Raw genomic sequence first — 45504 nt, 5'->3', positions numbered from 1 at the left:
CACACGGGCGCACTCGACCACACGGCTCCGACACGATCCCGACCGCCGTCATGAAAGACCGGGGGCTAGCCCTGGGCCTCGCCGAGGCGCGCTTCGGGCGTGAGCTCGGCGCGGAGACCGCCGCCGGTCGCAGCCCGGGCAAGAGCGCGACCCAGTGCAGGTGCCTGCTTGAACAAATTGTGACCGGCCACGAAGAAGACAGAGTCTGCCTCCCACACGGCCACGCCGTCCTCACTCCACGGGAGGTCGGTCACCCAGCAGTGGAGGAAGTCGCGCGGCTCTGGGTGGAGACCGGGCAGCGCCCGTGTCACGTATTCGCGTGCGCGTTCGTCCAGCGATCGAATCGCCGCCGGGTCGATGAAAGTTCCGTCGTCGCGGACGCCGACGGTGTCGCTGAGTCCAACCGAATAGCTGCTGTTGCCCGGTAGCGGTGTCGCGTAGACGCCGACTTCGCCGAAGACGCCGCTGCTGTCCTGCAGGCACGCGACTCGTGCCGGGGCGGCGGCTTTCACGTCGAAGGTCAGCCGTACGTGTGCGGCGAGGCGAACCGGCAGCGACAGGCCGACGCTGCGTGCCAGGCGGGCGGTTTCGCGGCCGGCGCACACGACCACCTTGGAGTAGACAGCCCGGTCGGTGACGCTGCGCACCTCGACCGTCCCGTCGGCGAGGGGATCGATGGAGATGACCTCACCGGTGGTGACCGCATCTGCGAGGGCACCCGTGAGTGCCTTGATCGCGGCGCGGGTGCGGATCGCGCCGCCCGACTCGTCGAGCACCGCTGGCCCCGAGTACCCAGCGAGCAGCGGCATCCGCTGGGCGACCTCGGCCGCGTCGATCTCGTGCGCTTCCACGCCGCCGACCTGGTCGAGCACCCGCAGCCGCGCCAGGGCGCTGTCTCCGATCGCCAGGACACCGTCTGATGAGACCAGCTCGACGTCGAAGTGTTCGGCCCACTCATCCCATACCCCGCGGCTTTCGCGCGCGAAAGCGACGAGTCGCGGGTCGTCGTGGGCATGCCGGAAGATCCGCGACTCGCCTGCGGACTGACCCGTCCCGGGCAGACCAGCCTCGTACAAGCGCACCGGCACGCCCTGCTCCTGCAGCGCGTACGCCGTCGACAGACCGATGATCCCGCCCCCGATCACTGCTACCTCGGGTGAACGCGTCGTGGCAGCGCCGTCGTCAGTTCCTGTCATCGCGGTTCCTCGATCTGTTGGTGATTAGCGATAGGCCGCAAGAGAAGGGGCCGCTGCCACGACGTCAGCGGGCTGTGTAAGCCCGAAGTCACCGCGCGCAGCGACCCTTCCTCTCTGGGCCAGTACTCCCGGTCTGTGGTGTCAGGCGGGGAGCTTGGAGCCCAGGACGTCGAGCTTCTCGATCGTGGGCTCGCTGAACAGTTTGCCGGTCTGCTCGCCGAGAGCGGTCGCAACTGCGCCGGACAGGTGCGCGTCGCGGCCGGCGTCATCGGGGAACACGTCGAAAATTCCGAAGGAGGACGGACCGAGACGGATCGCGAACCACGCGACGGTGGCCGGTTCCTCCTCAACGAGCCCTCGCCCGATGCCGAGGAATTCCTGGACCTCGTCTTCCTTGCCGGGCAGGGCCTCCAGCCTGACAAGCAGTCCCTTGGTCACGCTCATGACATCACCTCTTCCTGGGTCGAATTGCTCGCAAATTGCGTCACGATTGTATCGCAGAACACAGGCAGGTCATCGGGCGAGCGGCTGGTGATCAGGTTCCCGTCCACCACGACGTCCTGGTCGACGACGTCAGCACCGGCGTTGCGCAGGTCCGTGCGGATGCTCGGGAAGGACGTCAAGGTGCGGCCTTCGACCACACCGGCCTCGATCAGCGTCCACGGCCCGTGACAGATCGCCGCAACGGGCTTACCGCTTTCGACGACCTCGCGGACGAAGGAGACCGCGTCGGGGTCAACCCGGAGGTGGTCGGGGTTCACCGTGCCGCCCGGGAGAAGCAGGGCGTCATAGTGGGTGACAGAGGCGTCCGCGACCAACCCGTCAACGGTGAACGTGCCTGCTGCATCCAGATCGTTCTCACGCGTCTGAATCTCACCGTCATGGATCGACAGCACCTCGGTCTGTGCGCCGGCCCGCTCCAGTGCCTCGCGGGGCTGTTCGAGCTCGACTCGCTCGACCCCGTCCGCGGCGAGGATGGCGACTCTCATGCCCTATAGCGTCTCGGACATATCAGCTCGCCTTCTTCTCCGTCGACATCCCGGGCTTGATGAGGACCTTCGTCCAACCCTCGGACCTGGCGTCGAAGTTCTTGTAGGCATCGGCGGCCTGGTCCAGCGACCCCCTCGTGGGAGACGATCCACGAGGGGGTCGCCTTGCCGGCGGCGATCAAGTCCCGCAGCTGGCGGTTGTACCGCTTGACCGGGGCCTGACCGCTACCCATGGTCTGACCCGTGAACCAATGCGTGCCGAAGTCGATGGCCGCCTTTCCCTGCTTGGCGCAGGTCATCCTTGCTTCCGGGGCCCTGGGGGACGAACACGCCGACGGTGCCGATTCGTCCGGTGAAGCGCACCGCGTTGATGAGCATGTTCAGGGTAGCGGCCGTGTCTTCGTTTCCCTGGGGATCGTGGGCCTGGTAACCCACGCATTCGCAGCCCCGGTCGGCTCCCAGCCCCATCGTCTCGTCGAGAACGGTTTGCACGGGATCGACCTTGGAGTCATCGATGGCGATCGCGCCGATCTGCTCGGCCAACGCGAGCCGGTCAGGGTGACGATCGACCACCATCACCTTCGCGGCGCCCTTGATCATCGCGAACAGGGCGGCCATCAGCCCGACCAGACCCGCCCCGGCGATAACAACACTGTCGCCCGGGATCACGCCGGCCATCTCGGTGGCGTGGTAGTCGGTGGGGAAGATGTCGGAGAGCATGACGTAGTCGTTCTCCTTCTCCTCCGCATCTTCACCCAGGCGCAGCGCGTTGTGATCACCGAAAGGCACCCGGAGCAGTTCCGCTTGGCCACCGCCGTACGGGTCCATTGCGGCGAACCCGTAGGCCGCACCGGCGGTCGACGGGTCGGGTTGCGTCGTCAGGCAATAGTTCGTGAGCCCGCGTTCGCAGTTCTTACAGAATCCGCACGAGATATTGAACGGCAGCACAACCCGGTCTCCGACCCTGACCTTCTCCACGCCACTACCGACCTCGACGACCTCCCCCATGTTCTCGTGGCCGAACGGGTCTGCTGCACGGATAGGTGACAGGTAGCAGTCCCGAATCCCGTCATGGGTCCATGGTGCAAGCCGCCAACAACTGGCCGAGCGACCATGGTGCCGCCGTCACGTGTCCTTCTAGCGCGGTGGGATGGCTACCACAACGACATCCCACTTCCCTGGCTGCGCGCCCTCGTGGCCGTCGTGACGGCGGCTCCGATCGCGTTCACCGACCTGGCCTGGCGCGGCTTCATCGGCTGGCCGCTGCTGGTGACGCTGCTCCTGGTGGTGAGTGGCGGGATCCGGCGCGGTCAGCAACGGAGGCACACCCACCGGATCTGAGGCCCGCGAAACGCCCCGTGCTTCGCGGTATCGCATCGCCCCTGCCGAGTCCGGGCACAGCACGAGCGGCGCCCCCGGTCCCCCGGGAGCGCGGCTCGCGTCCGTTCCGATGCCAGACCTCGAGAGTCCGGGGTCAGCAGCCGGTCCGCCCTGGAGCGCCAGGCGCCCGCGACCCGCAGGCCGCCGGGCGGCAGGCATGACGCCGCCCGGTCACCGCACCATCTCGTCCACCACCCGCTGCATGGACTGGCTGTGGTTGCCGAAGCGGTGCATGGTGATGGACACGGCCTGCTCAGCCAGCATGTACATCATCTCCACGCGCCCGGTGCCCACCACGTCCTCGGTGATCAGGGCTATGTCCGGGTGCTCGGCGCGCACCGCATAGAGGTCCTTGAGGTCCTCCTCGGAACCGCCCCACGGGGAGATCACGCGGACGCGGGCGCCGTGGCGGACGTCCAGGGCGTCGTCGCCGAGGACGCGCAGGTCCGAGAGCTGGCCGAGCGCACCCAGGGAGCCGCTGTCCAGGGCGTGCGCGAACTCGGCGTCCGTGGCCGGGTTCAGCACGGTGGCGAACAGCCCGTTCACGGCCTCCGGCAGGGACTCGGCGGCGCTGAGCACCACCTGCGAGCCGGAGCGCACCGCCGCGAGGCCCACGCGCAGGACGTCCGTGAGGGACGCACCCTCACGGGCGCGCACCGTCACGGTCCGGGGGCGGTAGCGGAACAGGTTGGCCTCGCTGCGCAGAGCCGTGGGGTCCTTGACCTGGCCGAACTCACGCTGCCACTCGGACTGGTCGGACTGCGCGGCACGGCGCAGCCACACGAGGTCATTGTCCGAGATCAGCGGGGTCACGGCGTCCAGCGCACGGTGCACGCGCGGGTCCAGGACCCATGCGCCGGCCGCGCCGCGGTCCGTGCTCGAGTCCGAGAACGGTGCCCGCGTCCACCGGCCCAGGAAGGCCAGGTAGTTCGGACCGCCGGCCTTGGCGCCGAGGCCCACGGAGGAGCGCTTCCAGCCGCCGAAGGGCTGGCGCTGCACGATCGCGCCCGTGATGCCGCGGTTCACGTAGAGGTTGCCGGCCTGCACGGTGTCGATCCAGCGCAGGATCTCGTCCGCGTCGAGCGAGTGGATGCCCGCCGTGAGCCCGTAGTCCGTGGCGTTCTGCAGCTTCACGGCCTCGTCAAGACTGTCCGCGGACATGAGCCCCAGGACGGGGCCGAAGCACTCGGTCAGGTGGAAGAAGGACCCGGGCTTCACGCCGGTGAGGATCCCGGGGCGCCACAGGCGGCCGGAGTCGTCCAGCTGCTTGGGCTCGATCAGCCACTCCTCGCCGGGCTCCAGCTCGGTGAGCGCCTTCAGCAGCTTGCCGGAGGGCTGCTGCACCGTGGGGCCCACGGTGGCCTGCAGGTTCTCGGGCCAGTCCACGACCATCGACGACGCCGCGTCCACGAGCTGGCGGCGGAAGCGCTCGGACTTCGCCACGGAGCCCACCAGGATGCCGAGCGACGCCGCGGAGCACTTCTGCCCCGCGTGGCCGAAGGCGCTGGAGACGAGGTCCCACACCGCCTGGTCACGGTCCGCGCTGGGGGTGATCACCAGGGAGTTCTTGCCGGAGGTCTCCGCGGTGAGCGGACGCTCCGGGTCCCACGAGGCGAACAGCTGCGCGGTCTCGTACGCGCCGGTGAGCACCACGCGCTCCACGTCCGGGTGGGAGATCAGCGCCTTGCCGGCCTCACCCTCCACGGCGTCCACGAGCTGCAGCACATCGCGCGGCACACCGGCTTCCCACAGCGCCTCGCACACCGCGGTGGAGCAGCGGCGAGACTCGGGGGACGGCTTGTGGATCACGGCCGAACCTGTGGCCAGAGGCGCCACGGTGGTGCCCGTGGGGATGGCCAGCGGGAAGTTCCACGGCGGGGTCACCACGGTCACGGCGTGCGGCACGAAGTCCCCGCCGTCCACGAACTCCAGCTCCAGCGCGCGGCGGGCGTAGTAGCGGCAGAAGTCCACGGCCTCGGAGACCTCGGGATCGCTCTGCTCCAGAACCTTGCCGGTCTCCGCACCGGCCACGGCCATGAGGTGGCCACGGCGCGCGGCGAGAATGTCCGCGGCGCGGTTGAGGATCTCGGCGCGCTCACGGGCGGGGGTGGCTGCCCAGTGCTTGCCGGCGGCCTTGGCGGTGGCCACGACGTCGTTCACGGCCTGCATCGCCTCGTCCGAGTCCTGGTCCATGTCCTTCAGCAGCTCGGGCACGGCCACGGAGGCGTACCATTCGCTGCTGCCGATCTTCTCGGCCAGGCCCCCGGCCCAGCGCTGGTTGGCGGGCACGGAGACGTCCGTGTCCGGCTCGTTGCGGAACGGCTCGTCCAGCGGCAGGGTGGCCTGCTCCCCCGCGGTCTCCGTGGTGCGGTCCTGCACGCGGCGCGGACCCGGGGCCTGCGGCTCTGTCTCCAGCTCGGCGAGCGCGGCCCGGAAGCGGCCCTCCTCGCGCTGGAACACCCAGTTGTCCGGACCCAGCTCGAAGATCCCGGACATGAAGTTCTCGTTCGCGGAGTTCTCCTCGAGGCGGCGCACCAGGTAGGACACGGCGACGTCGAACTCCGCGGGCTTCACGGCCGGCACGTACAGCAGCAGCTGGCCCACGTCCGTGGACACGGCCTCGCTCTGGGAGGTGGCCATGCCCTGGAGCATCTCGAACTCGATGCGGTCGGTGACGCCGCGCTGCCCGGCCAGCAGGTGGGCGAAGGCGATGTCGAAGAGGTTGTGACCGGCCACGCCCAGCCGCATGCCCTTCATGCGCTCGAGCTGAAACAGCCAGGTGAGCACGCGCTTGTAGTTGGTGTCCGTGGCCTGTTTGGACTCCGTGGTGGCCAGCGGCCAGCCGTGCATTTCCGCGTCCACGTTCTCCATGGCGAGGTTCGCGCCCTTGACCAGGCGGACCTTGATCTGTGCGCCGCCGTCCGCGACGCGCTGCCCGGACCACTCGGAGAGCCGCTGGATGGCGCCGAGGGCGTCCGGGAGATAGGCCTGGATGACGATGCCGGCCTCGAGGTTCTTCAGCTGGGGCTTGTTCAGCAGCCGCTGGAACACCTCGATGGTCAGTTCGAGGTCCGAGTAGACCTCCATGTCCAGGTTGATGAACATCTTGCCGGTGCCCTTGGTGGCGGCCGTTTCATACAGCGGCAGCAAGCGCTCGACGACGCGCTCGGCGGTGCGTTCGAAGCCCCAGTGGGACAGCTGCGGCACCACGGAGGAAACCTTCAGGGAGACGTAGTCCACATCCTCGCGGCGCAACAGGCCCTCGGCGTCCGCGAGGTGCTTCTTCGCCTCGTCCTCGCCGAGCACCTCCTCGCCCAGGAGGTTGATGTTCAGCCGGTGACCGTGCTGCTTGAGGCCCTTCACGGACTTGCCGAACGGGCCCGGGCGGGCGTCCACGACCATGTGGCCGACCATCTGACGCAGACGGGTGCGCGCCGCGGGGACCACCACGGAGGGCAGCGCGCCGGAGAGCACGACGCCCGCCTGGATCTGGGCCCGGTCCGCGGCCGGCATGGACTGCGGGGTCAGCTTGGCGATGTCCTGCAGCGCCTTTGCCGCAGCCTTCGTGTCCTCCGTGCGGATCACGCGGTCCACGAAACCCACCGTGAACTCCAGCCCGTTGGGGTCCTGCAGCACGGCGGCGAGGCGGTCCTCGGCAGGGTTCTTCTGCCTGCTCTTGCGCTCGTTGTCCTGAGCCTTCTGCAGCCACGTGCGCACGAGATCCACGGCGGGATCTGCGAGCGAATGGGGATCGGATCCGGTATTGACGGTGCGTGCCATTGCAGCGCCTCCAAGAGTCTCGGCCCGGGGAAGGTGCCGAGGCATTCCCTCGGCCACCAGCCAAGTCTCACCGGGCCCGGCGTGGCTGGTCTCACCACGCTACCGTGGCGCGCGGCATCGCCAGTAATCTCCCTCACGGCGCCGTGCAACACACCTCACGCTTCGCACGACGCCGCCCGCGCATCTCCCCGGCCCGTCGTCCGGCAGCGGGCCACGCGGCGTCGTCGACCCCGGCGGCGCGCCCTGGAACCACCGCGCTCAGCCGAGCTCCGCCTGCAGAATGTCGATCACGCGGATCAGGTGCAGGTGCGCCTCGGCCTGCGGGAAGTTGCCCGTGGCGCGGTGCTGGGACGGCGAGTAGGTGGAGGCCAGCAGACCCAGATCGTTGGCCGTGGAGAGCACGAGATCCGTGACCCGCACGGCCTCCTCCGTGTGCCCGCACATGGCCAGCTGCTCCGCGAGCTGCAGCGTGGCGGAGATGGACGGGGCGGACTGCCCCGCGAAGCCGTCCTGGCCGATCGAGGACGCGAACGCCTCGGCGTCGTCCAGGTCCGTGAGCTGCGGCAGGTTGCGGTAACGGTGCAGCAGCCCCGAGCTATCGGTGAGCTCGGTGCGGATGCGTTCCACGGTGCCGAGCATGCGCTCGTCGTCGTAGGCCACGAAACCCACCATGGGCAGCTGCAGCAGGGAGGCGTCCACGTCCGTGGAGCCGTAGTACTGCACGAACGAGCCCACCTGGGGGTCGTAGCCGCTGGTCCAGATCTCGTGCGCGAGCTGGTCGCGGTGCTCCTCCCAGGTCTCCACGTCCCCGGGCAGGCCGTGGATGCGCACGGCGTCCACACCCGCCTGCATGGCGGCCCACATCATCACGCGCGAGTGCGTGTAGTACTGGGGCTCACCGCGCATCTCCCAGATTCCCTGGTCCTTCTCCTCGTAGTTGGCCACCACGGCGCGCAGCAGCGCCTGCTGCAGCGGCCACGAGAGGTGGTCCTCCTGCACACCGCGCCGGCGCAGCATCTCGAACACGCGCAGCACGTGCCCGGCCACGTCCGACTGGTAGTGGCTGCCGGAGGAGTTGCCGTCGCGCACGGGCCGCGAGCGCTCGTAGCCCGGCAGGTCCACCAGGCGCTCACGGATCTGGGGTGAGCCGTCCAGGGTGTAGATGTTGGAGGGGTTGTTGACGTCCCCGGCCACCGCGCGCAGCAGCCAGTTGCGCAGCTGGGCGGCCTCGCGGTCGTGGCCGTGGTCCAGCATGACCTCCAGCGCGGACGCGGCATCCCGGGGCCACGAAAGCCGGTGGTCCCAGTTGCGCTCCGCACCCACGACCTCCGGCAGTGACGTGGTGGGGGCGCCGATCAGCCCGCCCGTGGCCTGGTGCATCAGTCCGCGCACCACCAGCAGGCTGCGCCGGACGAGGTCCGCGGGCTCGTCGTCCGTGGCCGTGAGCGTGAACCCGCCCAGGGCGGCGCCCTCGTGGTGGGGGCGGTCCCCGTGACGACCCACGTCCCGTGCCGAGGGGCGCTCGGAGGTGTCGAGGTCCCCGGCGCCCGCACCGGAGGCGTGCAGCGCGGGCGGCTGCTCGTCCGGGTCCGTGTGGTTCATGGCCGCGGGATCCGTGAGGGGGTCGTAGGGCTCGTAGCGCTCTGTCCACTCCTGCCACAGGTTCACGGTGGCCGTCAGCGTCTCGTTCACGTCCATCGCCTCCGGGGGCACGCCGTGGGACGGGAACCACGTGAGCGTGAAGTCCCGGGTCTGACCGGCCGCCACCGTGAACGAGCCCGCGTGGCGGCGCTTGGTCTTGTCCGGATCCGCCTCCGGCAGCGGATCGCCGTGGAAGACCACGGAGTCCGGACCGGCCATGCCCACCAGCACGGACTCGGCCTCGGCGTCCTCCGACTCGTCCTCGAGCACGTCGAAGCGGCTCAGCCACGGCACGGACGAGCCGTAGTTGAAGCGCAGCCGGAGGTCCTGGAACATCTCCACCTCACCCGTGAGGCCCTCCACCCGGCGGATCAGCTCGGTGCGGGCGTTGAGCGGCATGAAGTCCGTGACGCGCACCGTGCCGGTGTCCGTGGACCACACCGTGTGCAGCACGAACGTGTTCTCCGCGTAGAAGCGCTCCACCGCGATCACACCGGGCAGGGACATGTCCACCGCGGCGTCGTCGTCCACCGCGCAGTACGGCGCGAGCAGCCAGCGTCCGTGGTCCGGGGTGCCCAACAAAGCCGCGAACAGTGCCGGGGAGTCGAAGCGCGGCACGCACCACCAGTCCACCGACCCGTGCCGGGAGACCAGCGGCCCGCTGCGCATGTTGGACAGCAGGGCGTAGTCCTCGATCTTTGAAGCCATGCCCCCAGAATCTCACGAACGCGCGGGCGGCTCACCTCGCACGGGACACTGGCCGTGCGGCCGATGTGGGCTGGGTGGTTCCTCGATACGGTGGGTGGTTCACCCCGTGCCGGTCGGGTTCGTTCCGGGCCGGCCGGCGGACCGCGCGCATCCGATAACCCCGCAGGAGGACACCACCCATGAGCTTGCCCCCTCAGCCCGTGTACTACGACACCCAGCCCGGCGAACCCGTGGGTCCGTGGCAGGCCGTCAAGAACTTCGTCCGCAGGGGCACCACGTTCTCCGGGCGGGCTTCCCGTTCCGAGTACTGGTGGATCGCGCTGTACACGGTCCTGCTCTCGGGGGCCTACGTGCTCGCGGAGGACCGCGGCTACCTGGCCTGGCCGGACGTGGACGGCGGATTCGCGATCGCTCTGCTGCTGCTGTCTCTGGTCCTGCTGCTCGCGGTGGTACTGCTGGCCATTTTCACCGCCGCCCTGTCCGTGCGACGCCTGCACAACTGCAACCTCTCCGGGCTGTGGTTCCTGCTGATCCTCGTGCCGTTCCTGGGCAGCATCGCCCTGCTGATCATGGCCGCCCTGCCCCCGGACCCGCGGGGCGTGCGCTTCGACGCCCAGCCCGCCCCCGGGACCGTCATGCCCGCCGGGAGGTAGGACCACGTCGCTCCTTGCCCGGGCCACCTCCCCGGTCTAAAGTTCGGTACACCGAACTTTAGGATCCACGGGAGCGAGGAATTGGGATGGGACGTCGTCCGGGATGGGCAGTGGCGGCTACCGCAGCCGCGGGTGTGCTGGTGCTGGGAGGCTGCGCGGGGGCCGAGCCCGGCGGCGGCAGCTCCGAGAAGCCCACCGTGCTGACTACGTTCACGGTGCTGCAGGACATGACCGCCGCGGTGGCCGGTGACCACGTGAGCGTGGAGTCCATCACCAAACCGGGCGCGGAGATCCACGACTACGAACCCACTCCACAGGACGTCACCAAGGCCTCCCGCGCGGACCTGGTGCTGGACAACGGCCTGCACCTGGAGCAGTGGCTCGAGCAGTTCACCTCGTCCGCCAACGTGGCCCACAAGGTGGTCTCCGAGGGCGTGGAAGCCCTGGACATCGCCGACACCCCCGGAACCCCCAACCCCCACGCGTGGATGAGCCCGCGCAACGGCGAGCGCTACGTGGACAACATCGTCACCGCACTCAGCGAGCTGGACGGAGAGCACGCCCAGCAGTTCCGGGACAACGGGGAGAAGTACAAGGAGCAGATCCGCGCGATCGGCACGGACCTGACCCGGAAGCTGGAGGCCCTGCCCCGCAACGAGCGCGCGCTGGTCACGTGCGAGGGCGCGTTCTCCTATCTGGCGCGGGACACCGGGCTCACTGAGAAGTACATCTGGCCCGTCAACGCGGAGCAGGAGGCCACCCCGCAGCAGGTCAGCTCCGCCATCGAGTTCGTGGACCGGCACAGGGTGCCCGCGGTGTTCTGCGAGTCCACCGTCTCGGACAAGCCCATGCAGCAGGTCGCGGAGGCCACCGGCGCCCGCTACGGCGGCACCCTCTACGTGGACTCCCTCTCGGAGCAGGACGGCCCGGTGCCCACCTACCTGGACCTGTTGCGCCACGACGCGGACACCATTGCCAACGGCCTGTCCGGGAGGGCGCGGTGACGCCCGCGATCCGGGCGAGCGGCGTCGTCGTCGACTACGGCCGCGTGCGCGCCCTGGACGGCGTGGACCTGGAGATCGCCCACGGGCAGGTCACCGGGCTGGTGGGCATGAACGGCTCCGGGAAGTCCACGCTGTTCAAGGCGCTCATGGGCACCGTGCGCCTGGAGGCCGGCGAGGTGCGGCTGGACGGGCTGGATCCCCGCACCGCGCGGAAGCAGGGCGTGGTGGGGTACGTGCCGCAGAGCGAGGACGTGGACTGGACGTTCCCACTGTCCGTGCGGGACGTGGTCATGACCGGGCGCTACGGGCACATGGGCCCCACCCGGCGGGCGCGTCCCGCGGACCGGACCGCCGTGGCGGACGCGCTGGAACGGGTGGAGCTCACGGAGCTGGCCGGGCGGCAGATCGGGCGGCTGTCCGGCGGGCAGCGCAAGCGCGTGTTCGTGGCCCGGGCGATCGCCCAGGGCGCGCGGACCCTGCTCCTGGACGAACCGTTCGCGGGCGTGGACAAGCGCAGCGAGGCGACCATCGTGAGGCTGCTGCACGAGCTCGCCGCACAGGGCTGCGCGGTGGTGGTGGCCACCCACGACCTGCACGCACTGCCGCAGCTCGCCGAGAGCGTGGTCCTGCTGCGCCGCCATGTGCTCTTCCACGGGCCGGTCGCGGAGGGGCTCACACCCGAGCACCTCGTGCGCGCGTTCGGCATGGACGTGCTCTCCGACCCGTCCTCCACGCGGTCCCCGGGGGACGACGACGCCGCTCCCGCGGACCGCACGCCGCTCACCGCGGGCGCGGCCCACGAGGGTCCGCCACCGGGCCCTGCCGCGGGGGACACCCCGGCGCCGGGCGCCGTCACGGCCCCGGGCGGCGTCGTGCCCCCGCGCAACGGATCCGCCGCCGTGACGGGACCCGGCGCACCCACCACGCACCGAGGAGGCCGCGCATGAGCGCCCTGGAGCTGTTCACCCAGCCGCTGGAGTACGAGTTCATGCTGCGCGCGCTGGTCACCACCGTGGCGGCGGCGTCCGTGTGCGCGGTGCTCTCGTGCTGGCTGGTGCTCGTGGGGTGGTCGCTCATGGGGGACGCCGTGTCCCACGCGGTGCTGCCCGGCGTGGTGCTCGCTTACATCCTGGGCATCCCGTTCACCGTGGGGGCACTGGTCGCGGGCGTACTGGCCGTGGTGCTGATCGGCGGGCTGCGCGGGACCAGCAGGGTCAAGGAGGACGCGTCCATCGGGATCGTGTTCACGTCCCTGTTCGCACTGGGGCTCGTGCTCATCTCCGTCACGCCGAGCCAGACGAACCTCAGCCACATCGTCTTCGGCAACGTGCTGGGCATCTCCGCGGCGGAGCAGCTGCAGATCTGCGCGCTGGCAGTGGTGGCGCTGGCGGTGATGGTGCTCAAGCGGCGGGACCTCACCCTCTACGCGTTCGACCCCCAGCACGCGCACGCGATCGGCCTCTCCCCCCGGTTCCTGGGCGGGCTGCTGCTGGGGCTGCTCGCGGTCACCTCCGTGGCCGCCCTGCAGGTGGTGGGGGTGGTGCTCGTGGTGGCCATGCTCATCATCCCGGGCGCCACCGCGCACCTGCTCACCGACCGGTTCGGGGTCATGCTGGTGATCGCGCCGTGCGTCTCGGCCACGTCCGCGGTGCTGGGCATCTACCTCAGCTACTGGCTCAACGCCTCCCCCGGCGGGCTGGTGGTGCTCGTCCACGCGGCGGTCTTCGCGCTCGCGTACCTGCTCAGCCCCGCGCACGGGGTGCTGGGCAGCAGGCTGGCGGCACGACGTCGCCGGCGGGCGGTGGCGGGGTAGGTCGCCTCCGCGCCCGGGCGGGGTCGGGGCGTCCCGTGCCCTTCCCCTGCGACACGAGACCTGCGTGTGCGCGTCGGGCAGGCGTCGATCCCCGCCGGGCCAAGGTTGCCCGGGCGGCAGCGCTATGAGCTCCGGTCCCTGGCCCGGGCGGCTCGCTTCCGTTCCTGCTGCCGAGCGTAGTAGGCGCGGGAGCGGTTCCGGTCCCCGCAATCTCTCGTGACGCACCAGCGCCGGTTCCGCCGGGGGGACGTGTCGAGGTAGACCCATCCGCAGGTGGCGTCCTCGCACTGGTGGAGGCGGTCGAGGTCGTCCCGGTTCATGAGTTCCACCAGGCCGCGCGTGATGCGGTGGCGGACGGTCGCCAGCGTGAGCTCGTTGTCGGACCAGCACCAGCCCGCACCGCGCCGGGACAGGTGGGAGTGGCCCAAGGTGTCCCGGAAGGCAGTGGCAATGGTCTCTGCGGCGTGCTCGTCACCGTGGAACAGGGCCTCGTAGAGCCGCTCGCGCAGCGCAACGACCCGATCCAGTTCAGCGGCGGCGGTGCACGGATCCTCTCCGGCAAGAACCCGGAGCTGTTCCTGCTCAGTCGCATCGAGCAGCCCGGACTCCCGGCACCACGTGAGCACGCGGTCGTAGGAGGTCAGATCCTCCTCCCGCGCGGGGCCGCCGAGCCGCCACTCCACGGTATTGACCAGGTCGAGCATCCGGTCGCCCGAAATGTGGCTGAACGCCGCCATGCACCCTCCTCACAGACAGGTCAAGTCTTGCATGTGAGGGGGATCCGGGTTTGACTCTCACAAGCAACATCAATTTCACCCGTGAGAGCCACGCACCGGCCGACCACTCGAGAAAAGAGGCCCCTCATGTCGCTCCGCCTGTCGCACACCACCTGGGACGCCATCGACCCGCACGCCGTCGCCGAGTTCTGGCGCGAGCTCACGAACTGGGCGATCCACGAACCCGACTGCTACCACCCGGGCTCCGACGAGTGCTACCTGGTGACCCCCGACGGCTACATCGTGCTCTTCTTCCGGGTCCCGGACGCCAAGAAGGTGAAGAACCGGGCCCACATGGACCTCATTCCCCAGGGAGCCTCCCAGGAGGAGGAGGTCGCGCGGGCACTTCGACTGGGGGCAGTCATGGTCGACGACCGCCGCCACGACCTGGGCTGGGCCGTCATGGCGGACCCCGAGGGCAACGAGTTCTGCATCCTCTGACCCGCGGCCTGGCGCAGGGTGGCGCCCGAGGGCCAGGGGACAGAAAGTCTCCGCCCTCGCACCCCTCTCTCTGTCGTTGGGCTTGCCGGGCTCGCCTCGACGGCCCCGGTCCTGTCAGGAACCGACCTCGCCCAGCGAGACCCAGACCGCGTCGGTGGCGGTCTGCCCGAGGGGGACGCTGCGAGCGCCGTCGTCCAGTACGGCCTGGACCGAACCCGAGTAGGGGCCGCCGGAGCGGATGTCCAGGGGGACCCCCACGCCGATGCCCTGCTCGGCGAAGAAGCGCAGCAGTCCCGAGTCCCGGTCCGAGATCCGTTCCACGCGCACGCGGGAACCGTCCGGGACGGTGGTGAGGGAGACGGCGTCGGGAGGGGTGATGGTGCCGTCCTTGGCGGGGATCGGATCGCCGTGCGGGTCGCGCGAGGGGTGCCGCAGGAGGTCGTCCAGGCGGTCGATCATGAAGTCCGAGACGGCGTGCTCCAGGTGCTCCGCCTCGTCGTGCACCTGGTCCCAGCGGTAGCCGAGCATCTCCACCAGGAACGTCTCGATCAGCCGGTGCCTGCGCACCATCTCCACCGCGAGCGCCCGGCCCTGCTCGGTGAGCTCGATGGCGCCGTACGGGCTGTGCGCCACGAGACCCTGCTCCGTGAGCTTCTTGAGCGCATCCGAGACGGTGGACAGCCGCAGACCGACCTTCGCGGCCAGCGCCGATGTGCTGATGGGCTCCGCGGACCACTCCCCCAGGTTCCAGATGGCCCTCAGGTAGTTCTGGTGGCTCACCGAGAGCTTTGCGACCGACATGGTGGGAGACTCTAGCAAGGCAGAGAACCTCGCACCGAGCAACCAGACGTCATGCAGGCGCTCCACGGCGCGTCCTGGTGCGGGAAGTTCATGTCGTGCGCATACACTCCGGTAGACCACCCGCTTGGGTGGAAGTCACACTAACCTGCCACCGCCCCGCCAGGCGGTTTACAGGTGGAGGGGAGGGGCTGCCGTGCTGCCCCCTCATGAACCGACGTCGAGCCCCCTCGGGACGACCGCAGCCGAGCCCTCTTCTCCCGTTCCCGCCCGCGTACCAGGCGTGCCGCTCGACGCCGTGGCCCGCGCCGCCACGAGGGGCATCCAGATCTACCCCTCCGTGGCCTCCGCGCAGTTCAGCATCACGGGCAGCCCTCTGGCTCCCGAGCTCACGGTCACGCTGGTCTTCACTCCCGCCCTGAAGAACCAGCGGATCAAGGACGAGATCCGCTACGAACTCATCCCGGGGCTGGAAGTCATCATCGGCGCCCCGTTCGCCCGGGTGACGCTGGACTACACGGATGCAGCACCCGCCTTCACCCCGGCACCCGAGACCGCCGCCTGACGGGGCGGCGGGAGCCGCCCTTCGACCCTTCTCTCGCGGTCACCGCACATGGTGCGATTCCTGCAGCTGATAGACGGGCGTGTCCATCCCCAGCTCCCGGGCCTTGAGCTGCAGCGCGAGGTACTTCGAGTAGTGGCGGGACTGGTGCAGATTGCCGCCGTGAATCCACAACTGCGGCACCGCTGTGGGCTTCCACATGTTGCGCAGCTCCCCTTCCCAGGGACCGGGGTCGCGGGTCGTGTCCGAGCCGTACCCCCAGCACTTGCCCACTGCGTCGGCAACCTCCGGCGAGACGAGATCCGCGAGCCACGCATTCATCGACCCGTACCCGGTCGCATAGACGAGCAGGTCCACGGGGACCAGCCGGTCGCCGTCGATGACCACCCCCTCCGGCACGACCTTGGTGACCTGACCGCGCTCCAGCTGGATCCGGCCGTCGATGATCAGCTGCGATGCTCCCACGTCGATGTAATACCCGGATCCCCGTCGCAGGTACTTCAAGAACAGGCCTGAACCGTCCTCGCCGAAGTCCAACTCGAAACCGGCATCGGTGAGCGCACGGTAGAAGTCCGCATCCCGCTCAGCCATCTGCTCGTACACGGGAATCTGCGCAGCCGGCAGCAGCCGGTACGGCCACGAGGCGAAGAGCATGTCGGCCTTCTCCGTGGTCACCCCGTTCTCCAGGGCCTCCTCCGAGTAAAGCGCGCCCAGCGCCAGCTCCCGCAGGGAGTCGCTGCGGGAGATGTGCGTGGAGGAACGCTGGATCATCGTGACCTCGGCGCCCTTCTCCCACAGGGTCGCCGCGATGTCGTGGGCCGAGTTGTTCGACCCGATGACCACAGCTCGCCTGCCCTCGAGATCTTCTTCCCCACCCGTGAACTCGGAGGAGTGACCCTGCCATCCGGCGAAGTCATCGGCACCTTCGAAACGGGGGGTGTTCGGGTAACCGGAGACACCCAGTGCGAAGACGAGCTGGGTGGGGTGCAGGACGACCTCCTCGCCACGGCGGTCCACCCGCACGGTCCACGTGCCCGTGCCCTGGTCGAACTGCGCGCCCAGGCACCGTGTGCCAGCCCAGTAGTCGAGTTCCATGATGTCCACGTAGTGCTCGAGCCAGTCCCCCATCTTGTCCTTCGACGGGAAGATCGGCCAGTCGTCGGGGAAGGGCAGGTAGGGCATGTGGTCGTACCAGACCGGGTCGTGCAGGTGCAGCGACTTGTAGCGTTTGCGCCACGAGTCACCCGCCCGCTCGTTCTTCTCGACGACAATCGTCGGCACGCCGAGACGTCGCAGCCGTGCGGCGAGCCCGATGCCACCCTGACCCCCGCCGATGATCAGCACGTACGGCTGCTCATCGAAACCGAGCCGGGCGTCCCGCTCCGCCCGGGACTCCTTCCACGTCTTGCGCCCCCGGGTGATCTCGTGGGTGACGCCGAGCTCACGGCGGGGGCCCTTCTTCTCCTCGTGCCCCGTCAGTTCCTGCAGGGTGGTCAGCAGTGTCCAGCAACGTCCGTCCACGAGCCTCAGGTGAGCCCAGCCACGCCCGGCGGCGGTCATGAAGTTGAGCCATGCCTCTGCGTTCTCGGCCGTGCCCGATGCGGGCTCGGCGAGCTGCCAATCGTGCGGATCGACCGTCGGCAGCTGGGCCTGGAGCATCGCCGCGATCTCATCGATGCCTTCGAGCGTCTTGAGGTTCCACGTGAATGCCACGAAGTCACGCCAGTAGCAGTCCTCGACGAAGAGTTCCCGCAACGCGTCCTCGTCGGGCGCACGGAGTGCCCGGTCGAAGGCGGCGAGCCACGTCTCGACGGCGCTGCTGGCCGCCTGCGGGTCGTCACTCACTGCGGAGCTCTCGCCGGGATCGGTTGCACGGTCGTGGGTCTGAGTCATGTCACTCCCTGATGTGGCTAGGCTATGATTTGGGTCACACTAGCGCGCTTCACCCGCCGACAACACCGGGCAGGACGAAAGCCCTGGGTCGCCACGATCTCCAGCCATCCGGTCCGCCGACCGCGCGTCCGGATCTGCGAGTGGATGACGCCGCCGCCCGCACCGTGAAGCCCCATGGCACCGAGGCGCGCAGAGGCCCGGCCTCCCAGAACACGGGAGCCTCGACGTCGGCCCGGGCGGCCCCCACTGCACATCGGCACCGTTGCCCCCCCCCGGTAACGGGGGGGCTTCATACCGAGCCCCTCCGGCTCCTCGGAAGGGAAGTGAGAAGCGGAACGGACAACGGTTGGCATCGTGCTGCGCATCATCGGGGCGCGCTCTTCCACTGCTCCAGCCGCCTCCTCATCGCGACGAACCCTTCGGCCCGGATCCCGCCCTGGTTCGGCGCACCTCCCTGCAATCCGCGGTCGCGCCAAAGACCCTCACGCCCGCCACCCAACAGCCCCCAAGGACCCCGCCCGCCCTGAGACCTGCCGGGCGCGCGGAGCGCGCCCGCGGCGTCGCCGTACCCTGGACGTCATGGACGACCCCGCCGACCCCCACCCGGACCGCCCGCAGGACATCCGTGTGACCCACACGCGCAGTACGATCCGCGAAGCGTGCCTGGAGCTGCTGGAGGCGCACGACGCCCGCAGCATCACCATCAGCCAGCTGTGCAAGCAGGCAGGGATCTCCCGCGGCACCTTCTACCAGCACCACTGCGGGCTCGACGACGTGTACGCGGACATCGTGCGCCAGGAACTCGCCCGCACCGCGAAGGATCTCGAGGAGTTCGAGGGCACGCCCGGCCACGACCCCCTGGAGCGCCTGGTGACGTTCGTGCACGCCCGCGGCACCGGCCCCGTGGTGATGATCAGCAACCAGCAGCTGGCCTCACGGGTGCGGCCCATCGTGGAGCAGTGGCTCACCGAACGGATCTCCCTGGCCTCCTACGGCACCGCGCTCGAGGACCTGGACACCGAGCGCCGGGCGCGCGCCTACTTCGTGGCCGGTGGGCTCGCCACCGTGCTCGGGCGGCAGGCGCGCGCGGCCACCGCCACGGCCAGCACGACCGCGATGACCGACCTGCTGCGCGCCTCGATGCGCACCGTCCTGCACCCGCACATGTCCACCACCACATTGCGACAATACCCCCCTAGGGTATAACTTCGAGGCATGAGCGCTTCCGAGACCCCGTCCCCCGGCTACACCCAGGACAAGACCGCGTACGCCCGCCGCCTCAAGCGCATCGAGGGCCAGGTGCGCGGCATCCAGCGCATGGTCGAGGAGGACGCGTACTGCATCGACGTCCTCACCCAGATCTCCGCCATCCAGTCCGCCCTGAAGTCCGTGAGTCTCGGGCTCATGGAGGAGCACCTGGGCCACTGCGTCAAGCACGCCGTGGAGCACGCACACGACACCGGGGACACCTCCGAGATGGACAGCAAGCTCGCGGAGGCCAACGCGGCCATCGCACGCCTGGTCAAGAGCTGAGCGCCCCAGACCACACGGGGCCGTCAGCCCCCCCCCCCCCGAGAACCCTCGAGAACCAAGGAGAACACCATGACCACCACCGTGAACGTTTCCGGAATGACCTGCGGGCACTGCGTCTCGTCCGTGAAGGAAGAACTCGCCGAGGTCCCCGGCGTCACCGCCGTGGACGTGGACCTGAACTCCGGCGGGATCTCCCCCGTGACCATCGAGAGCACCGGGGACCTGGACCTGCAGGCTGTCACCGAGGCCGTGGCGGAAGCCGGGTACAGCGTTGTCTGACCCCGACACCTCCCGCACAGCCACCGTGGACCCCCAGGTCCACGGACCCCTTCGCGAGCTGGACCTGGAGATCACCGGCATGACCTGCGCGTCCTGCGTGGGCCGGATCGAGCGGAAGCTGCGCAAGATCGAGGGGGTGCAGCCCGCGGTCAACCTTGCGCTCGAGTCCGCCGCGGTCCAGGTGCCGGCGGATGTCAGCGACCAGCAGATCCTCGACACCGTCAAGCGCGCCGGCTACCAGGCCACCATCACTGGAGGCGGGCAGCCGACGACGTCGCGCGGGGAGAGCGCCGAGGCGACGTCCCCCGGCGCGGCGGGTTCCGACAACTCGGGTTCCGACGCCGCCGGTTCCAGGACCGCGCGACTCTCCGGTTCGTCGTCAGACTCCGGCGGGGCACCCGGTGTCCGCGCGGCAGGCGCGCGGGGCACGACGTCGTCGCCGTCCCCGGGCGCCGCACCGCGCCAGGACCCCGGCGACCGCGAGGCGAACGAGCACCGCGACCCCGCTCTCGAGACCACCCCCGCCCAGCGGCGGATGGCCGACCTGCGGAAGCGGTTCTGGGTGGCCGCCGCGTTCTCCGTGCCGGTGCTCGTGATGTCGATGGTCCCCGGCGCGCAGTTCCCGCACTGGGGCTGGGTGGCCGCGCTGCTCGCCCTGCCCGTGGTCACATGGGCGGCCTGGCCGTTCCACCGGGCCACCGCAGTGGGCGCACGCCACCTCTCCACCACCATGGACACCCTCGTGTCCCTGGGCGTGGCGGCGGCCTACCTGTTCTCGGTGTGGCACCTGGTGGTGGACCCCGGCATGACCGCCCATGCCCACCCGGGCACGCCCATGGACATGTCCAGCCACCAGCTGTACTTCGAATCCGCAGCACTCGTGACCACCTTCCTCCTACTCGGCCGCTGGCTCGAGGCACGCGCCAAGTCCCGTTCCGGCGAGGCGCTCAGGGCGCTGCTGGACCTCGGCGCGCAGCAGGCGACCGTGGTCGACCAGGACGGCACCGAGCGCACCGTCCCCGTGTCCGAGCTCGCCGTGGGTGACACCTTCTTGGTGCGCCCGGGGGAGAAGATCGCCACGGATGCCGTGGTGGTGGAGGGTGAGTCCGCCGTGGACGCCTCCATGCTGACCGGGGAATCCGTCCCGGTGGAGGTGGGCCCCGGGGACGAACTGACCGGCGCCACCGTCAACACCACCGGACGGCTCCTGGCCCGCGCCACCCACGTTGGTGCGGACACCGTCCTCGCCTCGATGGGCCGCACAGTGGCCCGCGCCCAGGCGACCAAGGCCCCCGTGGCCCGGCTTGCGGATCGCATCTCTTCCGTGTTCGTACCCGTAGTCATGGGGGTCGCCCTGCTGACCCTGGTGGTGTGGCTGGTCGTCACCGGAGACCTCAACCGCGCGTTCGTCGCGGCCGTCTCCGTACTGGTGATCGCCTGCCCGTGCGCCCTGGGCCTGGCGACCCCCACCGCCATGCTCACGGGCACCGGGCGCGGCGCCCAACTGGGCATCCTCATCACCTCCGCGGAAGTTCTCGAGGACACCCGCTCCGTGGACACCGTGGTGCTCGACAAGACCGGCACGGTGACCCACGGAAGCATGGCCGTGAGCGAGGTAGCCCCGCTGAACTCGTGGTCGAAGGACCAGGTCCTGGACTTCGCGGCGGCCGTGGAGCGCTACTCGGAGCACCCGATCGCCCAGGCCATCGCCGCGGCGACCCCGCACCGCTACGACGTCACCCGCTTCGAGTCCGCCCCCGGCGGCGGGGTGCGCGGATACGTCCCGGACGGCATGAACGCCCGGGCGGTCGTCGTCGGGCGGGAGTCGTGGCTCGCGAAGAACGGCGTGAAGCTCGACTCCGAGGAGGCCACGGCCCTGAGCCGCGCCCGACAGAACGGCGCCACCACCATCCTCGTGGCGGTCGACGGGCGGCTGGCCGGATTCGTGGACCTGCAGGACACGATCAAGGAGGAGGCGCCGGAGGCCATTGCCGAGCTGCGTCGTCTGGGTCTGCGCCCCATGCTGCTCACCGGTGACAACGCCGCGGTGGCACGCTCCGTTGCCGCCGCCGTGGGGATCGACCCGCAGGACGTGGTCGCGGACGTCACCCCGGACGGCAAGGTCGAGGCCGTGGAAAAGCTGCAGTCGCAGGGCCGCGTGGTGGCCATGGTGGGCGACGGCGTCAACGACGCCCCCGCGCTCACCCGCGCAGACCTGGGCATCGCCATGGGCTCCGGCACGGACGCCGCCATGCAGGCCGCGGACATCACCGTGGTGCGCAGCGAGCTGACCGCGATCCCCCTGGCCATCAGGCTGTCCCGCAGGACGCTGGCCACCATCAAGTCCAACCTGTTCTGGGCCTTCGCCTACAACACGGTGGCCATTCCGGTGGCTGCGCTGGGCCTGCTGAACCCGATGGTCGCGGGTGCGGCCATGGCCTTCAGCTCAGTGTTCGTGGTCCTCAACTCGTTGCGGCTGCGGGGCTTCGCCCGCTGAGCACGGGGCCCGGCACGACACCCCGGGCGACCCCAGTGGGACCACGGACGCCGAGGAAACCGGTGCACCCGATTGAACCCACCGGCACATGGGAGGGGCCCCGGAGAACCAGAACGGTTCTCCGGGGCCCTTCGTCACGGGACGCGACGGCGTCGTGGCGGCGTCGCCACGGCCGCGCACCAAAGATCTGTCAGCGGGCGCTCGAACCCGGTTCCTCGCCCGTGGTGTCGGGGCGCACGCGCTGGCCGAACTCAGGCTCGCCGGAGGTCTTCCCCTCGGCCGCCCCGTCGGTCGCCTCGGTGCGGACGCGCTCCGCCTCCCGCCGAGCCTGGCTCTCGGCGAAGATCCTGGCGGAGGAACGGTTCACCCCGGTGCCCTGTCCCAGCTCCTCGGCGTTGGGCTTCTCGAGCAGCATGAGGGTGGCGCACACGACCACGGAGGCAATGAACGCGATGCCCGCCGCGATCAGGCCGAGGCCCACGCGTGCGGCGTTGTCGGTGCCACCGGCGGCCACCGTGGAGACGACCACGAACGCCACGACCGCCAGGACCACGGAGATGACCAGGGGCCCCTTGATGTCGGTTTTGCGCCGGCCGTCGTGCTCACTGCGCTGGGCCACGTGATTCCTCCTGGCGATGCTCTGGGTGTGGTTCGGGGGTGGGTCACGCCCATCAACCCGACATGTCAGTCTACGCGGTCAGGCCACGCGCTCCGGGCCCCGGCCGGTGCCGTCCGCCGCCCGCGCATCGTGGCGCAGGCTCAGTGCGGCAACCAGCTGGCTCACGCCGAGGATGATAGCGGCGCCGCCCGCGACCCCGAGCTCCGCCTTGGTCCCCAGGTTCTCCACGAGCACCATGCCCATGGCCGCGAACACGGTCACGACGCCGCACAGGCTCCAGTCCCGCCCCAGGGGGAACTCGCGGCGGAAGCGCATGCCCAGGACGAGCTCTGTAATGCCGCACAGCCCCATGATCACGGCGCAGAGCAGGACGAGCAGCCAGTCGCTGTTGGCGACCACGGCGGTGAGCGCTCCGCCGAGCACGTAGAGCACGCCGTAGGACTGGGGGATGCTGCGGCTCGCCCCAAGGTCCACGTCCTCCCGGCGGTTCAGGCGCACCTGCAGGAAGATTGCGGAGATCCCGGTGCCCACCAGGAAGAACGCCATGAGCCACCGGCCGGTGGTCAGGGACGGCTGCTGCCAGAACACGGTCACCGCCGCGAAGACCAGCGCAACCACGGCGCGCAGCAGCACGGGCGCCCACAGGTCGTGGCGCACGTCCGCCGCGCTGGTGCCGGGGCGGCTCTGTCCACCGTGCGGGGCGGAAATCTGCTGGGGCACGCCGAAACTCCTGATCTGCCGTGGTTGTTCCGGCCAGTCTAACGAGGGCGCCCCGGGGAGTTGCCTAGGAGCCGCCCGCCTCCCTCAGGATCCGGCGCAGCACCGCGGTTCCGCGCGTGAGATCCTCGTCCGATGCCGTGAGTCCCAGGACAAGCCCTTCCGCGGAGGACACCGCCGCCGTGCCCCCTCCCACGCCGTCCTCGCCGGGGCGCGCGGTCCAGTACTCCCGCAGCCCGCTCACCAGCACACCGCGCTCCCGGGCGAGCGCGAGCACCCGGGACTCGTCCGCCACCTCCACCACCGCGTGGGCCCCGCCGGCCATGGGCGCCACGGCCACACCGGGGATGCCGGCGAGGGCGGCGGAGACGAGCGAGCGGCGTCGTCGGAAGGATCGGCGCATCCTGGCCGTGTGCCGCTGGAACTCGCCCGAGCCCATGAAACGGGCCAGCGCGTCCTGACCCACGAGCGAGACGGGCGAGCCCAGGTCTGCGCGGGCGGTGAGCAGCCCGGGCAGCAGCGGTGCGGGGGCCACCAGGTGCCCGAGTGCCACCGAGCCGCCCAGGACCTTGGAGAAGCTGCCCAGGGTGACCACGGTGTCCGCGGGGGTGTCCAGGGCCCCGAGCGCGGGCAGCGGCTGGCCGGTGTGGCGCAGCTCGGAGTCGTAGTCGTCCTCGACCACCACCGTGCCGTGCTCACGGGCCCAGCCGAGCAGCTCCACCCGGCGATCCACCGTCATGGTGCCGCCCAGCGGATACTGGTGCCCGGGTGTGACCACCAGGACGTCCGGGAGTGCGGCCACGTCCCACCTGCCGGCCCCGCCCCAACGACCGGCGGGCAGCACCGCAGGGTCCAGCCCGTGCTGGTCCACCCGCACGGGCAGCGCGGTGTGCCCGGTGGCCTCGACCACGCGGCGCAGGGCCGGGTAGCCGGGATTCTCCACCGCCACGCGCAGGGGACGACGACGCGCGGTACCCAGCACGCGCAGCACCAGCTGCAGCCCGTCCCGCACTCCGGCGGTCACGAGGATCTCTTCGGGCGCGCGGACAATCCCCCGGTTCAGCCGCAGATGGTCGGACAGATGCCCCCGCAGGGATGTTTCCGCGCTGTCGCCCAAGGCCGTGGCTCCCGCGGCGTCCCGCCACGCACCGCGCCAGGCGGGGGTGTCCAGGGCAACCACGGGGCCTGCGCCCGGGCGGAGATCGAGGTGGGAGCCGGACCGAGCGACCCGGTTCCGCACGGAACCTGCCGCGCCCCGCCGTGCCGGCGTCCACCCCGCCGATGCCTTGGAAGGATCGCCGGGCGACGTCGTACCCGAACCCCCACGCCGCGCGGCGGCGTTGCGCTGCTCCCCCGGCGAGGTCGTGCGGAGGCTCGGAGCCGACCGCACGACCGGCGCGAGGGAGGGTGTGATCCGCGTGGCGCCGCGGTCGGCCACCAGATAGCCCTCGCCGTTCAGAACATCCCACGCGGCCGTGACGGTCCCGCGCGAGATGCCGAGCCGGGCTGCGAGCGCACGCGAGGACGGCAGGGGATCACCGGGGTGCAGCACGCCCCGGGCCACGAGCTCGCGGACCTGCCGGACGAGCTGCTCGCCCAGGGGCGCACCCGGGGTGCGGTCCAGCGTGAGCGGCAGGTCGATCTCGCGGGGATGGCGCACGGGCTCTCCTCGGGCTCGGTGGCGGACGCACCGCGCGTCCTTCAGAGTGGACCAGTCAATCTCTCAAATTCTGGTCCTACCATTGGACCACTTTCCGGGCCACGATGGTGGGCATGACTGAAGCCACCCAGACCTCCGCCCAGAACCCCACCCCTGTGACCGGCTCGCGCCTCGTGAAGCGCGGTCTCGCAGACATGCTCAAGGGCGGCGTGATCATGGACGTGGTCACCGCGGAGCAGGCACGGATCGCCGAGGACGCCGGTGCCGTGGCCGTCATGGCACTGGAACGTGTGCCCGCGGACATCCGCTCCCAGGGCGGTGTGGCCCGGATGAGCGATCCGGACCTCATCGAATCCATCATCGACACCGTCTCCATCCCCGTGATGGCAAAGGCGCGGATCGGGCACTTCGTGGAGGCGCAGGTGCTGCAGCACCTCAAAGTGGACTACATCGACGAGTCCGAGGTGCTCTCTCCCGCGGACTACGCCAACCACATCGACAAGCACCGCTTCGACGTCCCGTTCGTGTGCGGCGCCACCAACCTGGGTGAGGCGTTGCGCCGGATCACCGAGGGCGCGGCCATGATCCGCTCCAAGGGCGAGGCCGGCACGGGCGACGTCTCCGAGGCCACCAAGCACATCCGCACCATCCGAGCGCAGATCGCGGAGTTGCAGGCGCTGTACACCGCTGCCCCGGACGCCCTGTACGTCAAGGCCAAGGAGCTGCAGGCGCCGTACGAGCTCGTGGCCGAGGTGGCCCGCGCCGGGTCCCTGCCGGTCGTGATGTTCACCGCCGGCGGCGTGGCCACCCCCGCGGACGCGGCGATGATGATGCAGCTCGGCGCGGACGGAGTGTTCGTGGGCTCGGGCATCTTCAAGTCCGGCAACCCCGCCGAGCGCGCCCGCGCCATCGTGGCCGCGACCGCCTACTACGACGATCCCGCCCGCATCGCGGAGGCCTCCCGAGGCCTGGGCGAGGCCATGGTCGGCATCAACGTGGCGGACCTGCCCGCACCGCACCGCCTCGCGGAGCGCGGTTGGTGAGCGGGTCCCCCTCGCAGCACCACCCGCACGACGACGCCGCCCTGCCGGGCCCGAGCGCCCACCCCACTGTGGGCGTGCTCGCCCTGCAGGGCGGCGTCGTGGAGCACGTGCGCGCGGTGGAGTCCCTGGGCGCCCACGCCGTGAAGGTGCGCTCCGCCGACGATCTCGTGGACCCGGACGGCGCCCCCCGCATCGACGCGCTGATCCTGCCCGGCGGGGAGTCCTCCACGGTGGACCGGCTGTGCCGTACGTTCGGACTGTTCGACTCCTTGCAACGGGTGGTCCGCGGAGGCCTGCCCACGCTCGGCACGTGCGCCGGGCTCATCATGCTCTCCTCCGAGATCGAGGATCCGGCCCCCGGCCAGCAGTCCCTCGGGGTGCTGGACGTGAGCGTGAACCGCAACGCGTTCGGTTCGCAGGTGGCCTCTGCGGAGGTGGAGCTGGCGTGGGAGGGCCCAGCGAGCGACGTCGTGGCGCCCGGTGACGTGGTGCGCGCGGCCTTCATCCGCGCCCCCGAAGTGACCCGTGCGGGCGACGGCGTGGAAGTTCTCGCGCGCCACCGGGGTGCGGTGGTGGCGGTGCGCCAGGGCAGCGTGCTGGGCATCAGCTTCCACCCGGAGCTCACGGGGGACACCACCCTGCACCGGATGCTGCTGGAGCAGGTGGCCGCCCGCCGGGGGTGAGCACGGTCGGGGTGAGCGCCCAGACGAACTCGGGCAGGGCGCAGGACGCCCCCCGACCAGCACCGGGACGGGAAACCCCGGTGCGCCACATGCCGACTTCCGGCGCAACAGACTCGCACCGGCGCGCCGATCCGTGTAGACCTGGCCTCTCTGACTACTCACGACGGAGGAACTCTTGGCCGGCTTCACCACACGCACCATCCACGCGCTGCACGACGTCGCCCTGGGTGCCGTGGTGCCCCCGATCCACACCGCCTCCACGTTCCTGCAGCCCACCGAGGGCGGCGAGGGTCCCTTCGAGTACCAGCGCGGGTCGAACCCCACGCGCACCGATGCCGAGACCACCCTGGCGGCGCTCGAGGGCGCCCGGCACTCCTTCGCGTTCGCCACCGGCATGGCTGCCACCGGGGCCGTGCTCGGCACCCTGCACGCCGGTGACTCGGTGATCATGGGCCTGCCCGTCTACGGCGGCAACTACCGGTGGGCCACCATTGAGCTGCCCAAGCGCGGGATCACCACGCACTTCCACGACGACCTCAACCGGCTCTCGGACGAGGACTTCGACGAGAGCACGCGCATCGTGTTCCTCGAGACGCCGTCCAACCCCACGCTGCGCGTGACCGACATCCGACGTGTCGTCGAGCTTGCCCACCGCCACGGCGCCATGGTGGTCGTGGACAACACGTTCCTCACCCCGTACCTGCAGCGCCCGCTGGAGCTGGGCGCGGACGTCACCGTGCAGTCCGCCACCAAGTACCTCGGCGGCCACGGGGACCTGCTGGGCGGCGTGGTCAGCACCAACGACGACGAGATGGCCCAGCAGCTGCACCTGGCACAGATGGTCTCGGGCGGGGTGCTCTCCCCCATCGACTCCTACCGACTGATCCAGTCCGTGAAGACCCTCGGCATCCGCCTGGACCGCCAGCAGGAGAACGCCCACCGGATCGTAGAGTTCCTGCGCGGCCGGGACGAGGTGGCGCGAGTCCTCGTCCCCGGATCCTTCGACGAGGAGGAGGCCCGGATCCAGGAGGCCCAGGCGGACGGGCTCGGGGGGCTGTTCTCCTTCGAGCTCCTCCCAGGCAAGGACGTCCGGGCGTTCCTCGGCCGCCTGGAGATCTTCGGCTTCGCAGTGAGCCTGGGCGGCATCGAGTCTCTGATCTGCCTCCCCGCATCCATGACCCATGGGGCATACTCACCTGAGGACCGCGAGCTGGCGCACCTGAGCGAGAACCTGCTGCGCGTGGCCGTGGGCATCGAGGACGTCGAGGACCTCATCGCGGACCTCGCCCAGGCCCTCGACGCGGCCTGAGAGGGGAACCCACCGTGGACTCACGTCGAGCATCCCGCCGGGCCGTGCTCAGCGGCACCGGCCTGGCGGGGCTGGTTGCCGTGCTGGCCGCCTGCTCACCGGGCGGCGGCTCCGAGGACTCGGGTGCCTCCGAGGACCTGCTGACCAGGATCCAGCGCACCGGTGAGGTGCGCATCGGCATGGAGGGCACGTTCCGCCCGTACGGCTACCACGACGACTCCGGCGCCCTGGTGGGCTATGAAAAGGAGATCGGGGACCTGATCGCCAAGGACCTCGGGGTGCGCGCCACCTACGTTGAGACCCAGTGGGACTCGCTGATCGCGGGGGTGGACGCGGGCCGCTACGACCTTGTCATGAACAACATCGCGCCCACGGCCGAGCGCAGGGAGAACTTCGACTTCTCCATCCCCTACGCGATCTCCCAGGGCCGCGCCGGGGTCGCCCAGGACTCCCCGCTGACGTCCGTTGACGAGATCTCCGGGCACACCTCCGCCCAGACCGAGACCTCCAACTTCGGCAAGAGCATGGCCGCCCTGGGGGCCCAGCTGGTGCCCACCACGGGGTTCGACGAGGCCATCATGCTCGTGACCTTCGGGCGCGTGGAGATGACCGCCAACGATTTCGTGACGTTCCAGGCGTTCTTCGAGCAGCGCCCTGACGCCAGGATCCGTCTCCTGGACGGCCAGGTGGGAGACGCCTCGGAGTCCGCGGTGCTCATGGCCCGCAACCAGCCACGGCTGCGAGCCGCCGTGGACAAGTCCCTGACCACCCACATGGACAACGGCGATCTGGCCAAGATCTTCGAGAAATACGTGTCCACCGACCTCACCCCGGAGTCATGACCGATTTCCTGAGCCTTTGGGCCGATTCCCTTCCGCAGCTGCTGCTGGCCACCGTCAAGGTGACCATCCCGCTGAGCATCATCGCCTTCGTCCTCGCCCTGGTGGTGGCGGTGCTCGCCACCGCCATGCGCCTGAGCGGCATCCGCCCCCTGCAGTGGATCTCCCGCTTCTACGTGTGGCTGTTCCGCGGCACCCCGATCCTGGTGCAGCTGTTCATCATCTTCTACGGGCTGCCCGCCGCCGGCATCACGCTCTCCGCGTGGACCTCCGCGATCCTCGCGTTCACCCTGAACACGGGGGCCTACGCGGCGGAGACCCTGCGGGCCTCCGTGCAGTCCATCCCCCGGGGCCAGCTCGAAGCCGCCCGGACGCTGAACTACACGGGCTGGCAGACGGTGCGCCACGTCGTCGCGCCCCAGGCCCTGCGGATCGCGCTGCCTCCCCTGGGCAACGACCTCATCGACCTGGTCAAGGGCACCTCCCTGGTCATGGTCATCACCCTGGCGGACGTGTTCCAGGTGGGCCGTCAGATCGCCGCGACCAACTTCCAGCCCCTCGCGCTCTACGCGGAGGTGGCTGTGATCTACCTGGCGATCTTCACTGTCCTCTCGCTGCTGCAGTCCCGCCTCGAACGGGTGTCCAACCGCTACATCAGGAGTTCCCATGCTTGAGCTGACAGACGTCTCCAAGAGCTTCGGGGACACCACCGTCCTGCGGGGGATCACTCTGGCGCTGCCCAACGGGGAGACCACCGTGATCCTCGGGCCGTCCGGCTCCGGGAAGTCCACCCTGCTGCGCACCATGAACCTGCTCGAGGTCCCCGAGTCCGGGCGCCTGGACATCAACGGGGACTCCGTGACCTTCGGGGCGCAGCTGACCCGCAGGCAGATCTCCGCGATCCGCCGCCGCTCCGCCATGGTCTTCCAGGGCTACAACCTCTTCCCGCACGAGACGGTGCTGGACAACGTGGCCATGCCCCCGGCACTGAACGGCAAGGCGGACCGCGTCACGGCCCGGGCTCGCGCAGTGGAGCTGCTGGAGTCCGTGGGAATGGGCCACCGGTTGGAGGAGTACCCGGACAACCTCTCCGGCGGGCAGCAGCAGCGCGTGGCGATCGCCAGGGCCCTGGCCGTGGAGCCGGACTACCTGCTCTTCGACGAGCCCACCTCCGCCCTGGACCCCGAGCTGGAGGCCGAGGTCATCAGGGTCATGGTGGACCTGGCCCGCGAGCGCCGTTCCCTGGTGGTGGTCACGCACAACATCGGCTTCGCCCGCCGGGTCGCGGACCGCATCGTCTTCCTCGCGGACGGCGGGATCGGCTTCGACGGCGCCCCGGAGGACTTCTTTGCCTCGGACAGTGAACGGATCCGGCGCTACCTCAACGTCTTCGACGCCGTGTGAGCCCGTGACGCCCGCCGTTGCGGCGGTGCCGGTGGCGGCGGGTGCCGACGACGACGCCCGGTGCGGGTGCTGCCCGTGGTACCGCTACGGCGTGATATCTCCACGGCACCCTGCCTCCACAGCGGGCGTCGAACTCGCGGTGCCGCGGACGGGACGCGTGCCAGACGGCCGTGAGCGCGGCGGCAGGCGCCCGTGTCGCCCAGGGAGACCAGCACGTGGGTGCCGGCCCCCAGGACCACGGCGGACAGCAGCGGTCCCGCCGGCAGCCGGGACGGCCGCAGGTGCTCGATCGGCTTCATGGTGCCCCGCTTTCCCCGGACCTCCCCTGTCCGCACAGGATCGGCGGCCATCCGCCTCCCTGTAGGTGCGGGGCCTCCGCCGGTGCGTGTGATGCGCACAGCTCCAGGAGCCCGGTGAACAGGAACTCTTGGTGACCGGGTGGTCCTCGTGGGGGGGGAGATCTTCCTCGGCCACCGGGTCGTCGTGAACCGGGAAGTGTGAACCGCGCACCGGGCCGGATCCCACGCCCCCCCCGAGGGGCCACCCCCGGAGAATCCTCCACCGCCGCCGAACGAGCATGAGGAACCGGAGGCATCGGACGGGCCCGAGCTGTTGCCGTACGCGGGGCCGCTGGAGCCGCCCTTCGGCGGGACTCCGCGGCAGGCCCCGCATCACCAAGGTCGGCACGTCCGCCACGACAAGGAGCAGCACCGCCCCGATCGGAGAATGAACCCCGACTTCGAGAAGGCGCGGTCGGAGGCGGCCTGCGAGGTCGCCCGGTCGTACACCGCGGTGAGGGTGTCCCGCAGCGCGGTCGTAGGAGGATCCGGCAGCCTCAGGACCCGAACGGGAGCATGGCGATCACGATGGCCGCCCTGGGTGACCAGGGGCACAGCGGGTCTCGTCATGACCCCCTGGCCACGACCTGATTTGCCATCGCGAAAACAGTTCAGGCCGCGGGGGTGCCGCTCAGAAGCTCCCGGACGCCCCGCCCCCGGTGAAGCCGCCGCCCCCGCCGAACGAGCTCGTGCCGCCGGAGCTGCCGGACGACGAGCTCGAGGCGTTGACCACGCCCCCGGAGTACAGGGATGGGGAAACCGCGTAGAGCGGCAGCCAGCTCTGGAAGGTGGGCGCGTAGTGCACCTCCCGCTCGATGCCGTCCTTGCCCGTGCGGCGCACGGGATCGTCGTTGAGGCCCGGCGCCTTGGGGTTCTGCAGGCGGTACTTCAGGTAGGCCCGGCGCATGCTCGCGCTGATCCCCTCGCCCGGATGCTCCCGCTCGTACTGCTCAATCTCCCGCTTCGCCTGATCCATGATCTGCCTGGTGCTCCGGCGGCAGCGCCAGACGATCACCAGGACCCCGAGCACGACCACGACCACGACCACGCCGACGATCGACAAAATGACCGTGGCCACCGTGCGCCCCTTCGCCGCCCGGTCCGCCGCGGCCTGCGGATCGGCCTCGTCGTAGACCTTGGTGACCGTCTTTGTGAACGCGTCCGCGTAGTCCCCGTCCTTGAACCCGGGCTCGAGCTGGTTCTCCATGATGTTCTCGGCGTCCGAGTCCGAGAGCACCTCCCGGGCGCCGTCCCCGACCTCGATGCGCAGCTCGCGCTCCCCCATGTCCGCGACGATCAGCACGCCGTTGTTGCGCCCGTCGTCCCCCACGCCCCAGTCTGTGGCGACCTTGCGCGAGTAATCCTCGATGTTCTCGCCCTGGGTGTCGTTCACGGTGAGGACCGCCGCGCGGATGTATTCGTTTTCATCATTCTTCTCGCCGATCAACCGGTTGAGCTGCTCCTCCTGGCCGTCCGTCAGCAGGTCGGCCTGGTCCTGAACGGCGCCCACCTCGGGCCGCGGCGGGACGTCCAGGGCCTGGGCGGGGGCGACGGCGCCCGCCACGAGCACCGCGGCCAGGGCACCCCCCAGGGTGGCGCGCCTGAGCACCGCGGGATGGGTTTCGGCGGTGGTCACGAGGGTCCTCCGGGGGTCTCGGGGTTCGGCGCTGTGCACGCGGGGGTTGCTGGGGCCAGGCTACGTGCGCTCGTGCGCGGACAGAACCATCACCCCGGCCCCCGGCGGGCGTGTCGGCGGCGTGGCAGCCGACGCGGGTTCGGTCTCCGCCCCGAACCGGCGTTGCCGACCGCCCTCGGCCACTGGCCGGCTCCCGGGAGGGAAACCGGCCCGCGGAGGGGACGTGCGCGACGGCGTCGTCGGGAGCCTCAGTTCTTCGCGGTGGGAACAACCATCACGGGGGACTCGGCGTCCGCAAGGACGGCCTGCGAGACGGAGCCCATGAGCAGCCCGCGGAAACCGCCGTAGCCGCGCGTGCCCACGACGAGCAGGTCCGCGGTGCGCGAGGCGTCCACGAGGGCGTCCGCCGGACGCCCCTCCAGTACCCGGGTGACGGTCTCAAGGCCCGGGAACTCGCCCCGCAGCTCCTCGGCAACGCTTTCTGTGAGCTGCTGGGCCGGGGCCTTCAGCTGCTCCTGCACGGCCATCTCGAGCTCGTAGGAGTTCACCGGCAGGTAGCCGGTGGTGGGGACCACGCTCACCACGGCGAGCGTGAGCCCGTGGTCCGCGGCGTAGCGCGCCGCCACGGTCACGGCCGGGTTCTCCGTGCCGAGCTTGTCCACGCCCACGACGACGCAGCCCGCGAACGTCTCACCCTCGGGGCGGGTTTCCCGCTCGTCTGGCTTCCAGCTCTCCGGGAGGATCACCACGGGAACCGAGGAGTGGGCGGCCACGGCCGCGGAGACGGAGCCCACCCGGCCGCGGACGCCGTGGTGCCCGCGCTTGCCCATGACCACCACGGCGGCGTCCTTGGACTCGTACACGATCACGCCGGCCGCGTCACCGCGCTCGATGATGCACTGGGCCGTGACCCCGGCGGTCTTGGCCTTCTCCACGGCCCGCTTGGCGAGCCGCTCGGACTCCTCCTGCAGCGCGTCCGCGAAGGCGCCGTAGAGGGACTGGTCCAGGCCGGTCTGACGCCCCGTGGAGAGCACGATCTTCAACGGCAGCTGCCGCTCGAGGCAGTCCGCGATCCCCCAGTCCAGGGCCCGCTCGCTGTGCTCGGAGCCGTCGTACGCCACCACAATGTTCTGTGTCATCTCTGCAGTACCTGCCTGTCTCGTGTTCGTCTCGTCGGGGGGGGGGCTGTGCGTGGGAGTCAGCGGCCGCTGGGGACCACCATCACGGGTCCGGCCGCGGCGCCGAGCACTGCCTGGGACACGGAGCCGAGCAGCAGTCCGGTGAAGCCGCCGATGCCGCGGGAGCCCACCACCACGAGGTCCGCGGTCCGCGTGGCCTGCACCAGGACCCGGCCCGGGCGGCCCAGGAACGCGTGCTGCGTGACGGTCAGGTTGGGGTGCTCCCCGGAGATCCTCTGCGCGAGCTCCGAGAGCTTCTCGAGCGCCTCCTGGAAGTAGTAGGGCCGGTTGTACTGGTCCTGGAACCACTCGGGCGTTCCGGAGAGGGCGCCGTTGACGGAGACGATGCTCAGCGCGCAGCCGTGGGCCACGGCGTACTCCACGGCCTGGGCGACGGCCGGGTTCTTCTCCCCGGAGGCGTCCACGCCCACGACCACGGAGCCGGTGTAGTCCGTCTGCGAGGCGGAGAGCTGGTCGTCGTCCTTGGCCTTCGCGTCCGGGACGCGGACGTCCTCTGACGCCCTGGCCTCCTGGCGCACGACCTCCGCGTCCGAGGCGTCCTGCTTCTCGCTGGGCGGGACCACGATGACGGGAACGGGGCTGTGGGCGGCCACCGCGGCTGACACGGAGCCCAGGCGCCCCCGCAGGGCACCGCCGCGACCGCGCTTGCCCAGGACGACGAGGCACGCACTCCTGGCCTCCTCCAGGACGGCGCGGGCGGCGTCACCCTCTCCCAGGACGTCCTGGACCTCGAGGTCCGGGGCGTGCTCGCGGGCGTACTCGCTCGCGTCGGCCAGATAGCTCTTGCTCTCCGCGACCACGGCCTCGTGGAAACGTGCTTCGAGGGACGGCTCTCCCACCGCGATGAGGGGGTAGGCGCTGATCAGGCGCACCGGGACGTGGCGGGCACGAGCCTCCGACAGGGCGCGGTCGAGTGCCCGCAGGGCGATGTCGGAGCCATCGATGCCCACCAGGACGGGAGCGTTGGGCGAGGTGTTCAGAACGTCTTTGTTCATGCCTTAAGAATAGTCCTCCGCAGCCGTCGGCGGGCGGTCCAACCCGCATGTGGATCCCCCGGGGCCACACGCCTGGCAGGGGGTGCCTCAGGCCATCGCGATCATCCACCGACGCCCGCGGATCCGCCACCCCAGGGTGGCCGCGCGGGCACCGGTGTAGCCGCCCGCGTAGGCGACCCACAGCCACACGGCTCCCACCACACCGGCGCCACCCCACGTGAACACCACCCACAGCAGGGGGAGGTACACCGCGAGGTTGATGACGCCGGCCAGCGCGAGGTACCGGGCGTCCCCCGCGCCGATCAGCACGCCGTCGAGCACGAAGACGTACGCCGCGAGCGGCTGGCCCACGGCCACCACGAGCAGCGCCGCGCCGAAGACCGCCTGGACCTCCGGCGAGCGCGTGAACAGGAACCCCAGGTGCGGGCCGAGCAGCCCCACCGCGAACCCCGTGACCACGCCGAAGCCCAGCCCCCAGCGCAGCAGCCGACGCATCAGCAGCCGCACGGCCGCGCGGTCCTGCTCACGGTTCACGTCCCGCGCGCCGAGCTCCTTGCCCAGCAGGGCCTGGGCGGCGATCGCGAGGGCGTCCAGTGCGTAGGCGAGGAAGTTGAAGATCGTCATGCTCAGCTGGTAACCGGCCAGGTTCTCGGGGCCCTGGTTCGTGGCCACCACCACGGTGAGCAGGATCGCCACGCGCAGGGACAGGGTGCGCAGCATGAGCCACGAGCCCACGGTGAGGTGCGAGCGCACCCCTGGCCACGACGTCGTCAGCCCCACCGACTGCGCCCGGAACCGCCGCCCGAGCATCACCAGGTAGGTCACGGCCATCGCCCACTGCGTGGTGCTCGTGCCGATCGCCGCACCCGCCACGCCCAGGTGGACGCCGTAGACGAGCGCCATGTTCAGTCCCGCGTTCAGCATCGCACCCGCGGCCGCGACCACGAGCGGGGTCCGCGTGTCCTGCAGCCCGCGCAGCACGCCCACGGCCGCCAGGACCACGAGCATGGCCACGAGCCCGGGCAGGGACCACAGGGCGTACGACGTCGCGTGGTCCAGCACCTCGCCGTGGGCACCCATGGTGCGCAGCAGCGGCCGCATCGCCACGGCGCCCACCGTCGCGATCACGATCCCCAGCCCCGCCGCGGTCCACAGACCGTCCCGGCCCACCCGCAGCGCCTCGGCGAGCCGGCCCCCTCCGAGGTGGCGGGCCACCGCCGGGGTGGTGCTGTAGGCCAGGAAGACCATGAGCCCCACGACCGTCTGCACGAGGGTCGAGGCGATGCCCACCCCGGCCAGCTGGGCGGTGCCCAGGTGGCCGATGATCGCGGAGTCCGCGAGCAGGAACAGCGGCTCGGCGATCAGCGCGCCGAACGCGGGGACCGCGAGCGCGAGGATCTGCCGGTTCAGGCTCGCGGGGCGGGGCGGGGTGGGCTCGCCAGTGGGGTCCTGGTCAGGGGCGGAGCTCGTGGGAGGGGTGGGCACCGCTCCAGGGTAGGCGGGCGCGCCGACACCCCGGAGCGGTGCGCGCGGGCGGGGTCAGTGGCCCGGCGCGGGCTTGACGGAGATCACGGGGACCGCGGACTCCAGGATGATCTGCTGCGCGGAGGAGCCCAGGAAGATCTTGCCGGCCGGGGAGCGGCGGCGCACGCCCACCACCACGACCTCGACATCCTCGCGGTTGGTGAGGTCCACGAGGTCCCCCACGGCGTCGCGGCTGCGGGCGGCCGCGTGCTCGAGGCTCACGCGCTGGTAGTCGATCGCGGAGAGGTCCGGCTCGTTGCCGTCCACGGGGAAGACCACGAGATCCGCATCGCGGCGGCGGGCCTCCTGCACGGCGAAGTCGCGGGCGGCGTGGCCGGCGGGGGAATCTGCGGCGGCGAGAATGATGGCCATTGGTCCTCGTTTCGAGCGGTGGTGGCGGGGCCGTTCGACTGCGCCCCGGGGGTCGTGGTCGAGCGTACGGGCACGGGTGCGCGGACGGGGGCGTCGCCGAGGGGCCCGAGCCGCTGACATGTGTATGGTAGGTCACATTCCTGCGGCTCCGAGGGCGGACCAGGGATCCTTTGCACCCCGACCCCCGGAGGAATCGTGAGACCCACTCACTCCCCCAGCCGCCGCCAGTTCCTGACCTGCGGGCTCGGTGGACTCGTGGCGGCCGGCGCGATCGGGACCGCCACCGTCGGCTCCATCGTCTCCGCGTCCGGGGGCAACGACCTCCGCTCCTCGCTGACCATCATCGCGCCGGCGGCGGCCGGTGGCGGGTGGGACACCGTGGCCCGAGAGATGCAGCAGGCCCAGCGGGCCAACGGCATCGTGAACAACACCCAGGTGGTCAACATCCCCGGTGCCGGCGGCACGATCGCCCTGGGCAACCTGGAGATCCTCGAGGGCCAGGCCAACAACCTCATGGTCGGCGGCACGGGCCAGCTCGCGGCCACCATCCAGTACCACTCGGCCACCACCTACGCGGACGTGAACCCGCTGGCCGTGGTCGTGGAGGAGTACGACGTCGTCGTGGTCCCCGGGGACTCCCCCTACACGAGCCTCAAGGAGCTCACGGACGCCTGGGCCAAGAACCCCGGCAAGGTGCCCTGGACCGGGGGCGGCTCCTTCGACCAGCTCGTGGTCACGGAGATGGCCATCAGCGCGGGCGTGTCTCCCAAGGACATGATCTACGTGTCCTCGGACGGCGGCGGCGAGTCCACGCAGGCGCTGCTCAACGGCACGGCCGCCGCGGCCGCCAGCGGCTACCCGGACTCCATCGACCAGATCGAGTCAGGCCGGCTGCGGGCGCTCGCGATCGTGGCCAAGGACCCCGTGGCGGGCGTGGAGATTCCCACCACGGTGGAGCAGGGCTTCGACGTGACGCTCGCGAACTGGCGCCTGCTCGTGGCACCGGGCGGCATCACGGACGCGGAGAAGTCCGAGCTCGAGAGCATCGTGCGGGAGACCGTCACCACCCCGCAGTGGCGCAAGGCCATCGAACGCTACAACTGGAACGAGAACGTCGTCACCGGTGAGAAGCTCGCCACCTTCCTGGACGAGGAAAAGACCAGGATCCAAGGTCTGTACAAGGAGTTGGGACTGTGACACAGCAGGTGGCCGGGGCGGACTCGGCATCCGTGGAACCGCCGAGCACAGAGACCGCCCCCGCGCGCCCGTTCCTGCTCGGGGAACTGACCATGCCGCTCGTGTTCACGGCGTTCGCCACCTACCTGCTGGTGGGTCTGCTGAGCATGAGCGTTCCCGACTCTGTGGACTTCCCGGGCCCGCGCTTCTTCCCGGCCACGGTAGTAGGCGTCGTCTACGGGCTCGTGGTCCTGGACGTCCTGGTAATCCTGCGCCGGCGCCGCGCAGCCGGGTCCGCGCACGAGAAGCAGGCGGGGAAGGCACCCTCCGGCAGCACCGCCGTCGGCGCGGCGGACACCACAGCCCCCGGGGACGACGCCGCTCCCCGCTTCTCGTGGCGCTCCTTCGCCTGGGTGGTCGGCGGGTTCCTGGTCTTCGCCCTGCTGCTCGAGTTCCTGGGCTGGATCATCGGGGCCGCGCTGCTGTTCTGGTGCGTGGCCCGCGGCTTCGGTGCCGCCCGGCCGCTGCTCACCCTGGTGGTGGGGCTGACCGTCAGCTCGCTCGCGTACATTGCATTCGACATGGCCCTCGGGCTCTCACTGCCCTCCGGCATCCTGGGAGGCGGGTTCTAGATGGACACCCTGTCACTGCTGATGGAGGGCTTCGCCGGAGCCCTCACGTTCCAGAACATCTTCTGGGTGGTCCTGGGCTGCTTCCTGGGCACCGCCGTGGGCGTGATGCCCGGTCTCGGTTCCTCGATGGCCGTGGCCCTGCTGCTGCCGGTCACCTTCGCCCTGGATCCCACGGCCGCGTTCATCATGTTCTCCGGCGTGTACTTTGGCGGGCTGTTCGGGGACTCCACCATGGGCATCCTCATGAACACACCGGGGCAGGCCTCCGCGATCGCCTCCACGTTCGAGGGCCACAAGATGGCCCAGAACGGGAGGGCCCCGCAGGCCCTGGCCACCGCCGCCATCGGTGCGTTCATCGGCGGCTTCGTGGCGTCGGTGGTGGTCGTCTTCTTCGCACCGTTCCTCGCGGAGTTCTCCACCAAGTTCGGTCCCGCGGAGTACTTCGCGCTCGCACTGTTCGCCTTCGTGGCCACCTCCTCGGTGGTGACCGACTCGGCCGTGAAGGGTCTGCTGTCCCTGGCGTTCGGCCTGGGCATCGCGGTGGTGGGCATCGACTCCGTCACGGGCATCCCGCGGTTCACCATGGACTCCCCCTACCTCTTCGACGGAATCTCGCTCGTGACCGTCACGGTGGCGGTCCTCGCACTCGGCGAGGTCGTCTACTTCGCCACCGTGGCCCGGTTCAAGAGCCAGGGCGAGATGCTGAAGTCCAAGGGCCGACCGTGGCTCAGCCGCGCGGAGCTGCGCGAGGCCGCCCCGGCGTGGCTGCGCGGCACAGCGATCGGGCTGCCGTTCGGCGTGATCCCGGCCGGCGGTGCCGAGATCCCCACGTTCCTGGCGTTCGGCGCGGAACGCAAGCTCGACCGTCGTCGCCCCGATCCCCAGTTCGGCAAGGGCGCCATCCGCGGCCTGGCCGCCCCGGAGGCCGCCGGCAACGCGACCACCGGCATGGCGATGGGCGCCCTGCTCGCGCTGGGCCTGCCGGTCTCGGCGACCGCCGCCATCATGCTCGCGGCGTTCCGCCAGTACGGCCTGCAGCCGGGTCCGCTGCTGTTCGAGCGTGCGCCGGACCTCGTGTGGGCGCTGCTGGCGAGCTTCTTCATCGCGATGATCGTGCTTCTGGTCATCAACCTGCCCTTCGCCATGGTCTGGGCCAAGCTGCTGCTGATCCCCCAGCCGTACCTGTACGCGGGGATCACGGTGTTCTGCGGGCTCGGCATCTACGCAACCTCCGGGTCCACCTTCGACCTGCTGATGCTGCTCGGCGTGGGGCTCGTCGGGTTCCTGATGCGCATGCACGACTACCCACTCGCACCCCTGATCATCGGCATGGTGCTCGGCCCCCTCGCGGAGACGAGCCTGCGCGACGCCCTCATCAGCGCGGACGGGGACCCCGCGGTGCTCTTCACCGGACCCATCGTGCTCGTGCTCTACGGCGTCCTGCTCCTCGTGCTGCTGCTGACGCTGCGCAGCAAGGTCACCAGTCGCACGCGCCGGGACGTGTGACACCCGGCGCGCGCGGGCAGCTCAGAACGGGTAGGTCGGGATCTCCGGGCTGATTGTGACCCACTGCAGCTCGGTGAACGCCTCGATGTTCGCCTCCGCGCCGCCGAAGTGCGCACCCGTCCCGGAGGCTTTCATGCCACCCATGGGTGCGGTGGCCTCGTCCATCACGGTCATCTCGTTGACGTGGACCTTGCCGGCGTGGATCCGGTCCGCGAGCCCCATGGCCTCACCCACCTCGCCCAGGACGGACAGCGAGAGCGCGTACTCGGAGGCGTTGGCCAGGGCCACGGCCTCGTCCACGGAGGACACGGCGATCACCGGAGCCACCGGCCCGAAGATCTCCTGGTTCCACGCAGGCATCTGGGGGGCCAGGTCCGCCAGCACCGTGGGCCGGTAGAACAGCCCGTCGTGGGTGGCCCCGGCCCTGATGCTCGCACCGGCGATCACCGACTCCTGGACCACGGAGTCCACGGCCTTCAGCTGCTTCTCGTCGATCACCGGTCCCAGGTGCACCTGCCCCTGGGACGGGTCCCCCACCACGAGGGAATCGGCCTTCACCGCCAGGCGCTCCACGTACTCCTCGTAGACGTTCTGGTGGACGATGTGGCGGCCCGTGGTCATGCACACCTGGCCCTGGTGGAAGAACGAGCCCATCGCGCCCACGCCCACCGCGAGGTCCAGGTCCGCGGAGGGGAGCACCACCATGGCGTTGTTCCCGCCCAGCTCCAGGTGCGTGCGCTTGAGGTGCTGGGCACCGGCCGCTCCCACGTGGCGGCCGGCCGCCGTGGACCCGGTGAAGGACACGACGCGCACCTCGGGCGCGTCCACAGCAGCCGCACCGGCGTCCCCGCCCCCGGGCAGCACGTGCAGCACGCCCTGCGGCAGACCGGCCTCCTCAAGCACCCGCGCGATCAGCACACCGCCGCTCACGGGGGTGCGGGGGTCCGGCTTGAGCAGCACCGCGTTGCCCAGGGCCAGCGCGGGGGCCACCGAGCGGATTGAGAGGATCAGCGGGAAGTTGAAGGGCGAGATCACGGAGACCACTCCGGAGGGCACGCGCCGCGCCAGGGACCAGTGCGGCTCGTCCGAGGCGAGCACCTGCCCCTTCACGTGCGTGGGCAGCGCCGATGCCTCGAAGCACTCCTGCGCGGCCACGTGCGCCTCCATGCCCGCCTTGGGCTGGATCGCGCCGGTCTCGCGGACCACCCAGTCGACGATCTCGGCGGTGTTCTCCTCGAACAGCTGCCCCGCGCGGCGCAGCACGGCCGCGCGTTCCGTGGGCTTCATGCCCGCCCACGCCACCTGGGCCGACGAGGCCGCTGTCGCCGCCTCGTGCACGTCCGCCGGGGTCGCGCCGCCCACGCAGGCGATCACCTCGTCCGTGGCCGGGTTGCGCACCTCGATCGGCTCACCCGCCCCGTCCGTCCAGCCGCCGTCGAAGAGCTTTCCGCTCCACCGCTTGTCCTCGAGAATCGCCATGTCGTGTCCCTCCTGGGTGGGTGGTGTGTGAAGGTGGCCGCGCGGCGTCGTCATCCGCGGGGGTGTCAGGGCTGCGGGTCGCGGGCGTCGTAGCGCATGAAGGCCGGGAACAGGCGCACCAGCAGCAGGACCAGCAGCAGGCATATGGTAGCCCCGCCCAGGGCGGCCCAGCCGGGGCCGAGCCACTGGCCGCCGGTGCCCATGGCGGCGTCGCCCAGGCGGGGCCCACCGGCGACCACCACGATGAAGATGCCCTGCAGCCGCCCCCGCAGGTTGTCCGGGGTGGCGGCCTGCAGGATGGTGGTGCGGAAGAGCATGGACACTGAGTCCATGACGCCGGCCGCCAGGAGCACGAGGCAGGACAGGGCCAGGGGCCACACGGTGTCCGCACCCCAGCCGTGCGAGGCGAGCAGCACCACGGCGCCGAAGGCCATGATGCACACCGCCCATCCGGCCACCGCGGCAGTGCACGCCCGACCGTGATGATTGATGCGTACGAATGTTCCTGAGAAGATGCCCGCGATCACCGACCCAGCCGCGAGCGCCGCAGTGAGCAGTCCCACCGTGAACTGGTCCCCGCCCAGCACGGACGCCCCGAGCACCGGGAACAGGGCACGCGGCATCGCGAAGACCATGGCGGCGAGGTCCAGCAGAAAGGTCATGCGCAGGTTGGGTCGGGTGGCCAGGAACGCGAACCCCTCCACAACGGAGCGGAACCCCGCCCTCCTGGCCGCGCCGTGCTCCCCCGGCTCCGGAGGCAGGGACGGCAGCTTGTACATGGCCCACAGGCTCACCCCGAAGCTCATGGCGTCCAGCGTGTAGGCCCACTGGAACCCCAGGGTGGCCACCGTTAACGCGCCGAGGAGCGGGCCGATCATCAGACAGGAGCCCATGGTGAGCTGGAACAGGGCGTTGGCCGCGGGCAGCTGACGCATGGGGACCACCCGGGGGACGATCGCCCCGCGCACGGGCTGGTTCAGGCCCTGCGCGAAGGAGTGCAGCGCCACGACGGAGTAGAGGACCCCCACGCTGCGGACGTCCAGCCACGCGTGGGCGGCGAGCGCCACGGTCATCGCGAACAGCCCCACCGTGGTCCACAACCCGGCCAGGCGACGGTCCGTGGTGTCCCCGATCGAACCGCCGTAGAGTCCTGCGACAATCAGCGGCACGAGCGCGAAGACCCCCACGAGCCCCACCGCGAACGTGGAGCGCGTGAGCTCGAAGACCTCCAGGCTGATTGCGATCACCGTGAACTGGCTGCCCAGCATGGACAGCGTGGAGCCCATCCAGAGCCGACGGAACGCGGGAATTTCGCGCAGGGGAGTGATGTCCAGGAGGAAACGGGCCACGGGTAGATCCTAGGTGCAGGAGGGCGTGACGTCGTGGGCTCGGGCCGGGGTGCGCCGGGCCGGGTGGGACAGACCCCTCGGGCGCGGTGCGTGCGGCTGCGGGCACGGCTTACCCTGAGACCATCCCCTTCTTCCCCCGGGACCTCAGGAGCATCCATGCGCACACGCGAACAACGCTTGGCCGCGCGGTCCGCCCGCGGCTGGCCCCGGCTACGTGTGCACGCCGTTCTCAACGGGGTGGGGGCGCTGCTGATCGGATCGGCGCTGCTCTGGTTCACCCACGGCCCCCTGAAGTTCCAGAACTTCCCGGCGGGCGACGTCGCGTGGGTGTGGCGCGTGGTCACCCTGTTCCTGGCAGTGCTGCTCCCGTTCGTGCTCGCCACCATGGGCGTGTACCTGGTCTTCGCCGGCGCCACGGCCACCAACCGTGCCGCGCTGGCCGCGGGCCGGGCCCGCACGGTGGTGCTGAACCCGGACGACACCGACGGGGCTCCCGTCACCGACCAGCGGCTCTCCGAGCACACACCCCCGGGAGTGAAGATCCGCGCCCACGCGCTGCACGGACGCCAGTACGACTCGCGCTACTCCCGGGACCTGCTGGGCCTGCTCGCCATCCAGTCTCCCGTGGCCCTGGCACCGCTGGGTGTAGGGCTCGTGGTGCTGCTCGTGGCCACCATCTACTACTCCACCGGCTACGCGGAGCCCGCCACCGTGCTGCTGCTCGGCATGCTCTACCTGGGCTGGAAGCTCTTCCGCGGCTGGCGCAGCCACCGGGTGTTCGCGGGGACCCGTTGGGAGGTGCCGGCCGAGACGGATGTGGACACCGGTCCGGTCCCCCGGGTCACCCCGCTGCGGGAGGACGAGTTCCCCCGGCAGCGCGGCCACCGGTCGGCGTTCGCGGAGGACGACGACGCCGCAGCACCGGCGCGGCGTGACCGCGAGTGGGCGGCGTCGGCGTCGGCGTACCACGCTGACCACGACGATCCGGAGGAGGCCTACGAGACCACCGACGAGCTGCCGGTGGTCGAGCAGATCCGGGACCGCTACGCCGAGCCCCGCCGGCAGAGTGCCTCCCAGCGGCGCCTGGCGGAGCGCGCCGAGCGGGAGGCTGTCCGGCGGCGGCTGCCCCGCGTGGTGCAGGCGGAGCGGGCGGACACGGACGCCACCGCACCCATCTCCCGGATGACCGCGGCAGACGGGCGCACCACCACCGATCCCGCCACCGAGGCCGCGGAGCAGGAGCAGCAGCGGCAGAACCAGATGCGCTACGAGGACCACATGCAGCGCCACCGCGAGAAGCGCGAGGACCGGCTGCGGCGCGCCGAGGCCCGCGAACCGGAGGAGGCGCCCTCCCTGATCGGCTACGCGATGAACCGGTTCAAGCGCCGCGGGGACGGTCGGTAGGACCGCACCCGCGGGGCACCACCCGGGGACGACCGCGCCGCACGCGGGACACCACGCGCCACACACCACGCACCACGCACCACGAAGCCAGTGCTCGGTGGCACTGAGGGGTCTCCATGCCACGCGGAGGAGCGGGATCGCTTCGTGGTGACGTACCGTTCCGCGACCGACGAGATCGAGACGAAGACGCGGGTCCTGCGCCGCCGGCTGGTCGGCGCGTGGCCCGCGAGACCCACGGCAGTGCCCAGGGGGGGCAGGGTGTCAGTGCGGTGGTGCGCAGCACGGCCGGTCTCCTCGTCAGGCGGGGGCAGGATCAGGAGGAGGGAAGGTCACCGGCACGCGGCAGCGGCGTCGGCCTGCTCCGGCTTCTTGCGGTAGGAGCGTGCCGTGAGGCCCGCGCGGGCGAAGGGGTGGATGAGAGCCGCAATGCCCACCAGGATTCCGGTGATTCCGGTCATGACGCCCGTGCCGCGCCCGTACTGCGGCCGCTCGGCCGGGTCAGTTCACGGCTGTCCGGCTGCCGAGCTCCCAGATCCGCCGGCCGGTCCACACCAGCAGTGACACGAGGAGCACGTTGCGCACCGTGAGCACCGCGGCCATCACGGGATTGGCGTGGATCAGCGGCGTGTAGAACAGCGGGTAGATCACGAAGGTCGCGGCTGCGGTCCCCAGCACCAGCAGGGCGGGGGCGAGCCAGCGGACGCGGTCGTGCAGCAGACCCACCACCACCACGGGGGCGAGCCACACCATGAACTGGGGCGAGCCCACCTTGTTGAACACGATCAGCACGGTGGTCAGCAGCAGGGTGCCCGCGTAGACCAGGCGCCCGCGGTCCGCCCCGCGGCGCAGGGCACGGATCAGCAGCGCGGCGGCGCCAGCCACCGCGAGCAGCAGCAGCGGCTGCATGAGCGAGGCCATGACGTCCACTCCCGGCCCGTAGACCTCGGTGGAGTTGATTGCCGTGTTGTCCGCGATCCGCGAGTCCCAGAGACCCAGCACCGCGGCCCACACCCACGGCGTGGAGAACGTGGCCTCCAGCTGCATCCCGCGCGAGCCCTGGTTCAGGGCGAAGGCTGCGATGTGCTCGATCCCGCCCAGTACCAGCACCCCACCGACCACCGCAGCACTCACCACGATGCCGGTGAGCACGATGCGCGCACGCTGGCGCAGCGCGATCACCATGGCGAGGACCGCGGCGGCCGGCCACACCTTGATCCACGTGGCCACGCTCAGCAGCGCGGAGCCCACCACGGGGCGGCGCACCGCGTAGAGCAGACCGATGAGCACGATCGGTGCCGCCACGCCCTCCACGCGGGCGAAGCTGAGGTAGCCCAGGAAGACGGTGAACACGACCCACCACCAGCCGGCCACCACGGCCGAGCGTCGACGGCTCTGCACCGCCGAGCTGCCGTGGGCCGCGCCGGGACCGTTCGAGGCGGCGCCGGGCGCAGGCCCTGCCTCCACGTCATCCGGTGCGCCCCCGGCCACCGGACCGCGTGGGCCGAGGCCGGAACGGGACCCCGCGGCGTCGTCATCGGGAGTGCCACCGACCAGCTCGGGCAGCTCGCCACGCGCGGGACGGTGGGCGCGGTGCAGCAGGAACCACATGGCCACCGCGTCCAGCACCGTGATCATCAGCGTCCACGCCAGCAGGTAGAGGTCGTGACCGGCGATCCG

At 70.6% G+C, this 45504-nt stretch carries 42 protein-coding genes; 21 read left to right on the top strand and 21 right to left on the bottom strand.

Going from position 1 to position 45504, the window contains the following annotated elements; genetic code table 11:
* Nucleotides 1-65: 65 nt before the first annotated feature.
* The 4 genes from B3G12_RS08300 to B3G12_RS08285 all read right to left on the bottom strand — a co-directional run bounded on the left by B3G12_RS08300 (nucleotide 66) and on the right by B3G12_RS08285 (nucleotide 3163).
* Complete coding sequence (locus B3G12_RS08300; protein WP_186366768.1) at nucleotides 66-1196, bottom strand: NAD(P)/FAD-dependent oxidoreductase; 1131 nt, start codon at nucleotides 1194-1196, stop codon at nucleotides 66-68.
* A 141-nt stretch (nucleotides 1197-1337) separates the two neighbouring features.
* A complete protein-coding gene (locus B3G12_RS08295) occupies nucleotides 1338-1640 on the bottom strand; it encodes a putative quinol monooxygenase (RefSeq protein ID WP_012397129.1) in 303 nt (100 codons plus the stop codon).
* The gene (locus B3G12_RS08290; RefSeq protein WP_202975512.1) at nucleotides 1637-2185 is read right to left on the bottom strand and encodes a type 1 glutamine amidotransferase domain-containing protein; all 549 of its coding nucleotides are present in this window, start codon (nucleotides 2183-2185) and stop codon (nucleotides 1637-1639) included. The genes B3G12_RS08295 and B3G12_RS08290 overlap by 4 nt, the downstream gene beginning before the upstream one ends.
* Before the next feature lie 225 nt (nucleotides 2186-2410).
* A complete protein-coding gene (locus B3G12_RS08285; protein ID WP_244944894.1) occupies nucleotides 2411-3163 on the bottom strand; it encodes a zinc-binding dehydrogenase in 753 nt (250 codons plus the stop codon).
* Between the two features lie 135 nt (nucleotides 3164-3298).
* Between B3G12_RS08285 and B3G12_RS08280 the strand changes: the two genes are divergently transcribed.
* Nucleotides 3299-3526 (top strand): hypothetical protein, encoded by a 228-nt coding sequence (locus B3G12_RS08280; RefSeq protein WP_244944893.1) that lies wholly within the window; start codon nucleotides 3299-3301, stop codon nucleotides 3524-3526.
* 210 nt (nucleotides 3527-3736) lie between these two features.
* On the opposite strand, the gene B3G12_RS08275 is transcribed toward B3G12_RS08280, so the two are convergent.
* Both B3G12_RS08275 and B3G12_RS08270 read right to left on the bottom strand, forming a co-directional pair.
* The gene (locus B3G12_RS08275; protein ID WP_145011819.1) at nucleotides 3737-7345 is read right to left on the bottom strand and encodes a bifunctional proline dehydrogenase/L-glutamate gamma-semialdehyde dehydrogenase; all 3609 of its coding nucleotides are present in this window, start codon (nucleotides 7343-7345) and stop codon (nucleotides 3737-3739) included.
* Nucleotides 7346-7603: 258 nt separating this feature from the next.
* A complete protein-coding gene (locus tag B3G12_RS08270; RefSeq protein WP_144941385.1) occupies nucleotides 7604-9694 on the bottom strand; it encodes a glycoside hydrolase family 15 protein in 2091 nt (696 codons plus the stop codon).
* A gap of 179 nt (nucleotides 9695-9873) precedes the next feature.
* Between B3G12_RS08270 and B3G12_RS08265 the strand changes: the two genes are divergently transcribed.
* The 4 genes from B3G12_RS08265 (at nucleotide 9874) to B3G12_RS08250 (ending at nucleotide 13164) form a co-directional block, all read left to right on the top strand.
* Nucleotides 9874-10347 carry a DUF805 domain-containing protein gene (locus tag B3G12_RS08265; RefSeq protein ID WP_244944892.1) on the top strand — a complete coding sequence of 158 codons (474 nt, stop codon included), beginning with the start codon at nucleotides 9874-9876 and terminating at the stop codon, nucleotides 10345-10347.
* Between the two features lie 86 nt (nucleotides 10348-10433).
* Entirely contained in the window at nucleotides 10434-11351 is a 918-nt protein-coding gene (locus B3G12_RS08260) for a metal ABC transporter substrate-binding protein (protein WP_144941387.1), read from the top strand.
* Nucleotides 11348-12298 (top strand): metal ABC transporter ATP-binding protein, encoded by a 951-nt coding sequence (locus B3G12_RS08255; protein ID WP_144941389.1) that lies wholly within the window; start codon nucleotides 11348-11350, stop codon nucleotides 12296-12298. Before B3G12_RS08260 ends, B3G12_RS08255 begins: the two co-directional genes overlap by 4 nt.
* Nucleotides 12295-13164: a metal ABC transporter permease gene (locus B3G12_RS08250; protein WP_144941391.1), complete on the top strand. Its 870-nt coding sequence runs from the start codon at nucleotides 12295-12297 to the stop codon at nucleotides 13162-13164. The genes B3G12_RS08255 and B3G12_RS08250 overlap by 4 nt, the downstream gene beginning before the upstream one ends.
* Before the next feature lie 122 nt (nucleotides 13165-13286).
* Here B3G12_RS08250 and B3G12_RS08245 read toward each other — a convergent pair whose 3' ends face one another.
* Nucleotides 13287-13901, bottom strand: coding sequence for a CGNR zinc finger domain-containing protein (locus B3G12_RS08245; protein WP_055085566.1), 615 nt, complete (start codon nucleotides 13899-13901; stop codon nucleotides 13287-13289).
* A gap of 126 nt (nucleotides 13902-14027) precedes the next feature.
* On the opposite strand from B3G12_RS08245, the gene B3G12_RS08240 reads away from it, so the two are divergent.
* Nucleotides 14028-14381 carry a VOC family protein gene (locus tag B3G12_RS08240; protein WP_055085568.1) on the top strand — a complete coding sequence of 118 codons (354 nt, stop codon included), beginning with the start codon at nucleotides 14028-14030 and terminating at the stop codon, nucleotides 14379-14381.
* A 114-nt stretch (nucleotides 14382-14495) separates the two neighbouring features.
* Here B3G12_RS08240 and B3G12_RS08235 read toward each other — a convergent pair whose 3' ends face one another.
* A complete protein-coding gene (locus B3G12_RS08235) occupies nucleotides 14496-15182 on the bottom strand; it encodes a metal-dependent transcriptional regulator (RefSeq protein ID WP_144941393.1) in 687 nt (228 codons plus the stop codon).
* 280 nt (nucleotides 15183-15462) lie between these two features.
* On the opposite strand from B3G12_RS08235, the gene B3G12_RS08230 reads away from it, so the two are divergent.
* The gene (locus B3G12_RS08230; protein ID WP_186366767.1) at nucleotides 15463-15744 is read left to right on the top strand and encodes a hypothetical protein; all 282 of its coding nucleotides are present in this window, start codon (nucleotides 15463-15465) and stop codon (nucleotides 15742-15744) included.
* Between the two features lie 39 nt (nucleotides 15745-15783).
* Here the strand turns inward: B3G12_RS08230 and B3G12_RS08225 are convergent, their stop codons facing one another.
* A complete protein-coding gene (locus B3G12_RS08225) occupies nucleotides 15784-17634 on the bottom strand; it encodes a flavin-containing monooxygenase (RefSeq protein WP_290499882.1) in 1851 nt (616 codons plus the stop codon).
* Nucleotides 17635-18213: 579 nt separating this feature from the next.
* On the opposite strand from B3G12_RS08225, the gene B3G12_RS08220 reads away from it, so the two are divergent.
* The 4 genes from B3G12_RS08220 to B3G12_RS08205 all read left to right on the top strand — a co-directional run bounded on the left by B3G12_RS08220 (nucleotide 18214) and on the right by B3G12_RS08205 (nucleotide 21943).
* Entirely contained in the window at nucleotides 18214-18840 is a 627-nt protein-coding gene (locus tag B3G12_RS08220; RefSeq protein WP_144941395.1) for a TetR/AcrR family transcriptional regulator, read from the top strand.
* A gap of 9 nt (nucleotides 18841-18849) precedes the next feature.
* A complete protein-coding gene (locus B3G12_RS08215) occupies nucleotides 18850-19167 on the top strand; it encodes a metal-sensitive transcriptional regulator (RefSeq protein WP_055085697.1) in 318 nt (105 codons plus the stop codon).
* Nucleotides 19168-19236: 69 nt separating this feature from the next.
* Nucleotides 19237-19446: a heavy-metal-associated domain-containing protein gene (locus B3G12_RS08210; RefSeq protein WP_144941398.1), complete on the top strand. Its 210-nt coding sequence runs from the start codon at nucleotides 19237-19239 to the stop codon at nucleotides 19444-19446.
* The gene (locus B3G12_RS08205) at nucleotides 19439-21943 is read left to right on the top strand and encodes a heavy metal translocating P-type ATPase (protein ID WP_145011816.1); all 2505 of its coding nucleotides are present in this window, start codon (nucleotides 19439-19441) and stop codon (nucleotides 21941-21943) included. The genes B3G12_RS08210 and B3G12_RS08205 overlap by 8 nt, the downstream gene beginning before the upstream one ends.
* A gap of 190 nt (nucleotides 21944-22133) precedes the next feature.
* On the opposite strand, the gene B3G12_RS08200 is transcribed toward B3G12_RS08205, so the two are convergent.
* The 3 genes from B3G12_RS08200 to B3G12_RS08190 all read right to left on the bottom strand — a co-directional run bounded on the left by B3G12_RS08200 (nucleotide 22134) and on the right by B3G12_RS08190 (nucleotide 24939).
* Complete coding sequence (locus B3G12_RS08200) at nucleotides 22134-22562, bottom strand: hypothetical protein (RefSeq protein ID WP_144941402.1); 429 nt, start codon at nucleotides 22560-22562, stop codon at nucleotides 22134-22136.
* Nucleotides 22563-22640: 78 nt separating this feature from the next.
* Nucleotides 22641-23282 (bottom strand): DUF308 domain-containing protein, encoded by a 642-nt coding sequence (locus tag B3G12_RS08195; RefSeq protein ID WP_244944891.1) that lies wholly within the window; start codon nucleotides 23280-23282, stop codon nucleotides 22641-22643.
* 64 nt (nucleotides 23283-23346) lie between these two features.
* On the bottom strand, nucleotides 23347-24939 hold the full coding sequence (locus tag B3G12_RS08190) for a PLP-dependent aminotransferase family protein (RefSeq protein WP_290499881.1): 1593 nt from the start codon (nucleotides 24937-24939) through the stop codon (nucleotides 23347-23349).
* Nucleotides 24940-25052: 113 nt separating this feature from the next.
* Between B3G12_RS08190 and pdxS the strand changes: the two genes are divergently transcribed.
* The 6 genes from pdxS to B3G12_RS08160 all read left to right on the top strand — a co-directional run bounded on the left by pdxS (nucleotide 25053) and on the right by B3G12_RS08160 (nucleotide 30217).
* Nucleotides 25053-25982 carry a pyridoxal 5'-phosphate synthase lyase subunit PdxS gene (gene pdxS, locus B3G12_RS08185; RefSeq protein WP_144941406.1) on the top strand — a complete coding sequence of 310 codons (930 nt, stop codon included), beginning with the start codon at nucleotides 25053-25055 and terminating at the stop codon, nucleotides 25980-25982.
* Entirely contained in the window at nucleotides 25979-26665 is a 687-nt protein-coding gene (gene pdxT, locus B3G12_RS08180; RefSeq protein WP_186366765.1) for a pyridoxal 5'-phosphate synthase glutaminase subunit PdxT, read from the top strand. Before pdxS ends, pdxT begins: the two co-directional genes overlap by 4 nt.
* 175 nt (nucleotides 26666-26840) lie before the next feature.
* On the top strand, nucleotides 26841-27974 hold the full coding sequence (locus B3G12_RS08175; protein ID WP_094393213.1) for a trans-sulfuration enzyme family protein: 1134 nt from the start codon (nucleotides 26841-26843) through the stop codon (nucleotides 27972-27974).
* Nucleotides 27975-27988: 14 nt separating this feature from the next.
* A complete protein-coding gene (locus tag B3G12_RS08170; protein WP_167317907.1) occupies nucleotides 27989-28816 on the top strand; it encodes an amino acid ABC transporter substrate-binding protein in 828 nt (275 codons plus the stop codon).
* Nucleotides 28813-29487: an amino acid ABC transporter permease gene (locus tag B3G12_RS08165; protein ID WP_012397183.1), complete on the top strand. Its 675-nt coding sequence runs from the start codon at nucleotides 28813-28815 to the stop codon at nucleotides 29485-29487. Before B3G12_RS08170 ends, B3G12_RS08165 begins: the two co-directional genes overlap by 4 nt.
* A complete protein-coding gene (locus B3G12_RS08160) occupies nucleotides 29480-30217 on the top strand; it encodes an amino acid ABC transporter ATP-binding protein (RefSeq protein WP_144941408.1) in 738 nt (245 codons plus the stop codon). Before B3G12_RS08165 ends, B3G12_RS08160 begins: the two co-directional genes overlap by 8 nt.
* A gap of 969 nt (nucleotides 30218-31186) precedes the next feature.
* Here B3G12_RS08160 and B3G12_RS08155 read toward each other — a convergent pair.
* The 5 genes from B3G12_RS08155 to B3G12_RS08135 form a co-directional block, all read right to left on the bottom strand.
* Nucleotides 31187-32191 (bottom strand): TPM domain-containing protein, encoded by a 1005-nt coding sequence (locus B3G12_RS08155; RefSeq protein ID WP_144941410.1) that lies wholly within the window; start codon nucleotides 32189-32191, stop codon nucleotides 31187-31189.
* 248 nt (nucleotides 32192-32439) lie between these two features.
* Complete coding sequence (locus tag B3G12_RS08150; RefSeq protein WP_144941412.1) at nucleotides 32440-33330, bottom strand: universal stress protein; 891 nt, start codon at nucleotides 33328-33330, stop codon at nucleotides 32440-32442.
* A 59-nt stretch (nucleotides 33331-33389) separates the two neighbouring features.
* Nucleotides 33390-34385 (bottom strand): universal stress protein, encoded by a 996-nt coding sequence (locus tag B3G12_RS08145; RefSeq protein WP_144941414.1) that lies wholly within the window; start codon nucleotides 34383-34385, stop codon nucleotides 33390-33392.
* A gap of 87 nt (nucleotides 34386-34472) precedes the next feature.
* Nucleotides 34473-35870, bottom strand: coding sequence for an MATE family efflux transporter (locus B3G12_RS08140; RefSeq protein ID WP_144941416.1), 1398 nt, complete (start codon nucleotides 35868-35870; stop codon nucleotides 34473-34475).
* Between the two features lie 54 nt (nucleotides 35871-35924).
* Entirely contained in the window at nucleotides 35925-36281 is a 357-nt protein-coding gene (locus tag B3G12_RS08135; RefSeq protein WP_144941418.1) for a universal stress protein, read from the bottom strand.
* Nucleotides 36282-36476: 195 nt separating this feature from the next.
* On the opposite strand from B3G12_RS08135, the gene B3G12_RS08130 reads away from it, so the two are divergent.
* From B3G12_RS08130 to B3G12_RS08120, 3 genes are read left to right on the top strand one after another with little or no spacing between them, the layout of a single operon-like run.
* Nucleotides 36477-37478, top strand: coding sequence for a tripartite tricarboxylate transporter substrate binding protein (locus tag B3G12_RS08130; RefSeq protein ID WP_186366740.1), 1002 nt, complete (start codon nucleotides 36477-36479; stop codon nucleotides 37476-37478).
* On the top strand, nucleotides 37475-38089 hold the full coding sequence (locus tag B3G12_RS08125) for a tripartite tricarboxylate transporter TctB family protein (protein ID WP_144941422.1): 615 nt from the start codon (nucleotides 37475-37477) through the stop codon (nucleotides 38087-38089). Before B3G12_RS08130 ends, B3G12_RS08125 begins: the two co-directional genes overlap by 4 nt.
* Nucleotides 38090-39595, top strand: coding sequence for a tripartite tricarboxylate transporter permease (locus B3G12_RS08120; RefSeq protein ID WP_144941424.1), 1506 nt, complete (start codon nucleotides 38090-38092; stop codon nucleotides 39593-39595).
* A 21-nt stretch (nucleotides 39596-39616) separates the two neighbouring features.
* On the opposite strand, the gene B3G12_RS08115 is transcribed toward B3G12_RS08120, so the two are convergent.
* Nucleotides 39617-41074 (bottom strand): benzaldehyde dehydrogenase, encoded by a 1458-nt coding sequence (locus B3G12_RS08115; protein WP_144941426.1) that lies wholly within the window; start codon nucleotides 41072-41074, stop codon nucleotides 39617-39619.
* Between the two features lie 65 nt (nucleotides 41075-41139).
* Entirely contained in the window at nucleotides 41140-42423 is a 1284-nt protein-coding gene (locus B3G12_RS08110) for an MFS transporter (protein WP_290499880.1), read from the bottom strand.
* 156 nt (nucleotides 42424-42579) lie between these two features.
* On the opposite strand from B3G12_RS08110, the gene B3G12_RS08105 reads away from it, so the two are divergent.
* Nucleotides 42580-43827 carry a hypothetical protein gene (locus tag B3G12_RS08105; RefSeq protein WP_290499879.1) on the top strand — a complete coding sequence of 416 codons (1248 nt, stop codon included), beginning with the start codon at nucleotides 42580-42582 and terminating at the stop codon, nucleotides 43825-43827.
* 329 nt (nucleotides 43828-44156) lie between these two features.
* On the opposite strand, the gene B3G12_RS08100 is transcribed toward B3G12_RS08105, so the two are convergent.
* Complete coding sequence (locus tag B3G12_RS08100; RefSeq protein WP_260983288.1) at nucleotides 44157-44285, bottom strand: hypothetical protein; 129 nt, start codon at nucleotides 44283-44285, stop codon at nucleotides 44157-44159.
* Nucleotides 44286-44325: 40 nt separating this feature from the next.
* A partial coding sequence (locus tag B3G12_RS08095; protein WP_414672743.1) for a hypothetical protein occupies nucleotides 44326-45504 on the bottom strand: 1179 nt, incomplete at its 5' end.

The sequence above is a fragment of the Kocuria sp. UBA5001 genome (assembly GCF_002398425.1).
Taxonomy (GTDB): Bacteria; Actinomycetota; Actinomycetes; order Actinomycetales; family Micrococcaceae; genus Kocuria; species Kocuria salsicia.
Note: the sequence above shows the minus strand (reverse complement) of the source record. Positions and strands in the feature narration are given on the sequence as shown.

Coding starts and splice junctions, on each gene's coding strand:
- B3G12_RS08145 (WP_144941414.1), bottom strand. CDS start 34,385: ATGAACAAAGACGTTCTGAACACCTCGCCCAACGCTCCCGTCCTGGTG.
- B3G12_RS08150 (WP_144941412.1), bottom strand. CDS start 33,330: ATGACACAGAACATTGTGGTGGCGTACGACGGCTCCGAGCACAGCGAG.
- B3G12_RS08300 (WP_186366768.1), bottom strand. CDS start 1,196: ATGACAGGAACTGACGACGGCGCTGCCACGACGCGTTCACCCGAGGTA.
- B3G12_RS08295 (WP_012397129.1), bottom strand. CDS start 1,640: ATGAGCGTGACCAAGGGACTGCTTGTCAGGCTGGAGGCCCTGCCCGGC.
- B3G12_RS08210 (WP_144941398.1), top strand. CDS start 19,237: ATGACCACCACCGTGAACGTTTCCGGAATGACCTGCGGGCACTGCGTC.
- B3G12_RS08100 (WP_260983288.1), bottom strand. CDS start 44,285: ATGACCGGAATCACCGGAATCCTGGTGGGCATTGCGGCTCTCATCCAC.
- B3G12_RS08270 (WP_144941385.1), bottom strand. CDS start 9,694: ATGGCTTCAAAGATCGAGGACTACGCCCTGCTGTCCAACATGCGCAGC.
- B3G12_RS08290 (WP_202975512.1), bottom strand. CDS start 2,185: ATGAGAGTCGCCATCCTCGCCGCGGACGGGGTCGAGCGAGTCGAGCTC.
- B3G12_RS08250 (WP_144941391.1), top strand. CDS start 12,295: ATGAGCGCCCTGGAGCTGTTCACCCAGCCGCTGGAGTACGAGTTCATG.
- B3G12_RS08115 (WP_144941426.1), bottom strand. CDS start 41,074: ATGGCGATTCTCGAGGACAAGCGGTGGAGCGGAAAGCTCTTCGACGGC.
- pdxS (WP_144941406.1), top strand. CDS start 25,053: ATGACTGAAGCCACCCAGACCTCCGCCCAGAACCCCACCCCTGTGACC.
- B3G12_RS08240 (WP_055085568.1), top strand. CDS start 14,028: ATGTCGCTCCGCCTGTCGCACACCACCTGGGACGCCATCGACCCGCAC.
- B3G12_RS08235 (WP_144941393.1), bottom strand. CDS start 15,182: ATGTCGGTCGCAAAGCTCTCGGTGAGCCACCAGAACTACCTGAGGGCC.
- B3G12_RS08220 (WP_144941395.1), top strand. CDS start 18,214: ATGGACGACCCCGCCGACCCCCACCCGGACCGCCCGCAGGACATCCGT.
- B3G12_RS08215 (WP_055085697.1), top strand. CDS start 18,850: ATGAGCGCTTCCGAGACCCCGTCCCCCGGCTACACCCAGGACAAGACC.
- B3G12_RS08280 (WP_244944893.1), top strand. CDS start 3,299: ATGGTGCCGCCGTCACGTGTCCTTCTAGCGCGGTGGGATGGCTACCAC.
- B3G12_RS08165 (WP_012397183.1), top strand. CDS start 28,813: ATGACCGATTTCCTGAGCCTTTGGGCCGATTCCCTTCCGCAGCTGCTG.
- B3G12_RS08120 (WP_144941424.1), top strand. CDS start 38,090: ATGGACACCCTGTCACTGCTGATGGAGGGCTTCGCCGGAGCCCTCACG.
- B3G12_RS08275 (WP_145011819.1), bottom strand. CDS start 7,345: ATGGCACGCACCGTCAATACCGGATCCGATCCCCATTCGCTCGCAGAT.
- B3G12_RS08160 (WP_144941408.1), top strand. CDS start 29,480: ATGCTTGAGCTGACAGACGTCTCCAAGAGCTTCGGGGACACCACCGTC.
- B3G12_RS08260 (WP_144941387.1), top strand. CDS start 10,434: ATGGGACGTCGTCCGGGATGGGCAGTGGCGGCTACCGCAGCCGCGGGT.
- B3G12_RS08245 (WP_055085566.1), bottom strand. CDS start 13,901: ATGGCGGCGTTCAGCCACATTTCGGGCGACCGGATGCTCGACCTGGTC.
- B3G12_RS08135 (WP_144941418.1), bottom strand. CDS start 36,281: ATGGCCATCATTCTCGCCGCCGCAGATTCCCCCGCCGGCCACGCCGCC.
- B3G12_RS08105 (WP_290499879.1), top strand. CDS start 42,580: ATGCGCACACGCGAACAACGCTTGGCCGCGCGGTCCGCCCGCGGCTGG.
- B3G12_RS08265 (WP_244944892.1), top strand. CDS start 9,874: ATGAGCTTGCCCCCTCAGCCCGTGTACTACGACACCCAGCCCGGCGAA.
- B3G12_RS08225 (WP_290499882.1), bottom strand. CDS start 17,634: ATGACTCAGACCCACGACCGTGCAACCGATCCCGGCGAGAGCTCCGCA.